Source organism: Sphingomonas sp. GW821-FHT09E03, assembly GCF_059416225.1.
Genome location: NZ_JBWKOS010000011.1, coordinates 57672 through 113624 on the forward strand (window position 1 = coordinate 57672; position 55953 = coordinate 113624).

Sequence of the window (55953 nt, forward strand, 5' to 3'; positions counted from 1 at the left end):
CCGTCCTGCTGGTCAGCGGGGGGGTGAGGCTGCGTCGCCGCCGGCGTCGCCGTCGGCGGTCAGGCATGAGCAACTATTTCCAAGAATAATGGCATGCTAACCTGCTCTGCCATTGCGGAGCCCGCAGCACTCAAATTTTCGCTAGCCCAAAAAAAATTACATCAAAACTCAATTATTTGAGCCTAGCAGGCTGATGTAGGTTGCAACTTTACCGGGAATTAACCATTGTAAACCTCAGGAGCCAGATTGGCCCAATGGAGAGGAAACATGGCATCACGCCCTGCCAATTTCACGCCGGCGTCGCGCCGGAATGCTGCAACCCCGACTGAATGGCATCCGTTCGGTGCACATGGCGTATTGTTGGCGCTGCCGTTCAGCCTGGCAATCTGGGCGGTGATCGGCAAGGTCCTGTTCTAAGCAACCTCGATCAGCCGCTTTGCGGTGACCATATTCCAGGGGGCTTCGGCCCCCTTTTCTTTGCCCCGTCGTCATAACGTGGACCGAGTTGCCGCACAGCGCTTGGGGTGGAAACTGCACGTGTTTTGCCCGCTTGGCAGCGGGCCTGACGAGCCGGGCGTCGCGAGTAGAGCCTTCGAGCTCTGGCATCTGTGCTAGCGTAAATGTACGCGGTAGCAGGCCAAGAGCTCTGAGATGGAGCAGGGCAGTGGTTTGTCGGACAATTAGCCCGCCATATCGCACGTGCAGCTATGCTGCGGGTGCGAAATCGTTACACTATGTTGCCGCGTCTCTTAGTGTCGCTGCCAGTCTGCGCATGTCGGCCTCGGAGGATTGTAAGCCATGAAGATCGCGTTTGTGCCGTCTGCCTATTTTCCTGCTCGTGGCGGGACGGAGCATCAGACGAAGATGATGGCAGAGGAATTCGCCCGTCGCGGCTATGAGGTGGCGGTAGTAACAGCCAATCTGCTCAGTTCCGAAGGCTATTACACGCTGAGGAGCGAGACAGTTGGTGGTGCACCGCACGACAGCATTAACGGTGTGTCGCTGTCGCGGCTGGTCTATTACAGTCATAACGAGATTAATCGTCTGGCGCTCGTATCCGGCAGATTGCCGCAGGCCTTAGCGTCAGTTTTTCGAAAAGCCGCTAAGCTGTTCTTCCGGCGACGGCTCGGCCGAGCCATTCTCGCGGAGTTGCGCGCTGCTGCGCCGGATGTGATCATCACGCTTCCGCACCTGCAGCCGAACGTTAAGGCAGCGATTGCGGCAGCCAACCAGTTGAACATTTGGTGCGGCGTCTATCCGCTTGTCCACTCCCACGATCCTGATTGGCCGTTCGAGGCGATCAAGAATGCCATGCATCAGGCAGATGCTGTGTTCGCCGTGACTCATGTCGAGGCCGTGGAACTCGCTACCGCCTATGGCCTGCGAGATGATGCAATCCATTATACCAGCCTAGGCGTGGACGTTGTTGAGCAGGACGAGTATCCCAGTGATTTGGCTCCATCACCGTCAAAGACCGTGCTGTTTCTGGGCAGGAAGACCAAATCCAAAGGCCTACCTCTGTTAGCCGAGGCAACATCCCAACTTGCCAAGGAGGGCCGCGATTTCACAATGGCGCTGATCGGATCAAAAGCCGACGATGCAGACGATATGGCGGCGCTGTTTCGCGAGGGGCTTGCCCCCGACATGCTGGTAGATCGTACCAACGTATCGGCCGAGGAAAAGGAGCAGTGGCTGAATAGCTGCCTACTGCTCGTTCTCCCTTCGGCGGTAGAATCTTTCGGAATGGTTATTCTTGAGGCATGGGCGGCTAAGCGGGCAGTGATCGCCCTCGATCTGCCGGTCTTCCGAGATATCGTTGAGGATGGCGTTGATGGCTTGCTAGTGCCCGCAGATGATCCGCAGGCTTTGGCCAAGGCCATTGCCACGCTGTTGGACGACCCCGCGCAGGCAACTGAGATGGGGCGGGCCGGTTACGCCAAGGTGCGTGCCGCATATTCTTGGTCCGCCGTTTGTGATCGCGTGGAAGTGGCATTCCCTGCTCACCTGCCACGACCAACACAAACCGGTTAGGTCCGTCTAAGCCAGCGGGCTGGCGTCGTGGCATCCAGAAAGAGCGCGGCATGATGTAAATTTGACAGCATTGGGCAGTCCTCCCGCGTTGTTCGTACGGTCAGCTGGGACTCGCCAGAGTGAGCCGACGTTGCTCCACTGCTTTTGACAGCCGCTTGCTCGCTGCATGCGAGGGCCGTTCCACCCACTTCTCCATTGCGGCTCCCGCAGCTAGTGCAGCGCCAAGTGAGATAACTAATGCGACGGGCAAACCGACCCGATCGGCCACCAGAACAATGCCGGCGCAGATGATCGGCCAATGGATCAGGTACAGGCTGAAAGAAATGTTGCCGAGCCACGGAAGCGGACCCCAGCCAAGTACCCGCTTGGCCTTGAAAGAGGCTACACACAGGCAAATTAGGTAAGCCGCAAAAAGGCCGTAATAGACGTCGTTCACGACGGTGTTGATGTGGTTGCCGTGTGCCAAGACGGCAACACCTGCAACGAAAGCCACAATTGCTGCGGCGTGGCCGACCGCCGGCACCCTTTTAAGTATGCCGGTCAGAAAGTCGAGCTTAGTGGCGCATACAATCCCGAACACGAAGAATCCGAGATAACGTAAGGTCAGCAGCAACGATCCGTACGCCGACTGAGCATAAATTGCCGACGGGTCGCCCGTACGAGCCTTGGAAAAGACCGCGACGGCAGTTATTACTGCACCAATCGCAATCCCAATCCAGCCCGTTTTGCGGGCGAAAATGAACAACAGCGGGAAAATGATTGACGCCCGCATTTCGATGATCAGGCTCCAGATCGGCGTGTCCAGCTGAAAGGCGGATGACGGCCAACCCACCATCAGCGCGTGTCGGATGACGTCCTCCGCGGTTATAGGGCTGCCCCAAGAATTCCTGACTATTGCATACGCAGACTGGCTCGCATCCTGTCCAACGGTTCGCCAGAGCACCGCGGCGACGAGCACTGCAAAGCAGAATGGGACGTAGAGCCTGCACACTCGCCGAACGACATAGGCATCGTAAGTCATTGTTTTGCCGGCGATTCGTGGCAGCGAAAGCACGAAGCCGCTTAACACGAAGAAAAGAACAACTGCGAATGGCCCGGTAAGGTAGGGAGACAGCGGGCTTCGGTAGACAAGCGTCGTTACGTCGGCGTTGTAGGCGGTATACAGATTGACCTGCTCCCCATTTTCAGGCCGCTGATAACTTAGCTTCGGTGTTCATATGCCCCTGGCGGGGGCGGTCCGTAAATTCAGCGGGTGCCAACCCGCCGAGACTGCTGTGCGGACGCACGGTGTTGTAGTCCGTCCGCCATGCCTCGATGATCCGCCTCGCCGCAGCCAGCGATGGGAACAGGTGCTCGTTCAAGCACTCGTCGCGCAAGCGACCATTGAACGATTCCACAAAGCCGTTCTGCTGCGGCTTGCCGGGCGCGATGTAATGCCACTCGACCCCGGTGTCCTGGCACCAGGCAAGGACGGCGTGACTAGTCAGCTCGGTCCCATTATCGCTGACCACCATGCACGGCAGCCCGCGACGTTCGGCGATGGCGCTCAGCTCGCGGACGACGCGCCGACCTGACAACGAGGTATCGACGATGCACGCCAACTATTCTCGGCTGTAGTCGTCGATGACGTTGAGCATGCGGAATCGCCGGCCGCAGGCCAATGCATCCGACACGAAGTCGAGCGACCAGCGCTGGTTCGGTTCCTGCGGGATCGCCATCGGCGCCCGTGTGCCCAACGCGCGCTTGCGACCGCCACGCTTGCGCACCGTCAGTCGCTCCTCACGATACAGCCGATAGACCTTCTTCAGGTTCATCCCTTTCCCCTCACGCTTGAGCAGGATCGCCAGCCGTCGATAGCCGAACCGGCGTCGCTCGTTCGCGATCGCGCGCATCCGCTCGCGGACAGCATCGTCCTTCCCGCGAAGCGGTTCATATTGCCACGCCGACCGATTGACCCCGATCAGCCTACAGGCGCGACGCTCGGAGAAGCCGTGATCGGCCATCAGCTTCTCCACCGCAGCGTAGCGCTCCGCAGACCGAGTCAGTTTTTTCCCAGCAAATCCTTCAGCGCCGACACGTCGAGCATCGACTCCGCCAGCAGCTTCTTCAACCGCCGGTTCTCGTCTTCGAGCGTCCGCAAACGCGCCGCCTCCGACACCGTCATCCCGCCGTACTTAGACTTCCAGTTGTAGAACGTCGCATCGCTGATCCCGTGCTTGCGGCACAGGTCAGCGGTCTTCACGCCAGCCTCATGCTCGCGCAGCACGCCAATGATCTGATCCTCGGTAAATCGGCCTCGCCGCATAACTCGTCTCCATCTGACGAGCTAACTTACCAATGGCATGAATTCTGGGGAGCAGGTCAAGATGACCCAAAACAACCATCAAGGCGGCTATGCCTCGCAAAGCATCGAGCTGCTCGTAACGAGCCACAGCTGTTGGCGTCGGCCTATCCACAAGCATTTACAATGACCCCAATCTCTTTTTGAGAGATAACGACGTACTTTCCAGCGTCTATCCTGATTATCTTGAATCAATCTAGAAATCAGTACATAATGACGTTGAGTATGGAGCCTTAGCGGCTCATCCTTGCGTCAATGACGATCCATGCAGACGCGGATCTTTGATCGTCTCCCGTATCAGCCTGCTTGACCGCGCTGACGAAGGGCGCTTGCCAAGCGCCAGAATAGCAGAGGGCGAGCAGCGCTGCTCGCGCTTCTACTCGCGGCGTCACCAGACCCCCTTTTTCAAGCAATCTTCGCAGATGAAGCGACGGTCAGGCCCACACGCTTTGCAAGCGTGGAGTCCCGTCCGGCCCCACAGACTCCGAAGCAAACTCAGTACGCGTAAGATATGATTTCCCCTCGAAGCGCTGGGGGGATCGCAGCCACGCAGCGACCTCCCACTGCGCCGGTGGCGGCTACTGGTGACAGCTTCATGTATTTTTAATTGTAATATCGTGACCTGAACGTTCGCCCTGTCCCGCCCAGGCACAGATTTTACCGGCTCATTACCGTTCTAATCAGTCCGGCCGTGACGACGCGGGCGCTTGCCGCGCTGCGAAATTGTTAGTCCTTGGCAAGCTTGCTGGACTATTGAGATAAGCGGAAGCAGCACTTGCAATTAAGGCCTCCACAATGATGAGAGCCTCGATTCCCTGGAGCGCGCCGTCGCGATGAGGTGGGCGCGGAGTGCCGATGATGATTAGCTCACTAGGATAGATGCCGCATGTCTCGGTTCGATGCGGAGGCCGGTGCTAGCCAGTGTGGGCTTGGCTTAAACATTTGGGCCGGACCGAGATTCTAGGTAAGCGTGGCGATAATCCGGTCCAAATCAAACCTTCGTTAATCAACTTGGGCTAACCTTTTGATATTGGCTCAAGAGGTAAGCGGGTTATGCGTAGGTTTCAGAACGCATGGATGATGTTGTTTTTCCTTCTGCTCGGCGCCTGTGGCGGTGGCGGCGGGACGGAGGATGTCAGCACGGTGACCACGCCAGTTGCAGTGGCGACTCCCACCCCGACTCCGACTTCCACGCCCACTCCGACCCCCGTCGCGGTAACCCCGAACAAGATGGTGCTCGGCGCCGCAACGGCGTTCGCCCAGCAGGGCTGGGACTTTTCGATCCTCGATACTGCACGTTCGATGGGCGCGACCACCCTGCGTGACGGGGTGCAGTGGAGCGACATTGAGACCACTGCGGGCAGCTACCAGTTCAGTTCGGCAAAGGTGAACTATCTCGACACGCTGATTGCCAAGGGCTTCTCGGTGACCTTGCTGGTTTCGGACAGCAACCCGCTCTACGATGGCGGCAACACCGTCTATACCGATGCCGGCCGCGCCGCTTACGCCAAATATGTGGTGGCGACGCTCGATCGTTTCCCCGGCGTCAAGTCGGTCGAGATCAGCAACGAGTACAACGCCTTCAACTTCGTCACCGGGCCGGTACTTAACGGCGGCTATGGCCCGCGCCAGCAATATTATTATGACATGCTGCGCACCGTCTATGCGGCGGTGAAGGCGAGCCATCCCAACGTCAAGGTGCTGGGCGGCGCCGCGATCGACATCCCGGTTGGCTATTTCAAACCGTTGTTCGCGCTCGGCGCGCTCAACTACATGGATGGCATCACCATCCATCCTTACGACACCGATCCCGAGCAGCTCGAGAAGCAGCTTGGCATCCTGCGCACCGCGATGGGAACGACGCCGCGGCCGATCTACGTCACCGAATTTGCCAAGGAGGTCGACAGCATTCCTGATACCGCCAGCTATCTGGTCAAGGCGACCACGGTGATGGCGACCTCGGGCGTTGCCGAGGCAGACTGGTATGCGTTGCGCCAGCAGGGCTCGGCGAGCAACATCTGGTACAAGAACGTCGCGCTGGCGTCGTTCAGCGGCCAGCTCCTCGCTCCCGGCCAGGCGTTTCAGATGATGAGCCAGCAGGTGCTGGCCAAGGGTGCCGGCACCCGCGTCGCGGTCGACGATTTCACCTATGCCTATGAGTTCGGGCAGAATGCGATGGTGATCTGGGGCGAGCCGCGCAGCCTGACGGTGACCGCATCGGCCAAATTCTACAATGCGCAGGGCGCGCAGATCGCCCAACCGACCGCGATCAGCGAGGACTCGCCGATCATCATCGTCAGCGATACGCCACTGGTCTATGGCGGCAACGTCACGCTCGGCGCGACCCAGTTGGTCGCCGACAGCTATGATCAGTTCGACTTCACTTATGACGTATCCGGCCCTGCAACCTACGAGGGACCCTGGGCCTATTACGCCTATGGCACCCGCCGGCAGACCTTCGATGTGATGTACACCCAGGGAGGCGGCGAGATCAGCAGCTCGGACTGGATGCCCTATATCGGTAGCAATTCGCTCCGCCCGTTCACGATGAGCGCGAACAAGCTCAATCCGGTGGACTTCGGCTCGGCGAGCTCGCCCGATATCTACAAGCCGGTGCTGCGCTACACCTCGCCCGTCAGCGGTAGCTTCAACATCAACGGCATCTGGGATGTCGGCAGCGGCTCGGCCGATGGCGTCGACCTGACGGTGCAGGTCAATACCCAGACGGTGCTGTCGACCACCTTCACCGGCCATTATGACATGGCGGTCAAGAACGTCACGATCAACAAGGGCGACGTGGTCAATGTCATCCTCGGCACCAACAAGAACGTCACTGGTGGGGACAGCACCGCTTACCGGGTGAAGATCTATCGGACGGGTTGATCCGATCCGACCCGCTTGAGAGCGGTGCTGCGTCCGCCTGTTGACTCCGGGATGTGATGTCAGCAGCCTCGGCGCGGGGTAGGCCTAACCAGTAGCCGCCCGCACCGGTTTTTAAGCAATGATCGGCAACAAGATCATGCAGACGTTGGGAGAGGCTCGTGGAGCAGCGGGATCATTACGCGGCGCTTGATGGATTACGTGGACTTGCCGCGGTTTCGGTGCTGCTGTTCCATTTGGGTCATTGGTACGAGGAAAGCTGGCTGGCGGCGAATGCCGGGCTTGCCGTCGATTTCTTCTTTTGCTTGAGCGGCTATGTGCTGTCGCTCGCCTATCGTGCCAAGTTCGACACGGGGCTCGATACGCGCACCTTCTTGCGAATCCGCGCCGTGCGGCTGCTGCCGGTGATCGTCGTCGGCACGCTGATCAGCGCCGCCTATCTGTTCGCCCGCAGCCTGGGCCTTGGTGATGAGGCGATATCGCCGGCCGAGGTCACGCTGGCGGCGGTGCTCGGCATGGCGTGCTTGCCGATGTTTACCGCCAGTCGCGCGATCGGCGGACCCCAGGTGTTTCCGCTAAACGGCCCTCAATATACGCTGTTCCTGGAACTGGTGGTCAACATCATTTGGGCGCTGACGCGGCGGATTGAGGGCTGGTGGACCGCGCTGGCGATTACCATCATCGGCTATACGCTGACGGCGATCTACGGCTTGGCCGGTGACGATGTCGCGACCTTCTGGACCGGTTTTCCGCGGGTGTTCGGTGCTTTCTATGCCGGCGTTGCCGTCTTCCACGCCCAGCAGCGTTATGCGCTGCTCACCAATCCACGCTGGGGCCGCCTGTTCGTGCCACTGCTCGGGCTCAGCGTCATCCTGTTCTACTGGCCGGCGCGATTGTGGTTCCCGATTGCATGGAGCTGGTCGCTGCTGGCCTCGCCGCTGCTGGTGATCAGCGGGGCGCGGGTGGTGCTGACGGGCGCAACCCGCCGGGCTGCCCTGGTTCTCGGCGAGCTGTCCTACCCGGTCTATGCACTGCATTACCCGATTTTCGTGTGGGTCAATGCGGCCTATCAGCAATTACTTGGGCGCCGCGATGTCGCGGCCTGCAGCGTGCTGGTGGTCGTGGCGGTGGTGATCGGGAGCACCATGGTGCTCAAGCTGATCGACGAGCCGGCGCGGGCGTGGATCAGCCGCCAGCTGCGCGCTCAGCGCGAGCGCCAGGCGGCACGGTTTAAGGGCAACGGCTTAGGCGCGGGCAAGGGGCGAGGGCCCCTCAGCCGCGGCTGAGTGAGCCAGCACGGGTCGGCGTGCGTGTCGGTCGTCCATGCCCCGGGAACCCAGCGGCGGTTGGCGACGTATCATCGAAGCATCGGATGACACCGGGCCGAAGGCCTGCCTATCGTCCGCCAACCCATGGAGCGTAACAATTTGGCCGAGGCAGACCCCAGGTTCGGCATGCAGGAGCCGGTCGGGCCCGAGGCTGCCTGCGTGGAGCACGCGTCGCGCTATTTCATCGAAGGCGAAGACGCGGCCGAAGCCGGCAAGCGGCGTATTGACTGCCGCTACATCAAGGGCGCCATCGCCTGGCGCGAGTGGATGGCGGGCTTCGACGCCGGCACGCTCGACCTATCGGGCTTCGACGCTCCTCAGTCTTAAATCGGGTGAGCTGATCGGAGCCGGCGCCTGGCGGTGAACCAGGATCGGACGGGTTTGTCATAGAAGTGGAACGCAGCAGTGCCGATCGCGACCAACACAGCTAGCCCGCCGAGTGCGAACCCGAGACGCCCCCAAGCTGACAGGTGCAGCTTCAGCCCGACTACCCCAAGCAGACGCACCAGCGGATAATGTATCGCATATAGCGGATAGGAAAGATTGCCGCTCCACGCTGCCCAGCGCCGGTCCATCGTGCTGTTTGATGCCGCCAGCACGATCAGCGGCAGCACCAGCAGCACCGCGGCCAGATCGTACAGCGCATTGAGCGTTGCGAGATGCGGCACCGCCAACAGCGCAATCAAGGCAATGGTGACCGTCACCGCACCCGTGCGCGGTGCCTTGCCGCGCCAGTGATAAAGAAGGATCCCCGCTGGGAACGACCAGCCGATCCTGGCGAAGCCAAAGAAGAAGGTCTCGGGCACCTGACCAAACTCGGATCCGCCCGTCCGTAGCGTGCCATAGACCAGGAAGAGCGCGCTCAGCGCCATGGCGGCGTACAGCCAGCCGCGGCCGAGACGCAGCCGCGCCCAGGGCACGAACAACAGGTTGGAGATCGCCTCGAGGAAGAGCGTCCACATCGGCGCGTTGAGCGGGAACACCGTATGCTCGAGCGTGGTGGTCCACATCACTGGGATCAGGATCGATCCGAGCACCATCGCGGTGAGCCCCTCGCGCAGGTGCAGCGCGTGATCGCCGATGCCGGGGCGTCCGATCTCGACCAGCGCCGCCAGCACGGTGCCCGCCACCACCATCGGCAGCAGCCGGATCGCGCGGATGACGAAAAAGCTCCATCCCGTCAGCCGGTCGTCAGCAAGTCGCTCGGTATAGGCCTTGGCGATCACATAACCGCTGAGCACGAAGAAGAAATCGACCGCGAGATAGCCGTGGCCGAACAGCAGCGGCAGATCGAGGCGCCGGGATAAATGGAAGGCGACGACGGCGATTGCCGCCACCCCACGCAGCCAGTCCAGCGTGAGATTGTGATTGGCGGCGCCGCTGTTGCCGCCGCCCAGGGGCGAGGCCATGACCGTCGATATCCTATCCGTGCTCATTCGCCCCCCGCGGCCGCCATCGAATATGTCATGGGTGTAGTTGGCCTTGTCGCTCATCAACAGCCTTGCTCGGCGCTGGATGTAGCGTTGCACCGTGATCCAACTGGTTGGGAGGTCAGCTTGTCGTGCGGCCCTACCGCTTGCCTGGCTGCCTAGAAGCGCAACAGGCGCCGGGTCTGCTTGGCGAGCGGCTTTTCGATCCATTCGAACATCGGGATGGAGAGCGCGACGGTCAGCGCTGTGGCGATGCCGAATAGACCCAGGCGCTCGGCGATGATCATCGCCGAGCGTGCGCCGACATCGCTAAGGCCGAAATAGGTAACGAGACCAAGTCGCAGGTACCAGATTACGGCCAGGTGAACCATATAGCCCGAATAGGAACAGCGGCCGACGTAGGAGATCCACGTCGACTTGAGGAAGACCTGGATCAGCGAGCGATCAGCGATCGCTGAGAGCACGCAGCCGATGCTGAGCAGCAGCACCGGCACATAGACTAATGCCTCGCGCAGTTGACCAAAGGCGGCGCCCGACAGGATATCCTTGAACGCGGACATGCCCGCTGCGCCGCGGGTGACATGATTGATGAAGGCATAGAAGCCGGTGAAGGCGACCAGCGATGCAATGCCGAGGAACAGGCTGGCGTTCGCCATCCGCCGCTCGATGCGGCCGCGGTACAGCGACAGCAGGCAACCGGCCGCAAAAGCGTCGAAGTGGAACACGGAGACGTGATATTCCCAGCTTTGGATATCGTCCGGCGATACCCCCGCGGCTTGCGCATAGAGGCTGTAGAGCACCCGCATGGCCACCGGCATGATCAGCAGCGCGATCATCACCAGCTTGATCTGCCGGGGCCGCAGCAAGATCAGCGCGGCGCCGGCAACCACGTAGAATTGCATCTCGAACGAGATCGTCCACAGGTGCGAGATCGCAAACACGGTGTCGCCGTGCAGCGGATAGAAATTATAGGTAAAGGTGGCAAAGCTCAGTAGCTGGGTAGGGATCAGCGGATGCGCAAAGACCAGGCAGAAGACGATGAAAACCGCCACATAGCAGGCGTATAGCGGCACAATTCGCGCGATCCGGCGGAAGTAGAATTGCCGGAGCCGTTCCGCGACGGGCAAGGCGGTCGGCTTGGCATCGAGGATCGACGAGGTCACCACGAAGCCGGAAATGACGAAGAAAATCCACACCCCGAGCCAGCCGATCGGCAGCAGGTCACAATGCTGGGCGACGACCAGCGTCATCGCATAGGCGCGCAAGGAATCGATGCTGGTGTAGCGGGCGTGGCGGGGAGCGGCGTCGCTCATGAGCCGGTAACGTCCATGCCGATTGCCATATATTCCCCCGAGAGTGCAGATTTGCGCAGGCTGCTTTTCAGACGCCAGTGATCAGGAGGTCAAGCGCGGCGGTGATCGTCTCGTGGCGATCGGCGAGCGTCGCGACCCGCTCGCCCAATTCGCGAACATGGATCGCCGCGGCAAACTGGGTAACGACTAGATGCCGCCCGCCGGCGATGTCGACCAGCGGATTGAGCCGTGCGGCCGGTGCTGGCGCATGTGCCTCGGGTAGTAGCGGCACTACTAGCCTCGTATTGAGGCCGGAAAGAAGGTCAGCCTGCACGTCGAGCAGATAACCCACGCCGCCGTCGCGGCGAGCATGCACATCGAGCCGCGCCATCAAAACAGACGGAGGGATGCGAGCGGCAGCGCCTGTTGATCCGCATAGGCGTTGGAAGCAGCAATGGCCTCGCCATTCTCGGCCAGCCAGCGTGCCGCGCGCGCCTCACCAATCTGCTCAATCAGCCCTCGCTCGCATGCGCGCGAGACATTGACCTCCAGCGCGCGCGCTTCTTCAATCAGGCGCGGATCGAGCGATACATTGGTGGCACGGCGCGGCCGGTCGGCAGAGTAAATGCGAGATGCCATGCACATGATGTATGCGCATTGGAGTCAGGGTCAACGCCATCTTGGCTTTAAATCTATCGATGCGTGTCGATGCGAGCCAACCCCGTTCAGCGGATCGCCTCTACCATCACGCCTGCTGCATTGGCGATCTCCAGCCAGCTCAGGTCGGCAGTCAGCGCAATTGCCCGCCGCGAGAGCGCCAGCGCAAGGCAGCTGCGATCCCCGAGCGACAGACCAGCAGCGCGGGTTGTGGCGCGTAGGAGTCCTGCCGCCATGGCTTGCGCGCGGTCGACCGCCACGACCTCGACGTCGAGCTGCGACATGATGTCGACGATTTGGTCGGGGGGTGTCCCGCGGTCTACCAGCTTGGCGACGACCTCATGGTAATTGACCGCGCTGAGCAATGCGCCGCTCATCCGCTCGGCCACCATGTCAGCGCCGGGCTCGTCGAAGAAGGCGGCGAGGACAGCCGATGCATCGAGCACATAGGTGATGTCAGTCACGCTCGGCCTCGGCGCGACGATCGGCAATCAGCTCCGCGGCAACAGATCCGTCGGCCGACGCATAGGGCTGCAGCATCGCTTGGATCCGCTTCAATACGTCGCGTGCCGGTCGCACGTGCAGCTCACCGTCTACGATGCGCATGACTACCTGATCTCCATCGACCAGCCCGAGCTCGCGTCGGATGTCGGATGGAAGCTGCAGGCGGCCTCCGCTCACCAATCTGCCTCGCTGCACGTTCATTTGTCGCTTCTCTCATCATCAGTAGCATGGCTCAGCAGCATACAATCATCGCTTGGTTCCGACAATCATGCGCTATGTCCGATAACTGACCTTCTCGGACATTGCCGTGTGGATCAGAGCTGCTTGCCTGTTGACGAGAATTGAGCCCCGTGATGCGAGCCCTTGGCTGGAGCAGGTGAGTGGCGGCAGCGATGCTCCACGCACGACCCGCCGGTAAGGCCGAAGGCTGCCCTAACTTACGTGCATGCGAGCTACCGACTGTTGCCAAATTGTTACGGGTTGAAGCGATTGCGCAAAGATCGAGCTTTCGAGGTAGCGATTATGAACGTGTCGTTCATAGTGTGTCACAGAGCTGTTTAACTGCTTAAAGGGATCGCACGTTGATCAAATCGAAGCTTCTTACGACCACCGCGTTCGCCGCCGCGATGATGCTGTTTCCATCGATCGCGCAGGGCCAAGCATCGGCTGCTCAGCAACCCGATTGCTCGGTTAATCCTGCGGCACCTGGATGCGATCCGAATGGCAGTTCACCGACGGCGCGAGAAGAAATCATCGTAACCGGCTCGCGCATTGCGCGCCCTGAGCTCGAAAGCGCGACCCCGGTGGTCAGCATCGGGTCGGAGGCGATCCAAAGGCAAGGCATCACCAACGTCCAGGGTATTTTGAACCAGTTGCCGCAGCTCGGCATTCCAGGGCTCAGCAACACCAACAGCAACTTTCTCACAAGCGGCAACGGCGTTGCGACGATCAATCTACGCAACCTTGGCTCATCGCGGACGCTGGTTCTCGTCAATGGACGTCGCTTCGTGGCGGGCGTAGCCGGCACCTCCACCGTCGACGTCAACAATATTCCCGCCGACTTCGTCGAGAACATTCAGGTCGTCACCGGCGGCGCATCGTCGATCTACGGCTCCGACGCGGTCGCGGGCGTCGTCAACTTCATCTTGAAGGACAACTTCGAGGGAGTCAGCGCCCGCCTTCAGAACGGGATAAGCGAACGCGGCGACACGCATACGTTCTCCGCCAGCGTATCGGCTGGTACGAAGTTCGGCGACGGCCGTGGCGCCATCATGGGCAACTTCACCTATGACAAGGATGAGGGCCTGTTTTCCAATCGCCGGGCTATTTCTGCGCAGGACTGCAGCAGTCTTGGTTGCGGACCTCAGTCCTACAGCAGCTACGCTCCACAGGGCCGCTTCCAACTCTATAATCGGTCGGCTCCGACCGGCAATGCCGGTGGTTACGCGTCCAATCTGTTCACCTTCAACGGCGACAACAGCCTCGTTACCGGCTTTCCAACCGGCTATGGCGTAAATCGGGAGGACTTCCGCCGCATTTCGACACCCGTCGAGCGCTTCCTGGGCACCGTGCTCGGTCACTACGACGTAACCGAGAATGTGACGGCCTACGTCGAAGGTACCTACGCCCGAACCAACTCGTCGTCGGCAATCGAACCGTATGCGCTCGGATCAGACACCGATCTCGGCTTTGGCTACAGGATCGACAATCCCTACATTCCCGCAGCGATCCAGGCGCAGATCGCCGCGCGCAACAGCGACGGGATCGCCACTAACAACGTAGATCAAATTTCCTTCCGTCGGCGTCAGAACGATGTGTTCAGCCGCAGCAACGTTGCGAAGCGGGACACCTTCCGGATCGCGGGCGGCTTCCGCGGCGACCTTGGTGGCAGCTGGAAATATGACATCTCGGGCGTTTATGGGCAGCTGAAGGATCATACCCAGACGCAGGACCTGGACATCTCCAAGTACGCGAACGCGCTGGACGCCGTGCGGGATGCGACCGGCAACATCGTTTGCCGCGACGCCGCGGCCCGTGCCGCCGGGTGTACTCCGATCAACTTGTTTGGCTACAACACCGTCTCGCCAGCTGCGGCCGCCTATGTTCAGGCGGCTGTGCCCCGGACCGACGACATCAAGAACACTGAAATTGTTGCAACCGCTAACGTCACGGGCAGCCTGTTTACGCTTCCGGCCGGCGATGTGCAGGTTTCGGTCGGTGGAGAGTACCGGCATGAAAAGAGCGTGGAAAACTTCGACGAGCTCACGAATGCCGGCCTCAACACCGGCAACCAGCTCTCCGACACTGTAGGCAAGTTCAACGTCAAGGAAGCGTTTGGCGAGCTTCAGATCCCGCTGTTGAAAAACACCCGATTCGCCAATTCGCTGAGCCTTTCCGGCGCAGCTCGATATTCCGACTACTCGACGATTGGCAACGTGTTCAGCTGGAACGCCGGTGGTGAATATTCCCCGTTCGAGGGACTCCGCTTCCGCGGTAATTACGCGGTGGCAAATCGCGCACCCAACATCAGCGAACTCTACTCACCGCCTTCGGAGACGTTTCCGTCGATCCAGGATCCCTGCAACGGCGTGACCGCCACGTCTGGCGGCCAGTATGCTGCTGCATGTCGTGCAAACCCGTTTGTCGCCGCAGCCATCGCACGCAACGGCAGTTTGACCTACACGCTGGCAGACACGCAGGGCATCAACGGCTTTGACGGTGGGAACACCAATCTGCAGGAGGAGAAGGGCAAGACGATCACCGCGGGTGTCGTGATCGTTCCATCTCAGATCCGCGGCCTCAGCCTCACAGCTGATTACTTCAACATCAAGGTTGAGAATGCGATCGGGATCGTGCCTCGCGCCACGTCGATTCAACAGTGCTTGCTGACCAACCTCTCGCAATTCTGCAATAACGTGATCCGGAATTCTGCCACCGGGTTCATCACAACCGTCAACGCGCAGAACGTCAACATCGCCACGTTCAAGACCAGCGGTATCGACTTCGACCTCAAGTATGGCCGGAACGTCAACCTGCTGGGCGACGACCGCGTCGACCTTCACGTTGTTTACACACACACGCTCCACTACAAAACCCAATCGGATCCTTCAGCCCCGATCGACAGCGGCGTTGGAAATCTTGAATACGGCGAAGTGTTTCGCGATAAGCTCACGGCGACCCTGGACTACTCGGTCGGTAACTTTGGTATCAGCTGGACCACTAACTTCCTAAGCCACATGGTCGACACCGAACGCGGCGAATTCGCCGACACGGTGGAGTCGCTGGGGCTTTCGGATGAGATCGCGAGCCACAATGAAATCGCTTCGCGGTTTTACAACAATGTGCAGGTTCATGTTGATATCGGCGAGAAGCGGAACTTCGAATTCTTCGCTGGTGTGACGAACCTGTTTGACCGGAAGCCACCGAAGCTTGAAGACACAGTCTTTTACGGGACGATCACCGGCACCACGACGGCGGCCGACGTCTATGATCCGTTCGGGCGGCGGATGTATGCCGGCGCTCAGGTTCGCTTCTAGGGTGTAGGCATAGCCCTTGGGGGGGGCGCATCCCCCCCAGAATGGCGTCAGACTGAGCGGCTCTATTTAGGAGCGCGCCAGTGCGCGGCACCAACCACGGCCCGCCTCGATGAATGACCTCGGCCAATCTACGGTTCAGTAAGGCCGGCAAGCGTGGCACATACTAGTCGGATGGTCACGCCCGAGCTCACCCCCCTGCCCTTACCGGCCGCCCCACCAGCGTCAACGGCGCTGATCGGCATCGCCGTGGCGCAATCCACGCTGCCGGCGATCCTTAACGACAAGATCGAACGCGCCGCAGCCTATGCCAAAGCGGCACGCGCCGGCTCGACCCGGCGCGCTTATGATTCCGACTGGGCGATCTTCACCGCCTGGTGCACCGCGCACGGTCTGGTCGCGCTGCCGGCGACGCCCGATGTGGTTGCGGTGTTCGCCAGCGACCAGGCGACCGCCGGGCGCAACCCGTCGACGATCACCCGCCGGGTCGCCGCGATCGGCCACCATCATCGCAGCGCCGGCTTTCCGGCGCCGACTGCCCTACCCACCGCCGGCCGGCTCGCCGAGGTGCTCGCCGGGATCCGTGCCGAACATGGCGGCGCCAAGCGGCAGAAACGCCCCGCCGATGCTGCGGCGCTGCGCAACATGCTGGGCGTGATCGAGGGCGACGGCCTGCGCGCGGTGCGCGATCGCGCGATCCTTGGCATCGGCATGGCTGCGGCGCTGCGCCGCTCGGAGATCGTCGCGCTCGAGGTCGGCCATGTCGGCATCGTTCCAGAAGGCCTGCGGCTAACGATCGCGCGCTCGAAGACCGATCAGGCGCGGGCAGGCGCGGTGATCGCCATTCCCGAAGGTTCGCGAATCCGCCCCAAGGCGCTGCTGCTCGCCTGGATGGCGGCCGCCGGCCATGGTGAGGGGCCGCTGTTCCGCCGCCTGTCGCGCGCCGATGCGCTGACGCCTGCCCCGATGTCCGACCGCGCGATCGCGCGGCTGGTCCAGCAGCATGCCGCGGCCGCAGGCTATGACCCATCCCAGTTTGCCGGCCACTCGCTCCGCGCGGGTTTTCTCACCGAGGGTGCGGCGCAGGGCGCGACGATCTTCAAGCTGCAGGAGGTCAGCCGGCACAAATCGGTGCAGGTGCTGTCCGATTATGTCCGCAACGCGGAACTGTTCAAGGACCATGCGGGCGGGCGTTTCCTGTAAAGCCAGGCATATCATGACGCGACTTGGCCGGATCAGGGTGTCCCTGGAGCCCGATAGTCGGGGCATGATAATGATGCATCATGTAAGGTAGCCCGATACAGCAAATGTTCGAAGCAGTTGTTGAATCGCTATGCCAGTCTTTGACGTCCTCCAGCCCATCAAGATGACCTGAAATAGAATGATCTCGCCGCCAGCTACGAGCCGAGGTTACAATTTCTTAATCAGTTCACCTGCAGCGAGCAGTCAATCCGGCGTTCGGCAGGAGTGAAAATGCGGCGCAGCCCCGCTCGACGGCTGCAGTATCGATGTGCTAGCGACCGCGGCCAGCGCGGGTAGCGCCAGCGCTTCGCGGCGATTGGCAAGGCGCTGGGTCACTGTGTGCTATCCGATCTGCTTGGCTTCCGGAGGTAATTGGTCCTGACGATTGACGCTGCCAGTCGTAATTGTCAGAGCTGCTGACGCATCAAGTGACAAGGAAAGATCGTGAACTCTACCGAACGTAGGATGCTGGACGCGCTGAAGCGCGGGCGGGATCATCATGGCGTCGTTGCCGTCAAGGCCGAATTTGAAGCGGAAGGCACGCGGCCGGACGAGTTCCATCGGTTGCTCGAGCTCGCCCAGCGCGCCGATATCAAGGTCGCGTTGAAGATCGGTGGCTGCGAAGCGGTGTCCGATCTGCTCGCCACCAAGGTCTATGGCGTCGATTACGTTATCGCCCCGATGGTCGAGACGGCTTACGCGCTCACCAAGTTCATTGAAGCCAAGAACAAGACCCACGGCTCGCTGCGCGATCGGACCGAGTTCCTGTACAATCTCGAGACCGAGACGACGCTGCGCAACATGGACGAGATGCTGCCGATCGCCAAGGGCGGCGTCGATGGCATCGTGTTCGGCCGGGTCGATTTCACCCTGTCGCGCGGGCTGCCGCGCACCGCGATCAACGAGCGGCAGATCACCGACGCGGTGCTGCAGGTGGCTCGGGTCTGTGCCGACCACGATCTCGAGCTGGTCGTCGGCGGGTCGGTGTCGGCCGAGGCGATCCCCGCGCTGCGCGAGATCCAGGCGATCCGGCTCGACCGCTTCGAAACGCGCAAGGTGATCTTCGAGGGTGCCGCGGTGAACACCGACACGATCGAGGACGGCATTGCCAACGCCGTCGCGTTCGAGCTCGACTGGCTGACCAACAAGCGCGATTATTATGCGCAGATCGCCCAGGAAGACGCGAAGCGCATCGAGATGATGGAAGCGCGGATGCGGACAGGCTCCCAAGCCTGATCGCGGCGCGGCTCGCCGGCGGATCGTCTGATGTTCATCCCTGATCCCTCCCAGTCGTCTAACGCTCAGGGTAGCGCCATAGCTGCGCTGGACCGCGCGGTGCGTGACCTGCTGGCCGATGTCGGCCGGCAGGTCATCATGCCGCGCTTCCGCAATCTGCTCGCCCATGAGGTCACCGAGAAATCACGGGGCGAGCTGGTCACGGTGGTCGACCAGGAGGCGGAGCGGCTGCTGCAGCAAGGCCTGGAGCGCCTCGATCCGGGCAGCCGGGCGATCGGCGAGGAGGCCTGCGCGGTCGATCCGGCGTTGGTCGACAGCATGGCGATCGGGCGGGTCTGGGTGATCGACCCGCTCGACGGCACCGCCAATTTCGCGGCCGGCCGCGAGCCGTTCGGGATCATCGTCGCGCTACTGGTCGACGGCGAGACCGAGGCTGGATGGCTCTACGATCCGGTCAGCGAACGCTGTTGCCACGCTTGGCGGGGCAAGGGCGCGTTCGTCAACGAACGGCCGTTGCGCACGGCACCATCGGGCCGGCGCCCGATCGCCGCCCTCGCCGCTCAGTTCCTGACGCCGGCATGGCGCGAGCGCCTGCTGGACGAGGCGGCGCGCGCGTTCGATGTCGTGCCGATCCCGCGCTCGGCCGCGGAACATTATCCCCGGCTCGCGCTGGTGGAGAACGACCTAGCTGTGTTCCAGCGCACCCTGCCGTGGGACCATGCGGCCGGCGTCCTGCTGCTCACCGAGGCAGGCGGCAAGGCGACCCGCTGGGACGGCTCGCCATATCGGCTGGGTGACGGCGGTGTCGGGCTGATCGCCGCGGTGGACGGGCAAAGCTGGGCACAAGCGATCGAGGTGCTCGGCCCGATCCTCGCCGGCATCGGCCATGCCGATCTGGTTGCACAGGAATTGTGACAGCCGGTCGGCCAATATCCTGAAGTGGACGATGTGATGACGACGACCATTCCGGTGCTGGTGACCGGGGGCAAGGGCATGTTGGGTGCCGCGCTCGCGCAGGAAGCCAGCCGCTTTCCCCGATTGACGGTGACCGCGCCGGGCCGCGACGAGCTCGATGTCCGCGATCCCGCGGCCTTCGCCCGTTTCGCCGATGCGGCCGCGGGCGGCTGGGTGATCCACTGCGCGGCCCGCGTCGACGTCGAGGGCTGCGCGCGCGAGCCCGAAGCGGCACGCGAGACGATCGTCGCGGGCACCGCCCATGCGGTCGCCTTCGCCCGGTCGGTCGGCGCCCGCTTCCTGTATCCGCAGTCGTTCCTGACTTATGACGGTGCGGTCAACCCGATCCCCGAGGACGAGACGCCGCGGCCCCTGTCCTTCTACGGCGAGCTCAAGCTGGAGGCGGAGCGGTGCGTCACCGCCGCCATTCCCGATGCCACGATCGTGCGCATGGCCGGCTTCTTTGGCGGCGAGGCGGCGGACAAGAACTTCGTCGGGCGGATCATTCCGGCGATGCGCGCCGCGATCGATCGGGGCGAGACGCGCTTTGCGGTCGGCGACCGTGTCTGGCAGCCGACCTGGACGCAGGATCTGGCCTATAACACCCTTCATCTCGTCGTCCGTGGCCTGTCCGGCAGCGTCCAGATGGCGTGCCACGGCCATGCGAGCTTCGCCGAGATCGCGGCCGAGATCGTGGTCGCGCTCGGCTGGCAGGAGCGGTTGGCGATCGACCCGGTCGCCGCGGCTGCGGTATCGGGGAACGAACTCGGCCGGCGCCCCGACCGGGCGGTCCTGAGCGGCATGCGGCTGGACCGCGAGGGACTCGACCTGCAACGTGATTGGCGGGCAACGCTGCACGCCTATCTGTCCCACCCGTTTTTCGACCGTTACCGACTGGAGCCCGTCCGATGACCACCCTGCTTGACCCGCTCGACCGTTCCGGTTTCCTGGCCTTGCGCAACCGCACGGTGATGTCGGCGATGAGCCGTGGCTTCGCCGACGAGGGCCATCGCGCAACGGCGGACATTCGCGATTATTACAAGCGCCGCGCCGATGGCGGCGTCGGCCTGATCCTCACCGAGGGGACGGTGATCCACAAGAGCGGCGATGGCTGGAACAACGCGCCTTATATCGAGACCGACGAGCAGGCCGAAAGCTGGCGCCAGGTGATCGATGCGGTGCACGAGGGCGGCGCCAAGATCGCCTGCCAGCTGTGGCACACCGGACGCATCTCGCATTCGGATTACACCGGCGATGCCCCGGTCAGCTCGACGGCGCGTGCGGCGGGCGGCACCAATCGCCAGAATGGCAAGCCTTATGGCGAGCCGCGGGCGCTGGACGCCGCTGAGATGCCGACGATCTACGGCTATTACACCGCGGCCGCGAAGCGCGCGCTGGACGTCGGCTTCGACGCGGTCGAACTCCACCTCGGCCACGGCTATCTCGCCGACCAGTTCCTCGATTCCCGCGTCAACGACCGCGAGGATTCCTATGGCGGATCGGTGGAGAACCGCTGCCGCTTCGCGCTTGAGCTGGTCCGCGAGATCATGGCGGTGTGCCCGGCCGATCGAGTGATCGCGCGCATCTCGCCGTCGCGCTCGATGGGCGGCCTCTACAATTGGCCCGATCTCGACGAGATGCTCGCCTATTTCATCCCTGCCCTGCAGAATCTCGGCCTCACCGCGCTCGATATCAGCTGCGCCAACTCGGATTATTTCGAAACCGCCGGCGAGATCGTCCGCAAGGTGCGGCCGATGTGGTCGGGCGTGCTGATGGGCGGCGCCTCGCTGACCATCGACCAGGCCGAGGCCGAACTGGAGACGGGGCTGCTCGATCTCGTCACCTGGGGCCGCGCCTTCCTCGCCAACCCCAATCTGGTCGACAAGATCGCCGCGCGGCTGGAATGGACCCCGTTCGACGACAGCATGCGCAGCGTTCTCGCCTGATCGATGCCGCGTCGCCCGCCTCGCCGATGGCAAATGTCATTGGCGAGGCGACATGGTGAAGCTATGGCGCTGGCAAGTTGGCGTGCCTCACCGACGAACATCGTGCCGGCGGGCGCATGATCACATCTTCACCCGACCTTCTCCTCCTGAGCATTGCAGGCCCAGATGACCAGTATCCGCGTATCTGATTACATCGCCCAGCTTCTCGTCGCCGCGGGCGTCGAGGATGTGTTCATGCTCACCGGCGGTGGATCGATGCATCTGAACGATGCCTTCGGCCTGGCGCCTGGCCTGCGCACCTTGTTCCTCCATCACGAACAGGGCTGCGCGATCGCGGCGGAAAGCTACAGCCGGCTGTCGAACAAGCTGCCGGCGGTCAACGTCACCACCGGCCCGGGCGGGGTCAATGCGCTGAACGGCGTCTATGGCGCCTATGTCGATTCGATTCCGATGATCGTCATCTCGGGGCAGGTGAAGCGCGAGACCTTCGCCCCCAATATCGATCCGCGGCTGCGCCAGCTCGGCGACCAGGAGGTCGATATCGTCGCCATGGTGCGGCCGATCACCAAATATGCGGTGGTGCTGCAGGACCCGGCCGATACCCGCAAGGTGGTCGAAAAGGCGCTCCATCTCGCGCGGCGCGGTCGGCCGGGCCCTGTCTGGATCGACGTGCCGGGCGACGTTCAGGGCGCGATGATCGATGCCGATACGCTGGTCGCGTTCGATCCCGCGGCCGAGGACGATCGCGTCGGCGAGGCGCTCAACACCACCGCCGAGGAAGGGTTGCTGACGGGCGCGGCGCTGGACGCCGAGGTTGCGGCGATGCTGGCCGAACTCCATGCGGCCAAGCGGCCGGTGGTGATGACCGGCGCGGGCGTGCGGCTGTCGGGGCAGCATGCCGAATTCCTCCGCTTCGCCGAACGCATCGGCGTGCCCGTCGTGACCGGCTGGAACGCGCATGACACGATCTTCGACGATCATCCGCTCTATGTCGGCCGGCCGGGGTCGCTGGGCAATCGGGGCGGCAATTTCGCGGTGCAGACCGCCGATTACGTGCTGGTGCTGGGCAGCAGGCTCAACATTCGCCAGATCAGCTTCAATTGGGGCAGCTTCGCCCGCGACGCCAAGATCGCGATGGTCGATGTCGATGCGGCCGAGCTCGCCAAGCCGACGCTCCACCTGCATCGTCCGATTCATGCCGATCTGCGCGCTTTCTTCGCCGCGGCAGCTGCGCAGCCGGTGCCCGCGGTCGATCGGGCCGAGGCGCGCGCCGCTTTCCTCGCCTGGAGCCGCGAGCGCACTGCGCGCTATCCGGTGGTGCTGCCCGACTATGCGGCGCAGGAATCGCCGATCAATCCTTATGTGTTCGGCGCGGCGCTGTTCGCCGAGCTGGAAGAAGGCGACATCGTCGTCACCGGCGATGGCACCGCCTGCGTCACCATCTTCCAGGCGGCGACCCTCAAGCCAGGGCAGCGATTGTACACCAACTCGGGCTGCGCCTCGATGGGCTATGACCTGCCCGCCGCGATCGGCGCCTTCTATGCCTCGGGCGCGAAGCGGATCATCTGCCTCGCCGGCGATGGATCGATCATGATGAACCTGCAGGAACTGCAGACCATCGTCGGCGCCAACATGCCGATCAAGATCTTCCTGCTCAACAACGACGGTTATCACTCGATCCGCCAGGCACAGCAGAACTATTTCCCAACCAACATCGTCGGCTGCGGCCCCGACAGCGGCGTCACCTTCCCCGATTTCCGGCGACTGGCCGGCGGGTTCGGCATCGCCGCCTCGGGTGTCGACAATCATACAGACCTGCCCGCCGCGATCCGCGCCGCGCTTGCCGGCGAGGGCCCGCATCTGTGCGAGGTGATGATTGACAAGCGCCAGGGCTTCGCGCCGCGCCTGTCGTCGCGCCGGCTCGACGACGGGACGATGGTCACCTCGCCGCTGGAGGACATGGCGCCGTTCCTGCCGCGCGAGGAACTGGCGGAGATGATGGCGAAGTGAGTGATTGGCGGACGGGCGTCCGCGCCCGCCAGCAGCTGACGCCCGCTGCGGCCGAGGCGCTCGCCGCCAGCGGCCGGCGGATCGTCGTCACCGGCGCGGGCGGCTGGCTCGGGCTGGCGACCCTGGAGTTGTTGCACCGTGCACTCGGTGACGCGTTTGCGGCGCGCGTCCACGCCTTTGGCGCATCGGCGCGCGCGCTGGTGCTGCGCGACGGCACCTTGATCGACCAACGGCCGCTCGCCGCCATCGCCGAGCTGCCGCCGGCGCCGACGCTGGTCCTCCACCTCGCCTTCCTGACCAAGGATCGCGTGGCGGACATGTCGGCCGAGGATTATGCGACGGCGAATGCCGCGCTCAGCCGCATCGTCCTCGACGCGCTCGACCCGATCGGCGCGACCGGCGTGTTCGTCGCCTCGTCGGGCGCGGCGCGATCGGCCGACGATGCCGGAGCGGCACCCGACATGCGCCTCTATGGCCGGCTCAAGCAGCGGGATGAACAGGATTTCGCCGCCTGGGCCCGGGCGACCGGCCGCAGCGCGGTCGTCACCCGCATCTTCAACGTCGCCGGCCCGTATATGAACAAGCATCAGGCCTATGCGATGGCCGCGTTCATCCTCGATGCGCTGGCCGGGCGGCCGATCACGGTGCGTGCGCCCCATCGCGTGGTGCGCGGCTATGTCGCGATCCGCGAGCTGATGTCGCTCGTCGTCCTGCTGCTGCTTAGCGATCCGCCCGCGGTCCATGCCTTCGACACCGGCGGGGAACCGCTGGAACTGGCCGAGGTCGGCGCGGCGGTGGCGGGGGTGCTGGGTGGCCGCGTCGATCGCGCGCCGATCGTCTCGGACCGGGTGGACCGCTATGCAGGCGATCGTGCGGCCTATGATGCGCTGCTCGCCCGCTTCGCCATCGCACCGGTGCCGCTGGCGGTGCAGATCGCCGATACGGCCGAGGCGCTGGCGGTGGAGTCTGCCGTTGCGGCGCAATGAGCCATGATTTAACACCGTGACGCGGATCGGGGTGCGGCAGCAGCTGCATGGAGGCTGGCAGATGCGTCGTCTGCCGGTCGAATTGATAGGAATGGCATGAGCGTGAATGTTGGGGATCGTCGCGGGCGCATCGCGCGGCGGGCGTGGGGAACGGCTACGAGCCTGCTGGCCGGCGTTGCCGTGGCAGGACTGGCCTTCACTCCGGTTGGCGCGCAGATCCTCCAGCAGGATAACCAGCAGAACACGCCCAACGGCTCCCCGCTGTCGCAGCGCCAGAACAACGGCAATTCGAACAATAGTTCCGACAACAGCGACAGCGAGGAGCGCTCGCGGTCGTCCGCCAATGATGCGGTGCCGAGCACGCGGATCCAGCCGGTGGAGGTCAGCGGCTCCGATGTGCCGTCGACCCGCGCCCAGGACCCATCGTCCGGCACGCGGCTGCGCCCACCCGCCCTGCCCAACGAGTTCGAGCGCTTCGTCACCACCGCGCTTGGGGCGCCGTTGCCGCGCTTCGGGCTCGATCTGCTGCTGCCCGGCGACCGGGACTATGCCCGCCCGGCGACCGCAACCGTTCCGCCGGGCTACGTTCTCAACGTCGGCGACGTCGTCGCGATCTCGATGGCGGGTTCGATCGAGGGCAGTGTCGAGCGCGAGATCGACACCCGTGGCCGCATCTTCCTGCCGCGGGTCGGCTCGGTCAATTTGGCGGGCGTACGCTTCGGCGACCTCAAGGACGTGCTGACCAAGGCGATCAACACCCGCTTCCGCGGCTTCACCGTCGATGTCTCGGTGCGCCAGCTGCGCGGTATTCGCGTGTATGTGACCGGCTTTGCGAACAATCCCGGATCGTTTTCGGTCAACAGCCTGTCGACGATGGTCAATGCCGTGCTCGCCGCGGGCGGCCCCAATGCAGGCGGTAGCCTGCGCTCGGTCAAGCTGTATCGCAACAACCAGCTGGTCAGCGACTTCGACCTTTACCAGCTCGTGCGTGGCGGTGACCGGACCAACGATGTCGTCCTGCAGAATGAGGACGTCCTCTACATTGCCCCGGTGGGCGCGCAGGTTGCGGTCGCCGGCAGCGTCAACGCTCCCGCCATCTACGAAGCCAAGCAGGGCGAGACGCTCGAGCAACTGGTTCGTTACGCCGGTGGGCCCAGCGATCTTGCCGACAAGAACCGGCTGATGCTGTACCGGCTGTCGGACGCCAATGCGCTTGGCGTGCAGCAGATCCCGCAGCAGCTTGCGCAAACCGCGCCCGCCCGTGGCGGTGACATCATCCAGGTCTTGTCAGAGGGCACCCTGCAGCGTCCGACCGCGACCCAATCGGTGCTCGTGCGGATCGAGGGCGAGGTGCAGACGCCGGGCAGCTATTACCTGCCCGCGAACACCCGTCTCAACGATGTCGTCGTCAAGGCGGGTGGGTTGACCGACCGCGCCTATGTCTATGGCACCCAATATGAGCGCGTGTCCGTCCGTCGGCAGCAGCGGGAGGCGTATCGCGACGCCATTCGCCAGCTCGAGATCTCGCTGTCTGCCGCGCCGCTGACCGCCGATCAGGTCGGCGCCACGGGTGATCGCGCCGCACAGCAACAGGCGGCGCGCGAGGTGCTGGAGCGGCTGCGCGCGGCCGAGCCCGATGGCCGGGTCGTCCTCGACCTGCCTCCGACCGCCACCACCCTGCCGGCGGACTTCGTGCTGGAGAATAACGACCGCATCGTCATCCCGGCGCGGCCGACCACGGTGGGCGTCTATGGCGCGGTGTATCGCCCGGCATCCTTCTCGCTCGACGGGGCGCGGCCGATGAAGGTCTCCGCCTATCTGGCACGCGCCGGTGGGCCGCTGCGCGCTGCTGACAAGGGAGCGATCTTCGTGGTTCGCGCCAATGGCGAAGTGCTGTCGAAGAAGACCGGGGCGCTCAACGCGACCGTCCTTCCCGGTGACGTGATCTTCGTGCCGGTGAAGACGCAGGCGGGCTCGCTCTGGGCCAAGATCCGCGACATCACCACGATCGTCTTCCAGCTCGGCCTGGGCGTGGCGACCATCGCGGCGATCAACAATTGACCCCGCCCCCCAGCCTGGTCGGCTCGCTTCGCCGCGCGCCGGTGATCCGCAACCCGTGGCTGCGGCGCGCGATCATCGTCGTGCTACTGGTGATCTGCGCACTGCTGACGTTCTTTCCGCAACGCTACCGCGCGGCGGTGACGCTGACGCCGACCGATCCGTCGAGCCTCGGTCTTGGCGCGACGCTGGGCCAGCTTGGTGCGCTCAATACCGCATTCGGCAACCAGGCCGCGGTCGAGGTCAGCCTGCGCGTGGCGCGGAGCGTCTTCGTCCGCCAGGGCATCATCAAGCAGCTCAACTTGGTCAAGCGGCTAGGGGTAGCCGACGACATTCACGCCAGCCGCTGGCTGGACAAACATGTCGACATCAGCACCATTCGTGGTGGCATCATCCAGATGGAGATCGAGACCGCGGACCCGGTGTTCGGCGAGCAATTGGTCACCGCCTATCAGCATGCCATGCAGGAGCGCCTGGGCGAAATCGCGCGCGGGCAGACCGAATATAAGCGCAAGATCCTCGAGCGGCTGGTCAGCGAGGCGGGCGCCCGGCGTGATGCGGCCGAAGCCGCCTACAATGAGTTCCGGCTCCACACCCGCTATTCTGATCCACGCTTTGCCATCAGCGCGATTGGCGAGCGCATCCCGGTGATCCAGGCGGCGATCAAGGCGAAGGAGGTGGAACTCAACGCCGCCCGCCAGTTCGCCACCGACGAGAATATCTCGGTCCGCCAGATCATCGCCCAGCTCGATGCGTTGAAGGCGCAGCTGGCGCAATTGCAGGCCACCAACCCGACCGGAAGCAACTCGATCGGCCGTGTCGTCCGTGAATCGACCCAGGTGCGCAAGCTCGAACGCGAGCTCGATATCGCCCAGCGTTTGTACGATGGCTACACCCGCTTCCTTGAGGGAACGGCGGTCGAGGACCTGACCTCGACGGCAACCGTGCGCGTGCTGGAACCGGCCTATATCGATACCGCACGGCAGTTGAACCTGATGCCGGTAGCGCTCGGCGTGCTGATCCTGCTCCTCGGCCTCGGCATCGAATTCTACGGCTGGCGTCCACCGGTCGGCGAAGGCCGGCGGGATGACTGAGCGGCCGGACATTTCGGTCGTCATCCCCTGCTATAACGAGGAAGACAATGCCGCCCAGATCGCCGCCGCGGTGGTGGCCGAGCTGGAGCAGGCACAGGCCAGCTTCGAGCTGATCTTCATCGACAACGCCTCGACTGACCGTACCGTGGAGATCGTCCGCGGTCTGTGCGCGATCGATCCGCGTATCCGGCTGATCGTCAACACCCGCAATTTTGGACAGATGCGCTCGCCGACGCATGGCATCTTCCAGGCGAACGGCCGGGCGGTGGTCGGCATGTGCGCCGATTTCCAGGATCCGCCGGCGTTGCTTGGTCGCTTCGTCGAGCGCTGGCGTGCCGGGTTCGACATCGTGCTCGGGGTGCGCGAGCAGGGCCGCTCGACCCTGCTGTTCGGATCGCTGCGCCGCTTGTTCTACTGGTTCGCCGCCAAGGTCGGCGAATATCGGATCATCCCCGACGCGACCGGCTTTGGCCTCTATGATCGCAAGGTGGTGGAGGCGATCGCGTCGCTGCGCGAACCGGAGCCGTTCTTCCGGGGCATGCTGGTCGAGACAGGCTATCCGGTCGATATCATCCGTTATCCGCGCCCCGGCCGGCTGCGCGGGCTCTCAAAGAACAATTTCCTGACCTTGCTCGATTTTGCCCTGTCCGGGCTGGCGAGCTCGTCCAAAAACCTGATCCGCCTGACCTTTCCGGTCGCTGCGCTGTGCGGGCTGCTTGCCTTGGTGTCGCTGGTGGCGGCGCCGGTGGCGTGGCTGCTGGGTGGCGCGGGCGGCTGGTGGCTGATCGCGGCCGTCGTTGAGGTGCAGCTCGCCTTGCTGTTCGGCTTTCTGGGGCTGATTGGCGATCAGGCGCGGCTCGTCTCCGAGCGGACCCGCGGCACGCCGCTTGTAATCGAGCGCGAGCGCGTGAACTTCCCCGTGGAACCACGCCGGTGATCAATCGCGTCGAATGGACGCGGCTGGCGCAGATCTGGCGCTATTACCAGGCGGGCATCCTCAATGCCGTATTCGGCTTTGCGCTGTTCGCGCTGTTCGTCCGGCTGGGGCTCAATCTCTACGTCGCCCAGATCGTCGCCCATGTGATCGGCGTCACCTTCAACTACGTCACCTATTCGCGGCATGTGTTTCGCGACAAGGGGCCGGCCAAGCTGCGCTTCGCGACCTCTTATGCGGTCAATTACGTGATCAGCCTGGCGACATTGGCCGGTGCCGACCGCATCGTCCATTCCGCTTATGTGGCGGGCTTCGTGTCGCTCGTCTTGACCTCGCTCATCAACTACTTCGTCCTGAAGCATCTGGTGTTCAGGGACGCCGCGCCGCAATGACGGGCGGACGATGAGAAGGCCGCGGCTGACGCCGGTCAATCGCTGGCTCGAGCCCTTGTTTGCGGTGGCGATCCTGGCCGCGCTGGTGCGCGCGTTCGTGTTCTTCAAAACCTATGGCTACCTGCCCCAGCCCTTTTTCTACGATCCTGGCGATGTGTGGATGGACTGGTTCAACACTGCCTATTGGGCGCGCGACAAGGGTGCCTACGACCTGTGGAGCAGCGTCTATCCGCCGCTGACCTTTGTCGTCATGAGGATCTTCGGCCAATCGTCCTGCTACGCCCCCGGCGGATCGGCCGATCCCTATGTGCGCTATTGCGACTGGTTCGGCGTCGCCACCTTCCACCTGTTCTTCATCCTCAACATCGTGCTGATCTCGATGACCTTCCTGAAGCTAGACAGGAAGACGGCGCTGCCGCGGTCGATCGCGGTCGCCGCGGGATTGCCGATGCTGTTCGCGCTGGAACGCGCCAACCCCTTCATCCTCACAGTCACCACGGTCATCCTGGCATTCGGCCCGCTGGTGGCGTCGGCGCGCTGGCGGTGGGTGAACGTCGGGCTAGCAATCAACTTCAAGATCTATCTGATCGCCGGGCTGGCGCCCTATCTTATTCGCCGCCGCTGGCGATGGTTCGAGGGCGGCGTCATCGCCACTGTCCTGATCTACATCGTGACCTATCTCATCCAGGGCAGTGGCACGCCGCTGGAGATCTACCGCAATGTGACGGCTGACAAAGCCTATGTCATCAGCAACTTCCTCGATATCTGGTTTGCCACGACCTACCAGCCGCTCGTCGGGCTGCTGAGCAGCGAAGCCCTGCCGGTCGCCTCGCTGATCGGGTCGAAGAACGTCGACATGCTGTTGCTGGTCCTGCCCCTCCTCACCCGCATCGTCCAGCTGACGGTGCTGCTGGCTTGGGTCGCGGCCTGGGTCCGCCCGGAAGCGGTGCCGATGTTCAGGCTGACCGGGCTTGGTGCGTCGCTGGCGATCATCAGCACCGAGACCAGCGGCTATTCGCTCAGCATCGGCATCTTCTTCGCCATGATGGAGCGCTGGCAGGGGTTCGGCCGTAAATGGGCGATTGTCTTGGCCTATATCATCTGCATTCCCGCCGACATCGAGACCGGCCGGGTCGGATCGAACATCAGCTTCAGCTTCCTGGCGAACCGTTCGGTAATGATCGAATATGGCTTCATGATCGGGCCGTTGCTCCGGCCCTTGCTGTTCATGTCTATTCCATTCGCGCTCGCCTGCGTCACCATCCGCCAGGTGTGGGTGGATATCCGCACGCAGGGCTGGCGGTCGCGCTGGCGGTTCCGCCATGACCTGCCGGTCATGATCGGCGAAGGCCGGATCGTGCCGCCTGGATCATCCCAGGGTCATCAGGCTTCAGGTCAGGCTCCGGCACACGACAGGGTTTGAGGCGACGTCTCCACCCTGCTCGCAAGAACCGCAGGCGCCATCACGCGTTGCCGATCCGAGGAGAAAGACTGTGGATGAACTCCCTCGTCGAGCAGTGCTGCGCGGTGGCATAGCGTCGGTCGCTGCAATCGGTGCCAGTGGCAGCGCCGGTGCAGCGGCTCTGGCATCTGAAACGGCTTCTTATGCCGGGCCGATCGCGTCGGTGCCTGATCGGGCGGCGCTGGCGGCAATCGAGAATGTCTCGACTGGGCGCTTGGTCCATCTCGACGAGCCGGGCCGCGAAGGGCTGTTCCGCTGCGTCGAGCGGGCATCGGCGCCCGCAGGCGCCGATCCGTTGCAGGGCCTGTACGTGCCGGCACGCCAGTCGGGACTCCTGTGGATGCGGGTGTGGGACGGGACCAACGGTCGTCCCGAATGGTTCGGCGCGCGGATCAATGATCCCACGGCGGACTGTGCGGACGCGCTGGAAGCCTGTCATGCCTTGTGCCCCGTCACCCATTTGGGCCAGGTCGATTACTTCGTCCGCCGAACGGTTCGCTTCGGGCTGAGCTGGCGCACGGTCGCCGGGGTCGGCCGCTATGCCACCAACCAAGGTCAGGGCACCCGGATCATCCTGCAACAGGCCGCGCCGGGGCTGCGCACCGACGACATCGTCCTCCTCGGCACCGCCTCACGACCGTCCGGCGACCTCGTCACCGAAGCGCATCTCAGCAACCTGACGCTGATCCGCGATGGCGCCGCGCAGCCGCACGCCTCGGGCGACCTCGCGCATTACCCGACCGGTCTGCGTTGCGCCTATCTGGCGCATTGCACCGTCAGCGGCGTGGCATCGCTCGAAAGCAGCGTCGGCTTCCATATCGGCGGGGTGGTCTACACCAAGGTCGACGATTGCCTCGCGCAACGCACCCGGGCCGGCGACGGCGCCGGTGCGGACCTGGCGGTCGGCTATTTCCTCGATGGCCGTACCCGGTTCGGCTATCCGGGGGGCAATGCCTCGCTGTACATGGATCGCTGCGTCGCGGCGGAACAGCATGGCCACCATGTCGATCCCACCGGGCTGCTCGCGCTCGGCGCCTTCGTCGACAGCTTCATCGACCGCTTCGAAAGCGCGCGGATCGATACTGGTATGGCGTTTCGCGCCGCGGGTGCACGCAGCTTCGGCGAGACCATCGATCTCCATGTCCGCAATCCGATCCTCGATGGCTGCGGCCGCTTCGGGCTCGACCTCGATCTCGATGCGACGGCCAGCGCCTGCGTCGAGATCGTCGATCCCTATATAACGCCCGCCGGCAGTCGCGGCGATCGCGGCATCCTCGTTCGCGACGGCGCCGGGCTGGTCACGATCACCGGTGGCCAGGTGCTGGGTGATTTCGCTGGTGGATCGCTGTTCGTGTCGCGGACCCGCGGGGTGCGCGTCCAGGGCCTGAAGATCGCCCAAGCGGTGCGGCCGGTGGTGATCGCGGAAGCGAGCGGTCTGCAGATCGAACCGCAAATCTCCAATTACCAGAAGACTTCGGCGCAGGCCGCCATCGCCGCGCGCGGCGTCTCGCGCAGCATCCTGCGGCCGGCCATCATCGGCTTTGGAGCCCCTTCGTTCGCCAGCGGCATCGAGCTCGATGCCGGCTGCAGCCATGTCCAGGTCGATGGCAGCGCGGTCGATCCGGCCTGCCTCGCCAGCGGTGTCGCCGGCAAGGTCCGCTTCGCCGGGGCCGATGCCCGCAAGGCGACGCCGTTCACCGACGCCGGCAACGTGCTGGTGGGGGTCAGCGACTGAGCGTTGGCGCTAGCGCCGCGTGACGCTGCCGGCGTGCATGGCCCGCCTGTCCGGCTCGGCCCTGCCATTGCCAGCGATCGGCGTGCGCCCTAGCAGGCCGCAGCGGCGCGGGGAGCCCGCAAGGGCGGGAACGTGACACAGGCGACGATAACGGAAAGACGCGGTCTGGTCATGACCGGCATGGCGGCGATCCTGATCGTCGCTGCATTGCTGCGGCTGCGTGGCCTCGCTTTCGGTCTGCCGGCGCTCTACGATCCCGATGAGCCGATCTTCTTTCTCAACGCGCTCAAGCTGCTGCACGATCGCACGCTCAACCCCGGCTGGTTCGGTCATCCGGGTACCACCACCATCTATACGCTCGCGCTGATCGATCTGCTGGTGCTCGGCATCGGCCTCATCACCGGGCGGTTTGCCGAGGCGAGCGATCTCGGCCGGGCGATCTACGCGAATCCGGCGGTGGTGGTGCTGCCCGGGCGGGTGTTCATCCTGTTGTGCGGGCTCGCCACCATCGTGCTGACCTTCGTCCTCGCGCGGCGCCTGTTCGGGCGGCGGGCCGGGCTGATCGCGGCGGGGTTGCTCGCGATCGACCCGGTTCATGTCAAATATTCGCAGATCATCCGCACCGACATGCACGAGACGGTGTTCCTGCTGCTCTGCGTGCTCGCCGCGGTCAACGTCGCGCGCCGCGGGCGGATGGCGGATTATCTGTGGGCGGCAATCTGGCTGGGGCTGGCGGTCGCGACGAAATGGCCGGCGGTGACGGTGCTGGTCGCGATCGTCGGCGCGGCTGCCTATCGAGTGGCGCACGCCCCGCAGCGCTGGCGCGTCGAGGCTGGCCGGCTTGGGATCGCGGCGGTCATGTCGGTGGTCGCGCTGGTCGTCGCCTCGCCCTTCCTGCTGCTCGACTGGCCGACGGTGCTCGCCAATGTCACCGGCGAGGCCGCGACCAGCCATCTCGGCGCGACGGGGCATGGCCTGGTCGCCAACGCCCGCTGGTATCTTGCCCATCCGCTGCGCGACGCCTTGGGCCTGGCGGGGCTGATCGGGGCGACGGCGGGGCTGGTGGTCGGTGCGCGGCGCAGCGTGGTGTTCGGCGCCGTGGTCATCCCCTTCATCCTCGTGTCGTTCGTCGCCATCGCCGTGCAGGGCTTGATCTGGGAGCGCTGGATCGTGCCGCTGCTGCCGTTTGCGACAATCGCGCTCGCCGCGGCGCTCGAGGCGCTGATCGCGCGGCTGCGCCGGCCGTGGGGGGGCGCAATGGGCGCCGCGGGCTTGGCGGTGGTCGTGATCCCCTTGCTGGTCGCCGGCGAGGCTGCGGCGCGCGAGCGGGCGCATGACACCAGATCGGCCGCCTCGGCCTGGGCACGCGCGCGGATCGCGCGGGGCGATACGGTGATCATCGAGCAGATGTCGTTCGACCTGCTCGGCAATGGTTGGCGCTTCCTCTACCCGATCGGCGACGCGGGCTGCGTCGACGTCGCCGCCACTCTCAAGTCGCATGTCCCTTATGCGCGGGTGGAGCGCTGGAAGAACGGCCGCTCGGTGCTCGATATCGGCACCATCGCGCCTGCCGCTTTCGCCCGCTGCCGTGCCGATTGGGCAATCCTCGCCGATTACGACCGCTATTTGCTGGAACCGGCCGCTTATGCCGCGGAAGTGCGCAACTATCGCGCGCTGATCGCCCAGGGGCGTATCGTCGCGACCTTCCGGCCGGTTGCCGGGCAGGTCGGCGGACCGATCATGCGGATCGTGCGCCTCGATCCGCATGCACCGGGGTGGGATGGCGGCGCGGCCTATGTGACCAGCCGATAGCGCCGCGTCTTGCGATGGGTTCGGCTGGACCCGGCAGTTTTTGGGGTTATTCAGCCCGTCATGTCGACCGTTACTCTTAACACCGGGCGTCGTTTTCCCGCCGATGCTGCGACATCCATCCTAGATGCCGCGCGTGCGGCGGGGATCACGCTCGAATATAGTTGCCGCACGGGACGCTGCGGGATCTGCAAGGCGCCGGCCGCAGGCGATACCGTTGTTCTTCGCAGTGAAGACCAAAGCCTGTCGCCCGATGAGCTCGCCCAGGGGCTGATCCTCACCTGCTGCCGCGCCGCTGCAGGCGATGTGGCGCTCGACGTCGAGCCGCTCGACCGGCTCGCCGGGCTTGAGATCAAGACGATGCCCGCGCGCATCGTGTCGATCGACCGGCTCGCCCCCGACATCGTCAAGCTGGTGGTGAAGACCCCGCCGGCGTCGCCGCTGCGCTTCCTTGCCGGCCAATATGTCGACGTGATCGCCGAGGGCGTGCGGCGCAGCTATTCGCTGGCCAATGCCCCGCGCGCCGATGCGCTGCTGGAATTCATCATCAAACGGTACCCCGGCGGGCGGCTCAGCGATTATTGGTTCGAACGTGCCCAGCCCAACGATCTCCTCCGTCTCGAGGGACCGTTCGGCACCTTCTTCCTGCGTGACGAAGGGCCGACCAACATCCTGCTGCTCGCGACTGGCACCGGCATCGCCCCCGTCAAGGCGCTGCTGGAAGAGCTCGGCACCGATCCGGCGCGCGCCGCGCGGCACCGGATCAGCGTATTCTGGGGTAATCGCCAGGCGGAGAGCTTCTGCTGGGACCCGGTCGAACTCGGGCTCGACGTCGCTTTCCACCATCTCTTGTCCGGCCCCGACGCCGGCTGGGAAGGCAGGCGGGGCTATGTGCAAGATGCCGCGATCCATCATGGGGTCGATCCGGACGATACGGTCGTCTATGCTTGCGGCTCTACCGCAATGATTGCGTCGGCGAAGGCGGCGTTGCTGGCCATGGGGCTACCGGCCAAGCGCTTCTTTTCCGATGCATTCGTCAGTTCGAATTAAGGGCGTATCGATGAAGGCAGTTATTCTGGCCGGCGGGCTCGGCACACGGTTCGCGGAGGAGACCAGCCTTCGCCCCAAGCCGATGATTGAGGTGGGGGGGCGCCCGATCCTGTGGCACATCATGAAGATCTATGCCGCGCACGGCATCACCGACTTCGTGATCTGCTGTGGCTACAAAGGCTATGTGATCAAGGAATATTTCGCCAATTATTTCCTGCACATGTCCGATGTCACCTTTGACATGCGCGAAAATCAGATGATCGTGCACGAGAAGCGCGCCGAACCGTGGAAGGTGACGCTGATCGACACCGGCGACGACTCCCAGACGGGGGGACGGCTCAAGCGGGTCGCCGATCACGTCAAGAATGAGGAATTCTTCTTCTTCACCTATGGCGACGGGGTCGGCGACATCGACATCACCGCGTCGATGAATTTCCATCGCGCCCATGGCAAGGCCGCCACCCTCACCGCCACTTATCCGCCCGGCCGCTTTGGCGCGCTGCAGATCGAGGATGGCCGCGTCGCCGAGTTCCTCGAAAAGCCCCAGGGCGATGGCGGCATGATCAATGGCGGCTTCTTCGTGCTGTCGCCCAAGGTGCTCGACTATATCGCCGGTGACGACACGCTGTGGGAGCAGGAGCCGCTGCGCAATCTCGCCCGCGACGGCGAATTGATGGCGTTCGAGCATCACGGCTTCTGGCAGCCGATGGACACGCTGCGCGAAAAGCAGATGCTCAACAGCCTGTGGGAGGCCGGCAAGGCGCCCTGGTGCGTGTGGCGGTGACGTCGTCGGCAATGGGCGTGGTCGACCCCGCCTTCTGGGCGGGCAAGCGGGTGTTTCTGACCGGCCATACCGGCTTCAAGGGCAGCTGGATGTCGCTGTGGCTGCAGCAGATGGGCGCCGAGCTGACCGGCTTCGCACTTGCGCCCCCGACCGATCCGGCATTGTTCGAGGTGGCGGGCGTCGCGGCGGGGATGACCTCGATCATCGGCGATATTCGAAACCGCGAGGCGCTCGAACAGGCGCTGGTGGCGGCCGATCCCGAGATCGTGATCCACATGGCCGCGCAGCCGCTGGTGCGCGCCTCCTATGACGATCCGGTCGGCACCTATGCCACCAACGTCATGGGCACGGTGCATCTGCTCGAGGCGGTGCGTAAGGCGGCCGGGGTGCGCGCGGCGGTGATCGTCACCACCGACAAATGCTATGAGAATCGCGAATGGGTGTGGGGCTATCGCGAGGATGAGGCGATGGGCGGCCACGACCCCTATAGCAATTCCAAGGGTTGCGCCGAGCTCGTTACCTCGGCCTATCGCCGCTCCTTCTTCGGCGACGGCAAGACCGCGATCGCTTCCGGCCGCGCCGGCAACGTCATCGGCGGGGGCGACTGGGCCGTCGACCGGCTGATCCCCGACATCCTGCGCAGCGTCGCGGCGGGTGAGCCGGTGCTGATCCGCAACCCGCTGGCGATCCGCCCCTGGCAGCATGTGCTGGAGCCGGTGTCGGGCTATCTCGTCCTTGCCCAGGCGTTGTGGGATGATCCCGCGGCTGCGGCAGAGGCGTGGAACTTCGGCCCGCGCGACGACGATGCGCAGCCGGTCCAGTGGATCGTCGAGAAGGTGTGCGACTTATGGAGCGATGGCGCCGGCTGGACCCGCGACCAGAGCATCCAGCCGCACGAGGCGCGCTATCTCAAGCTCGACATCTCCAAGGCGCGCGCCGGCCTCGGCTGGACGCCGCGCTGGAGCCTTGCCGAGGCGCTCGACAGCATCGTTGCCTGGCATCGCGCCTGGCTGTCGGGCACCGACATGCACGATTATTGCCTCACCGAACTGGCACGCTTCGGCGCCAGCCACTCCATTGCCGCATAGGAACTGATTGTCTCATGACCGCTGACGACCTCCGCAAGCAAATCCGCCAGCTTGTCGGCCAATATGCCGAAGCTCAGTTCGCGCCCAAGCCGTTCGTGCCCGGCGAAAGTGTGATCCCGCCCGCAGGCAAGGTGATCGGCGCGCCCGAGATCGAGCTGATGGTCGAAGCGTCGCTCGACGGCTGGTTGACCACCGGCCGCTTCAACACCGAATTCGAGGCGGGGCTCGCCAAGGTGCTGGGCGCGCCCTATGTGCTCACCACCACCTCGGGATCGTCGGCGAACCTCCTCGCCCTCTCCTGCCTCACCAGCCACAAGCTCGGCGACCGCCGCCTCAAGCCCGGCGACGAGGTGATCACCGTCGCGGCCGGCTTCCCGACCACGGTCAATCCCTCGATCCAGCACGGCCTCGTCCCCGTGTTCGTCGACGTCGACGTGCCGACCTACAATATCGATGCCAGCCTGATCGAGGCGGCGATCACCGACAAGACCGGTGCGATCATGATCGCCCACACGCTCGGCAACCCGTTCAACCTCGCCGAGGTCCGTCGGATCTGCGACGAACACGATCTGTGGCTGGTTGAGGATTGCTGCGACGCGCTTGGCGCTACCTATGACGGCAAGAACGTCGGTCTGTGGGGCGATGTCGCCACCGTCAGCTTCTACCCCGCTCACCATATCACCATGGGCGAAGGCGGCGCGGTCTTCACCAAGTCTGCCGAGCTGCGCCCGATCATCGAGAGCATCCGCGACTGGGGCCGCGACTGCTATTGCGCGCCGGGCTGCGACAATACCTGCGGGGTTCGCTTCGGCCAGCAGCATGGTACCCTGCCCTTCGGCTACGACCATAAATACGTCTACTCGCACCTCGGCTACAACCTCAAGATCACCGACATGCAGGCGGCCTGCGGCCTCGCCCAGCTCTATCGCGTCGACGGTTTCGTCGAGGCGCGCCGACGCAACTTCCGCCTGCTCACCGAGCGGCTGAAGAGCCTGGAGGAGATATTCATCTTGCCGGAAGCGACGCCCAATTCGGACCCCTCCTGGTTCGGCTATCCGCTGATGCTGCGCGACGGCGTCGATGCCAAGCGTGTCGACGTCACCCGCTTCCTCGACCAGAACAAGATCGGCACCCGGCTGCTGTTCGCGGGCAATCTCACCCGCCAGCCCTATTTCGAGCACGTCAATTACCGCGTGGTCGGCGATCTCACCCAGACCGATCGGGTAATGAACAACACCTTCTGGCTGGGCCTCTACCCCGCGCTGGGCCAGGCGCAGTTCGACTATGTCGGCGACAAGCTCGAGGAGTTCTTTGGGTTGAACTTCTAAAATTGCGCGCGGGATCGACGCCTCCTGGCTCAATCGACCAGGAGGCAGCTTAGGTTGGATGGTCGACGTGTAGACATGTCGGGACAGGCTATGGCTTGCCTACGGACAACTGGCGCAGCTTACCCGTCGCAAAAGCCAGTCCGGCTTAGCTGGCGTCACTGGATCTGTCCGACGCCGCACCCGAGCGCCGATGCAAATGTTGCTGGCACATTGCTTCGCCCTCGCTAACGGCGGAATGTTATCTTAAGTTGGCGTGAGAATGGGGGGCAGATGAAGATTCAGGGTTGGTGGCGCTCGGCCGGCGTGATGGCGGGTGTTTTGGCGGTGACCGGTTGCGGCGATGGCGGTGATTCTTCACCCATAGCGGCCGCGCCCACGCCCACTCCCACTCCCACCCCGACCCCGGTTCCGACGCCGACACCTACCCCCACGCCGCTACCCGTGGTGTCGGTGACGGCTACTCCTGTAGCCACCTTTGCCGCGCCGTGGTCGATGCGCTTCCTTCCCGATGGCCGAATGCTGGTCACCGAGCGACCACCGACGCCGGCGACCTTGCTCAATCCTGTCGAATCCGGGCGGTTGCGGGTGGTGACGCAGACCGGAACGGTGTCCGATCCCATCGCCGGCGTACCGGCCAATGTCGGGTTGCTCGACGTGCAGCTCGACCCCCATTATGTCGACAACCATCGCGTCTACATCAGCTTCATGGAGCGTGATCCGTCCGCCGCCCGGGTCGGGCGCGATGCCGCTGATACCAACATCGATCCTGCCGGGCTGGCGGTGATGCGCGGCACGCTGACCACCGACGCGGCGGGCGTGACGACGATCGCGAACGCCACGGTCATCTGGCGGCAGTTTCCCAAGATTGTCAGCTTCCCGGGATCGGGCGAGCCCGGGGGGCGCATGGCCTTTTCGCCGGACGGCACCTACCTTTACGTGACTGCCGGCGATCGTGAGGAGCTCGATCCTGCGTTCGTGATGGCGCTCGACAATACCCTCGGCAAGATCATCCGCATCTACCCCGACGGCACCGTCCCCTCCGACAATCCCTATGTCGCTCAAGCTGGTGCCCGGCCCGAAATCTGGTCGATCGGCCACCGCAATCAATATGGCCTCGCGTTCAATGCAGCCGGCGAGCTGTGGGAGAATGAGATGGGGCCGATGGGGGGCGACGAGCTCAACCTGATCAAGCCGACCAACAATTACGGCTGGCCGAGCGTGTCGTACGGTAACAATTATGATGGCAGCCCGATCCCCAAGCCGGCCGCGGGTGACGGGTTTGCGATGTCGGCCTTCTGGTGGACACCGGTCATCGCGCCTTCCGACATGATCTTTTACTCAGGTTCGTTGTTCGGCGACTGGCGCGGCGATGCGATCATCTCGGGGCTGCAATCGAAGGGCTTGGTGCGGGTCCGCTTCACCGGCACATCGGCCGCCGAAGTCCAGCGCATCGACCTAGGCGCGCGTATCCGATCGGTCACCCAAGGGCCTGACGGAGCGCTCTGGGTTCTCGAAGACCAGCCCACCGGCCGCTTGCTGAAGCTGACGCCCAATTTCTAGGTGAGTCTGCTGGCTACAGGGCGCGGCCGGGCCGCCCCGCTCAGCGATGCCTGAGCGGGGCGGCAGGCAAGGACGATATTCGACGCCAGGCCAAAATTGCGGCATTGCCATCCCGCCCGGACGAGGGCCCGACCGTCGGCCTTTGCCAGCGTGCCCGCGACCGCGCTGTCGCTGATCCAGATCAGTGAATCTACCGCGCCGTGACTTATCTGATCGGCGACGAGGCGCCGTGGATCGGTGCCGGGCCATGCCTTCAGCACCGAGACTGACACCGGATGCCCGGCCTGGTGCAGGAAAAATCCCGCAATCTCCGCCATTCGCGTGGGATCGCTCATCCTGCCGGTAGGGCTGTCCCACAGGAAGCCGAGGCGGCGGGGGTGGTCCTCGCCCAACCATCTAGAGGGCTGATCGAGGTTGAAGGCAAAGCGGTAATTGCTGGCGGGATAGCGGAGGTTAATCGCAATATGGCTGGCGGCGAGCGCGGCCAGCATCGCCAGTACGACGGCCGGTGCGAGCGCAAGCCGCGGCTTCAACGTCTGCACCCAGATGGCGACAGCAAACAGGATGGCGGGGGCGCACACCACCGCATAGCGCCAGGTGAAGCTCGGTTTTATCATCGAGATCAGCAGGATGATCGCCATCGCCAGTAGGCCGCTGAACGCCAATGCCCGCTCCGGCGCAGGCGCGGTGTCGATCGGCCACCCCCGCCAACGGGCGATCGCGGTGATGATCCCGCCGAGGCCGAGCACCATGCCAATTGGAATCGAGACAAAGAAGCTTGCCGGGGCGAGCATCAGGTCGAGCGGAGTGATGGGGGAATACCATGTCCCGCTCTCCGCGAAGCGCAGCAGCAGCGGCAGGTGAAGCGCCATCCATCCTGCCATCGGGATCAATGCCAGCAGCGCCGGCCAGCAGCGCACCGCCTCGCGCCGGTGCATCGCCAGGAATACAACGCCCTGCACCCCGGCGAGCACCGTGGTCTGGTAATGGGTGAGAATGCCAAGCACCGACAATGTGGTCCAGGCGAGCGCATGCCGACGGGTCGGTGCCGACAGCAGCCGCAAGAAGGCGATCGCCTGCAGCGTGTTGATCAACAGCAGCAGTGCATAGCAGCGGGCATCGCTCGCATAATCGAATACCGGCACCCACAGCGCCAGCAGCGCCGCCCAGTACAGTCGCACCACGTGCGAGGAAGGGCCGAGGCGCCACGCGGCGAGCGGGGCGGCCAGCGAGCAGAGCAGGCTGAACGATCGCAGCGCCGTGGATTGGATGCCGAACACATGCGCCCAGACCCACAACAGCAGATAATAGACCGGCCCCCCCACCTCGTTCAGGCACCATTGGATCAGCGATGAAGGAGACGGCTGGCTGGCGATCACCGCCGAAAAAGTCTCGTCGAACCACAGCGGCGCGTTCCAGCCGGATGTCAGCCGACCGGCCAGGGCAAGGCCGATGATGATCACCGTCGCGAGCGCCCTGCCCAGCCTGGCTGGTTTCAGGCGGTGGACACGCTGATCGGCTGGATCCACGGCGGCAACATGGTTCATGGCGCGATTATCGCCGATGTTGGTTAACATCCGCTTCGTCTTAATGCGCTGCCGCGTCAAAGGTGCAGGCTAATCCCCCCCACCATCGCATGCTGGCGCAGCTTGACGTCGACCCGGGTCTCGCCGCTGTCCCCCCTGATACCGGCGATAGAGGTGTCGATCCGCCCGGCAACCGCGGACGCATTCACCCTTGTGTACCGATATTCGCCGAAGACACCCAGCGACCGGGTCAAGGCAACCCGCAGCCCACCGCCTGCGCGCAGGCCCCAGGCGCCCGACAGATCAGTGTCGGTGATCACATAGGTGGGGCCGGCAAAGGCATAGGGCCGCACCCGTCCGCGTGGCAGCCTGACCATGGCAAGGGCGGCGATGCCTCCCGTGGTCGGCACGGTCAGCCGGGGCAGCTTCACCGTCACCCGGTAGCCTGGTTCGATCACGACGCGCTCGCCGAACACGTCCTGGTCGAAGCGGCGGTCGGTCGTGGCGGTGACCGTCTGTTCACGCACGTCAGGATTGAGCGTCGCGGCATCCACGGCGACCCCGATCATGCCCGCCCAATAGCCAAGGCGCACGCCATAGACCGGCCGCGGCGCCAGCTTGAGACACTCGATATTCACGCCGATCCGCGTCGCGGCCAAGGTTCCGTCCACCCTTGCATCGTCGGTGCGGATAGCGGCGCTGCGACTGTCGGACGAGGAAAGGCCACCAAAGGTCTCCACCACGACCTGCGCGTGCGCAGGAAGGGCGAGCACAAGTGATCCGGCCAAGGCCGCGATGCGAAGCATGATCGTCCTTTCGAAAATCGGCAGCTCCAGCAAGGCCCGCCAGCTGCATACCGCTGTGACCGGTCGGCTCTCCCGATTGGTGCCCCGGCCAGCGAGCGCACCCGACTTGTCGTTATCGCCAGATGATAAGCGATGCGACCGTTGGCTCCAACCCACGATCGGCAGGAGGATGCGCAGAGGCTACCGATGAAGGGCGAGGCTGGCTGCGCCCCGCGTCAATCAGGGGTATCGGGGCAGCCTGAGACGATCAGCCCGAGACGGTATGCCGCCGCGCACTCATCCGCGCGAGCCATGCCGGAGCAGCCGGGTAGGTCAGTCGGAAGGTGCCGCGCACCTGCAGAGCGAGGACGATGATGATCCCGGCGCCGAACAGCAGGATCGCGGGGTTGAGCACTACCTGGTATGAGACATTGCCGCGGTACGCGACATTCTTGGGAATTAGCATCAGCCAGGAAGTGATCATCGCAACGCGATCGCTCGAGACGGTAGTTGACGCGATCGGCTCCAGCCCTGCCGACATCAGCGGCAGCATGAAGATCAGCAGGTGATAATCGGCAATCACGCTCGAGCCCAGGCAGTAGGCGGTGGCCGTCATGAACAGCAGGCCGGCGTCGGACAGGCGGCTGGTCACCCATCCCCATGCACCGGCGAGAAGCACGATCATGCTGGGGATCAGCGCTATCTTGTCGAGTCCCGGGTGGTAACCAAGGAAGAATTTGAGCGCGCCGTAGAGCGACGAGCCCAGGGTAAGCCCATCGTCTTCCACCACATAGACCTGATAGTAGGTCGCTAGACCGCGCAGGAAATTGTGCAGCGTGTAATCAGGGTATAAGCGGTTCGCCAGCATCAGGCTGACGAGGCCGACGCTGGCCCCCGTCAGGCAGAAGGCGGGTATTATCCGGCCGAGTTGCCGCCAGTAGAATAGGCCGAGCGGCAGCGTGAACAGCATCGCATTGGGGCGAAGGTTGACCACCACCGCCAGCAGGATCGCGGCGAGCACTGGCGCCTGGCGCCGCGAGCCGAGCAGCATGGCATGGATCAGCATTACCCCGGCAAAGCCGGCATAGACGTTGCCGCGCGCGACGATCAGCGCGAACGGATAGCTCAGCAGGCCGATCAGCGCCCATGCCACAGCGTCTGCGCGCGTGTCGGCTCTCTTTGTCGCGACCGTGATCCAGTAGAAGGCGAGCACGGCATAGCTCAGCACAAAACCGCCAACCCCGCCGATCACGCTCATCGCGCGCAGACTGAGCAGGCAGAACAGCGTCATCAGCGGTGTGCTGTGGAAATGGGTATATTTGACGTGGCCGAGCCCTGCTGCTCCCTGCATGGGGTCGTAGACGGCCGGACGAACGGGGAAATGGGCCAGCCCAAACAGGCTGCCGGTGGGTATCGGCCGGCCGTCTGAATAAGAGAAGATGTTCTTGAAATAATCGCCGAACAGATCGTTGTTGAAACCCAGCATCAGCGCCACGGGGCGATCATCGCCCAGCCAGTTGGCGACCAGCGCATAGCTCAGCGCCGCGATCAGTCCCATCAGCAACGCGCGCAGCAGCAGCCAAGGATCAAGCTTGTCGTTCCGCAGGGTTATGGCCATGGCCTTGGTCAACGCTAGCCTCCCTCCAAACACGTTGCGGGCACTCTGGCTGATCATGGTTAATTATTCGCTATGCCGGCTCGCTCATCGCGTGGGGGCAATGCTGGTTCGCCTGCCGGCATGAGGTGCTGCCGACATGCGTTCACTCCGACATGTCTACAGGTCAACATGTCGACCAAATAATTGCAGGTGGTCGGTTTGCCCCTCGTCATGCCTTGCCGGCGAGCGAACCGTCTGGATCTAGCAGGGTGAGCAATGCTCCCGCCCCTCCCTCGCCTGCCACCTGCCAGCGCCACAATACCAGCGCCGTGCCACCGTAATTCTGTGCCGAAGGGACGAGCGCGCCATCGGCGCCGGCGCTGATCAGGGTACGCGCCAGGGCCCAGCTTGGCGGGTCCTTGCCCTCCAACGCCGCGAGTGCCTTCCAGGGAGACACAGCCGCAAGGGCAACCTGAGTACCGCCCGGCCGCCCGTGGCCATCGGTGAGATCGGCGATAGCCTCGGCGTCGATGCGATAGGGCGCCAGCGTGCCCGGACGCGGCAGGCCCTGATAATATTCGGCGACCGCGGTCACCGGATCGGCCGCTAGGTAGAGCGCGGCGGTGCCCTTGGCATTCCAGCGACCGCCATGGAGGCGGGCGCCCTCCCCCGAGAATGGCGCGCGCTGGTAGCGGATCGACAGCATCCGCCACGCCGGCGCGTGCAGGGGAGCAAGCCGGTAGGTCATGGCAGCAGGCTAACGGTGGCGACCACAGCCGTTATCGTCGGCTGCCACTGCATCTCGGCTCACGAATAGACGCCCTCGGCGATCCGCTCGAGATCCTCCAGCACCAGCGCGGCCTGACCTTGCTCGACGAGTTCCTCAGCCGTCTTGCCGAAACCCGGGATCGGCTGGTGGCGGAACCAGATGATCGCCCTGCCCTCGTCGCCACCGGTCAGCTCCGCGGCGCGGGCGATGATCCGGGCGATCTCGCCGAGCTTGGCCTGGACCGCCGGGCTCTCCGGCTTGGCGGTCATGGTGTTGCGGTTGACGTGGGCGAGACGGGCGAGCTGCGCCATCGGTAGCCGCAGCCGTTCGGCCATCCGCCGGGGCGCGATCATGTCATGGTCGCGGATGTCGTCGAGAAAAGCGGCAAGCATGGGTGCACTCCCTGCCCGTTATATGCCTTATCGTTGCACCAAGTTCAACAGATCGGCGGTTGGACGCTTCGCAGCATCCCCGGCGGACGGCACACCATGGCCTATGTCTCTTCAACATGTCGCATTGTCGACATGTCGATAAGGGCGGTCGCGGTATCGCCGGCACCATCGGCTCGCCGAGCACGATTTTCATACTCGAAAGCACGAACTGAGGCCCGATTTTGCCCGTCTGCGCCTAAGCCCCGAGGGACAGGCTCCCATAAGTTCGTGCTTTCGAGTATGAAAGCCGCATGACCCGACCACCCCCCGTGAAGCGCCCCCCTGCCTCCCGCGCTTCCGCCGCCCGCGCCCCCCAGGCGAAGGACGGCAAGCCCGTCGTCGTTCCCCAGGGAGATCTGTTTCTGCTCGACAGCCCGTTGTACGGCGAGATCCGCGGCGAGCGATCGCTGATGGCCTTCCCGTTCTTCGCGCTCAGCAAGAACGCCTGGATGAAGCCGCTGAGCTATCGCACCGATACCGTGACCATCGACGTACGGCCGAGCGCGACCGGGGTGGCGACGATCTACGACAAAGAGATCGTGCTCTACATCGCCAGCCTGATGGCGGCGAAGCTGGAAGCGGGCGAGCAGGTCGACCAGGATTTCGTGTTCACCGCGCACGATCTGTTCAGCGTCACCGGCAGCAATCACTCGGCGCGTTCCTACAATCGCCTGTCCGAGGCGCTGGAGCGGCTCCAGGGTACGCAGATCAAGACCAATATCGAGGCAGGTGGTGAAGGCGAGGAGGGCTTCTTCTCCTGGTTGTCCGAAGCCAAGCTTCATTACACCAAGACCCGCAACAACGAGCGCCGGCTGAAAGCGGTCAAGATCCGGCTGTGTGACTGGCTGTTCCGTGCGATCCTGCGCGATCGCCAAGTGCTCGACTATGCCGCGGCCTATTTTCAATTGGGACCGATCGAGCGGCGGATCTACGAGGTCGCACGCTCGACCTGCGAGCAGGATGGACTCGACATCGACCTTGCCACCTTCCGGCTGCAGATCGGCTATCAAAACCCGCTCGCCAATTTCAAGGCGGCGCTGAAGCAGATCGTCGGTACCGATGCGATCCCCGATTTCAATCTGAAGCTGGTCGAGGATGTCGCCACCCCCGCCGATGACGACGAACCCGCCCGGCGCGGTCGCCGCGCGGCCCAGGTGCGGGTGATCATCACGCCGCGCCCGCGCGCGCTGGCCGACGGCGCGGGCGAGCCCGCCGCCTGAGGGGCCACCCGTTTTCCGAAGCACGTCTCCGGATGGGTGGGTAGACCGGCTGTCCGAATCAGCGGACCCGAATCAGGCTGCGCTGAGTCGGGTCGCGGCTCTGCCGCCATGGTCAATTGATACTCGATAGCACGAAGTATTCACCAATATCATACTCGATAGCACGAATATGATCGGCAATTCATACTCGAAAGCACGAACTTTTTTGGACCTAAATACTCGAAAGCACGAACTGTCGCTGCTTTCTATGTTGGATGATTGCTGCAAAAATCAGCCGGGCTGGCGCTGTTGCCGGCGAAACTGATCAGGAAGCGGCTGTGACCACATAAAGGAAAGCCCGGCACGAGGCCGGGCATCCCAAGGGTTTGATGGAGCGACGTCGCCAAACGTCGATCCGAAGTGCATCACACTTCCTCCAGATACTCGACCCGCACCGTCGGTTCAAGGATGCGCGTTTCGCGCCACGCCCCTTTTTTGCCCCGGTCCCAGCCCTTGAAGGGGATGGACGATGACGGTGTTTACCCTCGGCCAAGCGGCCGGGCTGGCGTTGCGCGGCGTCGCCGCGGCAGGAAGCGATGCGCGGGGACCACGGCCCCGCCCTGCCCGCTCAGGTGCGCCGCACCGTACCGGCGCGCCGGTGCTGCGCGGCAGCATCGAGGCCGGCACCTTCGAGGAGGCCTTCTTCGCCGTCCCTGCCAAGGGCGAGACCGATCGGCTGCTGCGCATCGCGCGGCGCACGCTCGATGCCGCCCGCCAGCTGCGCCGCGAGGCGCGCGCCGGCAGCCGGGTGCTGAGCCGTTCCGAGCAGGCGATCGCGACGCTCAGCGCCGGCGCGGTGCGCGTCTATGAGGAGATCCTCACCCTCGCCCGGCTCAACCGGGGCCAGGTGTTCCCAAGCTATGATCATCTCGCCGAGGCGACCGCGCTCGGCCGGGCCACCGTCGCGCGCGCGCTGCGCGTCCTGGAAGGCATCGGCTTCCTCGTCCGTCAGCGTCGTTTCAAGCGGATAGAGGCCCAGGGCGCCGGCCCGCGCTACAAGCAGACATCCAACGTCTACCGGCCCACCTTGCCGTCAAGCGTGCTCGCCTATCTGCCGCGCTGGATGCGGCCCGCGCCCATTCCCTGCGATCAGGTCCAGCGTGACGCCGACCGGGGCGAGGATCAGGCCGCGATGCTTGCCAGCCTGTCATGCCGCGAGTTGGCGGCGGCAACGGTAGGTGGTGCGCTCGGCGCGATGCTTGCGCGCTTGGGTGCTGGGATCGATCGCCTTGAGCGCGAGTCTCACAACGATCCTCAACCCCGACACAAGTTCAATAATTCAAAGAAAACCCGAAGCGGCCTCGTCGGCCGCCAAGATTGACCCGACGGTCCCATGCCGAACAGACAAAAAACTCCTCAACGAAACAAAGCAACTGCCACGTCAGGAGTGACGGCTTACGCCGTCACATGCTCCCTAGAAGGAGCAAGCGGCTTTGGCAGGAGCGATCGCGAGGGCAGGGCGGCGGTCGAGCTGTATGATCGTCGACACGCGTCGGCTCGGATCATGGCTATGCCGTTCGAAACCAGACGCATCGACACGTCGAGCGACAAACATGTAGACATGTAGGACGGGAGACATGTAGGAAAGCAGACATGCCGACAATTGCGATCATCAGCCAGAAGGGCGGGGCGGGCAAGACCACCCTCGCGCTCCACCTTGCCGCCGCAGCCCAGGATGCCGGCCGCGTCGGGCTCATCATCGATACCGATCCCCAGGCGACCGCCAGCCAATGGGCCTCATGGCGCCAGGATGCGCCGCCCGAGGTGATCGACAGCCCGCCACCCCGGCTCGCTGCCAAGGTCGAGCAGGCGAGGGGTCAGGGCGCCGAGTTCATCGTCATCGACACGCCACCCCATGCCGACAGTGCCGCCCGCGCCGCGGTCGAGGTTGCCGACCTGGTGCTGATCCCGTGCCGGCCGAGCGCGTTCGACCTGTCCGCGATCCAGACCACCGCCAAGCTCGTCCAGCTGCTGCGCAAGCCCGCTTATGTGGTCTTCACCGCCGGCTCGCCCAACGCGCCGCGGGTCTACCAGGAGGCCGGCGAACTGGTGGAGAGCTACGGCACCCCGCCATGCCCGATCCAAATTCCCGATCGCGCCGCTTATCGTCACGCCAGCGCCGAAGGCCGCACGGTCATGGAGTTCGAGTCGTCGGGCAAGGCAGCCGATGACATTCGGCAGCTCTACACGTGGACATGTCGACAGGTCGGGCTGTCGATATCCGTTAAACGCAAGACAAAGGCCGCCGCATGAGCCGCAAGCCCTCCTTCGCCAATTTGCGCGGTCCTGCCACTGCGGCTCCGTCGGTCGCCCCGCCAGCTGCGGCTCCCGCCCTGTCGGTTCCGGCAGGCCAGGGTCCGGCTAGCCGCCAGGGCCGCAAGCAGATCGCCGGCTTCTTCAGCCCGGAAATGTCCTTTGCTATGCACACGCTTGCCCGGCGCCAGGGTAGGAGCCTTCAAGCACTGATGGCCGAGGCGTTTAACGATGTGCTGAGAAAGCATGGCGAAAGCCCGATCGGCGACTGACCTCGGCAATCGACGTGTCTACAACTCGACATGCCGGCGCGATGGTCTGCCTGTTGGAGCGAGTGCTAATCTGCTGGAAGCCGGAGCGTTTGCTAGCAAGATCAGTCGAGCAAGAACGGGATCATCCGGCAATTCGACGCTCTTCAACGCCGCAAGCCACCGCGGGGCTGTTCGTCAACAGCACGGTCAGTACCTCCGGGAGAGGACGATGCTCTTCCCGGCGTACTAGGTGCCAAACGTCGCCCTTTCGGATGAGGTGAAACCGCAGCACGGCGCCAAGGATGGTGTTACCATGGCCATGCCGATGGGCGACTACATCCGCCTGTCGGCTCCGTCGTAGCCGAACCCTTCCACATCCCAGGCAGCGACATACCATTATCATCGGGCGCAACATCGCTGGTCGGCGTGTCCAACGATGGATTCCAAATCGGCAGAGCATCGCGTAACTCCCGAGCCAGCGGCGCAAGGATCATATCCTAATTGTTGCTGCGACGCAGCAAGCAGCCGATCGCCCTGTCTCGCGCCAGCAACACTAAGTCCCGCTATGACGCTTAACAGGCAACTCCCGCGAACCAGCTGATTGTGTTTGCAGCAGGAGCTCTGCCCTATTGCCCGCGAGCTCGACACGTCGGTTCTCCTGCCAAGGGCGTGACCGGCACCGCCTGATCCACTGTCGCGAACCGGAATGTCACGCTGGCGACCTTACGTCCTGGGGAATTGTAGGCTTCCAATAGTTGGTGCCCCTTGGTCTATCGACCCTTAGGATGGTGTCCTTTCTAGGCAGGAGCCGCAAATCGCAACCCAACAACGGGCAGGGTGGATTCGCACCACGACAGAACATCGTGCTCATCCCATGGTGGCAGGTTCAGGTCCGTAGGAACTCAGGGTGGGGGGCGAGGTGATCCCGGCACATGATCAAGCCTCTTCCACCGCGTTGAGGATGGCTCGCCCGTACGCCGTCTTCTTGAACCGCTCGCCTGCCTCCCGGGCCTGATCTGCGGTGATGAAGCCTTGGAGGAATGCGATCTCTTCCAGGCAGGCGACCTGAATGCCCTGACGGTTCTGGAGAGTGCGGACAAACTCGCTCGCCTCGAGCAGGCTGTCGTGAGTACCGGTGTCGAGCCAGGCATAGCCGCGGCCCATTCGTTCCACGAACAGATCGCCGGCCTCCATGTAGAGCCGGTTGATATCAGTGATTTCCAGCTCGCCCCGCGCTGATGGTTTGAGATCGCGGGCCAACTGAACCACTCGATTGTCGTAAAAATACAAACCGGTGACCGCATAATGCGATTTGGGTTGAGCTGGCTTTTCCTCGATACTCAGCGCCCTGCCGCCCTGGCCGAGTTCAACCACTCCGTAGCGCTCCGGATCATCGACCCGATAGGAGAAGACCGTGGCACCGCTGGCGCGCGCAACGGCGCTGGCGAGCAGCTCGGTAAGCTGGGCGCCGAAGAAGATGTTGTCGCCCAGCACCAGCGCGACCGGATCACCGCCGATAAACTCGGCGCCGATCGTGAACGCTTGGGCAAGGCCCTCGGGGCGAGGTTGTTCGGCATAGGATATCGCCAAGCCGAGCGCGGTGCCGTCGCCGAAAAGATTGCGGTAATTGCCGAGATATTCGGGGCTCGAGATGATCAATATGTCGCGGATGCCGGCGAGCATTAGCACCGACAGCGGATAATAGATCATCGGCTTGTCGTAGACCGGCAGGAGCTGCTTGTTGACCGCCAGCGTCGCGGGATGGAGCCGGGTGCCGGATCCGCCGGCGAGAATGATGCCCTTCATGGCTGCTGTTCCTTGATGGCGGCGTCTTCGCCTGCAGAGGTGACGATTGGCCCGATCAGATCGTCGAGAATGTCGCCCAGCGCCGCCTGCCAGGGGCGCGGCTCGATGCCATGGGCGGTGCGCAGCGCCTGGTGGCTGAGCAGCGAGTTGGCCGGGCGCCGTGCAGGGGTAGGGTAGGCGTTGCTCGGGATAGGTATCACCGCGGCGGAAGGACCGCCCCGCATGGCGCTCTGGCGGAAGATCTCGGCCGCGAACCCGGCCCAGCTCACAGCGCCGGCATTGCTGAAATGGAAGGTACCGCTGGGGGCGTCATCGACCTCGACGAGGCGCACGGTGATTGCCATCAGCGCGCCCGCAAGATCCGCTGCGCTTGTCGGGCTGCCGTGCTGGTCGTCGACCACTGATAAGCTATCGCGCGTGGCGCCGGCCCGCAGCATGGTTTTGACGAAATTGCTGCCGTGGGCGCTCACTACCCAGGCGGTGCGAACGATCGCATAGCGAGCGCCGCTGGTGCGCACCGCCAACTCGCCGCCCAGTTTGGAGGCGCCATAGACGCCGAGCGGCGCGACGGGATCGTCAACCTCCCAGGCACCCGCCTTGTCGCCGGCAAAGACGTAATCGGTCGATATCTGGACCAGCGGAATGCCCGCCGAGGTACAGGCCGCGGCGAGGGCGGCGGGGGCGAGCGCGTTGATCGCCCAGGCGGCGACCAGATCGCTCTCCGCTTTGTCGACCGCCGTATAGGCCGCGGCGTTGATCACCGCCGCCCAGGGACGCGCCGCCATCAGCGCGGTGATCGCTGCGGGATCACCGAGGTCGAGCGCGGCGCGATCGAGCGCGACGACCTCCCAGCCTGTCGGCCAGGAGCAGCGCTGCAGCTCGGTGCCGAGCTGGCCGTTGGCGCCGGTGACGAGAACAAGACGCGTCATCGGCGCGCCAACATGTCGACAGGCCTACACCAAGACATGTCAGGCGACCCCGCGCCGCTCGGCCGCTTTGGCCGCAACCAGCGGCCGCCACCAAGCCTCGTTGGCGAGATACCAGGCGACGGTCTTGGCGATCCCGGTCTCGAACGTCTCCGCCGGCGTCCAGCCGAGTTCATCCCTGATCCGGCTGGCGTCGATCGCATAGCGTTTGTCGTGGCCGGGGCGGTCGGCGACATAGCTGATCTGCTCGGCATAGCTGGCGCCATCCTCGCGCGGCCGCAGCTCGTCGAGGATCGCGCACACGGTCTTCACCACCTCGAGGTTCTGCTTCTCGTTGTTGCCGCCGACATTGTAGGTGCGGCCGGGCTCGCCACGCTCGAACACCGTCTGCAGCGCGCGGACATGGTCCTCGACGAACAGCCAGTCGCGAACCTGGTCGCCCTTGCCGTAGACGGGTAGGGGAGCGCTATCGAGCGCCTTGGCGATCATCAGCGGGATCAGCTTTTCGGGGAAGTGATAGGGGCCGTAGTTGTTCGAGCAGTTGGTGATCAGCACCGGCAGGCCGAAGGTATGTCCCCAGGCGCTGACCAGATGGTCGGATCCGGCCTTTGACGCCGAATAGGGCGAGCGCGGATCATAGGGCGTCTGCTCGGTGAACAGCCCGGTGTCGCCGAGCGATCCATAGACCTCGTCGGTGGAAATATGGTGGAACCGGAAGGTCGCGCGCGCCACCTCGTCGAGCCCCAGCCAATAAGCGCGGGCCTCGGCAAGCATGGTGTAGGTGCCGACGACGTTGGTCTGGACGAACGCACCGGGGCCGTCGATCGACCGGTCGACGTGGCTCTCGGCTGCGAGATGCGTGATGACGTCGGGTTTGAACTCGGCGATCGCCGCACGCACCGCCTCGGCATCGCAGATGTCGCCCTGGACGAAGCGATAGCGGTTGGAGGTCGCAACCCGCTCGACCGTGGTCAGCGTGCCCGCATAGGTCAGCTTGTCGAAGTTCAGCAGCTCGTGGTCGCTATGCTCGATCAGGTGGCGGATCAGGGCCGAACCGATGAAGCCGGCCCCGCCGGTGACGAAGATGCGCATGGATGTCCTTCAGGCGAGAGGCGCGAGCGGGCGGCCATCATAAGGGAAGGGGCTATCGAAGTCGCCCAGCAGCGGCTGCACCTTGTCCTTGGCGGACAGCTCGGGAGTGACGTCGGCGGGAATCGGCCAGGCGATGCCCAGGGCGGGATCATCCCAGCGGATGCCGCCATCGTGCTCGGGCGCATAGGTGTCGGAACATTTGTAGATGACCTCGCAGTCAGGTTCCAGCGTCACGAACCCGTGTGCGAACCCTGTAGGAATGAACAGCTGATGGCCATTGTCCGCGGAAAGCTCGGTGCCGATCCATTGCCCATAGGTCGGGGATCCGCGACGGATGTCGACTGCGACGTCGAAGATGCGGCCGCGGACACAGCGAACGACCTTGCTTTGCGCGCGCGGGGGCGTTTGAAAATGAAGGCCGCGTAACGTGTATCGCGGCCCGGACAGCGAATGATTATCCTGTACGAACCGGCAGCTGATGCCGAGTTCGGCAAAGGTCGGTTCCGAATAGGTCTCGGTAAACCACCCGCGTGCATCGCCGAAGCGCTTTGAAACGATCAGCCGGACAGGAGATGCGGTGTCGGTCATCGCCACGCGGTTAGTGGTATATTGATCTACCCGCAACGTGGCTGCCGGCCCGAGCGCAAGCCAATGGCTTGCCCGGCTTTGACATAGGGCGCTAAGGAGGCGCGGCGCGTCTTGCGTCCCCACGATGACCGGTGGGTAATCGGTGCGTTCGGGCTCTCGGCCCCGGTATGAGGTGGCCTGGTGCTGATAACGGGAGATCACGGGCGATCGACGCGGGCTCGCCGTCCCAATGTTCGTTTGCTCAAGCCGTTGCTGATGGTGGCGCTGGTCGCCTATTTCGTGCCGCTGGTTGCCCCGCTGATCGCGTCGGGGACGCTGTCGCAAAACCTTCCCGGCACGTTCAACACGCAACTGACCTCGCTGATCGCCGCGGTCGTCGCGTTGCTCATCTTCCGCCGTGTGACCATCTATCCCGGTACGCGCGCGTTCGGCTTCATCCTGCCGGCCTTCTCCACCACCTTCGGCATCGCTGCGGCGGTACTGCTGTTCTCGCGCGCCAGCTACAGCGGCTCCATGCTGCTCGCGGGCTATCTCGCCTCACTCGCCGTGACCTTCATCCTCGGCTATCTCAACCAGCGCGCCGCGCCGATGCGGATGTATTATGTGCCATTCGGCAAGACCGACATTGTCCGCGACACTCCGCAGATCGACTGGGTCAAGCTGACCGAGGCCGTCGTGCCGCGCGATCCCGGGGCGTCGATCGTCGCCGACCTCAGGCTGTCGCATTCGCCCGAATGGGAACGCATGCTCGCCCAAGCTGCGATCTCGGGCATTCCCGTTTATCACACCAAGCAGCTGCGGGAGTCGCTGACCGGGCGCGTTCAGATCGAGCATCTGTCGGAGAACAGCTTCGGGTCGCTGCTGCCGGCTCTCGGCTATCGCGGCATCAAACGTACGATCGACATCGTCGCGAGCATCGTGCTGCTGCCGATCCTGATTCTGCCGCTGCTGGTGGTCGCCTTGCTGGTGCGCACGAGCTCGCCCGGACCAATCCTGTTCCGCCAGCGGCGGATGGGTTATCGCGGCGTGCCGTTCGACATGCTCAAATTTCGGACGATGACGGTAGCGCCGACGATCGTTGATGACGATGAGGCGGCGCGTCACGCGGCGATCACCCGTGACGGCGACCAGCGCATCACGGGCATCGGCCGCTTCCTGCGCCGCTCGCGGATCGACGAATTGCCGCAGTTGGTGAACATCCTGCGTGGCGAGATGAGCTGGATCGGCCCGCGGCCGGAAGCGGTGCCGCTATCGAGCTGGTATGAGCGTGAGCTGCCCTTCTACGCCTATCGGCACATCGTGCGGCCAGGGATCACCGGCTGGGCGCAGGTCAATCAAGGTCATGTCGCCGGGCTCGATGACGTGCACGTCAAGCTCCACTACGACTTCTATTATATCAAGTTCTTCTCGTCATGGCTCGATCTGCTGATCGCCTTGCGCACGGTCCGCATCATGCTCACCGGTTTTGGCGCCAAATGATCAGCCGATTGCGCCGCGCGAGAGATAGCGCAGCACGGCCGTTCCGACAGTGACGATCAGCAGCGGCCGCCATCCTAGCAGGCGCCTAGGACGCAGTTGCCAATGTGGATGGCGGCGATCGTAGCGGCGCAGGCGGCGCTGGACCTCACGTTGATGGGCGAGGTGGGATTCTTCACGCTCCTGAAGCATCCGATCGTGTCGCGCCCGTGCCTCGGCATTGGAGAGGCAGCGATAGGCCTGCTGTACCTCCTGCAGGCGGCCTGGCAGGCTACCCTGAGGTGCAAGATCGGGATGATGCCGCTTGGCATGCCTAACATAGGCATGGCGGATCTGCGCCGGCGAGGCATAGCGCGGCACCCCGAGGACTTGGTAGAAGTCTCGCTGCGGCACCGTCATGGCAGGTGGCGTGCCGCTGCCAGCGTGCGCATCGCCGCGATGCGACGCCCGGCTGGGTCGTGGGAAGCGAACAGGGCGATGCCGAGATCGGTGTCCATCCGCTTGAGGATGGCGGCACCGGCCACGGGGTCGAAGCCGGCATCGATCATCATCTCGCCGCCCAGCGCATCCGCCTCGCGCTCGGTCGAGCGCACGATCTGTCCGCTTCTGCCGAGGGTGCGGCCGAGGCCATGGCTGACCGTGGGCCCGCGCATCACGGCCGCATGGCCGAGGATATTGTGGGCCATCTCATGGGCGATGATGAAGGCGAGCTCATCGTCTGACCGGACCCGCATCACAAGCCCGGTGGTGAGGAAGACATGGCTACCATCGGCATAGGCATTATGCTGGTCCGACCGCGCCAGGAAAACTCGCGACGGGCAGGCGGGCACCGCCGTGACGGCGAGGGTGAGGGTAACGCCATCGCGTAGCAGGGTGATAGCGATGGGGGCGGCAGCCGCTTGGTCCAGCAGATCCTCGATGGCGTCCGACCGCGCATGCGCACGGGCGGCATCGAATGGCGCGGTGAGATCAGCCTCGGGCGGCAGGGCCTTGCCATCGATGGCGAGCAGGACGTCGCCGGGGCGGAGACCGGCGCGCGCGGCGGGACTGCCGGGCACGATCACGATCGCGCCGGGCCCGCGGTCGAGCGCCAGCGCCGCGATCATCCCGGGCCGATCGGCAGGATGGAATTGGGAGAGATGCTGCAGCACCAGGCCGGTCGCAGGCGCCGGGCGGGAGCATCGCGCCCGCGCCTCCGTGGCCAGTCCAAAGGCGATCCGTGCCACCCGGGCATCGTCCTCGCGACCGGGCAGATAGGCACTCGCGGCCGATGATTGTTCTTGCCGAGGTACGGCCTGGATTGACTGGGGGCCGGTCGCCTGAGCCCGGCCGATGACGAGTGCCAGCACCATCACGGCGGAAGGAGCGAAGATCATGGCGCAAGCAGTAGGTCGGATCGATACGGGGTGCACCCCGGGAGGCACAAAAAAAGGGCCGAGGACCACGTCCTCGACCCTTTTCCCGAAACTTTGACGATCAGCTTACGGGCTGACGGAGCTATCCGCATCGTCGTCGCTGTCGGCAACAACA

48 protein-coding genes and 1 pseudogene are annotated in these 55953 nt (G+C 64.1%); 30 read left to right on the forward strand and 19 right to left on the reverse strand.

Translation table 11 applies throughout. The features are described 5' to 3' along the window. The first annotated feature begins 267 nt into the window (after positions 1 to 267). The gene (locus tag AC07M8_RS17135) at positions 268 to 417 is read left to right on the forward strand and encodes a hypothetical protein (RefSeq protein WP_495175442.1); all 150 of its coding nucleotides are present in this window, start codon (positions 268 to 270) and stop codon (positions 415 to 417) included. 381 nt (positions 418 to 798) lie between these two features. Continuing rightward, a complete protein-coding gene (locus tag AC07M8_RS17140; RefSeq protein ID WP_495175443.1) occupies positions 799 to 2031 on the forward strand; it encodes a glycosyltransferase family 4 protein in 1233 nt (410 codons plus the stop codon). A gap of 100 nt (positions 2032 to 2131) precedes the next feature. Here AC07M8_RS17140 and AC07M8_RS17145 read toward each other — a convergent pair whose 3' ends face one another. Both AC07M8_RS17145 and AC07M8_RS17150 read right to left on the reverse strand, forming a co-directional pair. Continuing rightward, positions 2132 to 3196 carry an acyltransferase family protein gene (locus AC07M8_RS17145; protein WP_495175489.1) on the reverse strand — a complete coding sequence of 355 codons (1065 nt, stop codon included), beginning with the start codon at positions 3194 to 3196 and terminating at the stop codon, positions 2132 to 2134. Positions 3197 to 3215: 19 nt separating this feature from the next. After that, positions 3216 to 4336: pseudogene (locus tag AC07M8_RS17150) on the reverse strand (IS3 family transposase). 1116 nt (positions 4337 to 5452) lie between these two features. Between AC07M8_RS17150 and AC07M8_RS17155 the strand changes: the two are divergent. The 3 genes from AC07M8_RS17155 (at position 5453) to AC07M8_RS17165 (ending at position 8907) form a co-directional block, all read left to right on the forward strand. Then, positions 5453 to 7255 carry a hypothetical protein gene (locus AC07M8_RS17155; protein WP_495175444.1) on the forward strand — a complete coding sequence of 601 codons (1803 nt, stop codon included), beginning with the start codon at positions 5453 to 5455 and terminating at the stop codon, positions 7253 to 7255. 158 nt (positions 7256 to 7413) lie between these two features. Continuing rightward, on the forward strand, positions 7414 to 8538 hold the full coding sequence (locus AC07M8_RS17160) for an acyltransferase family protein (protein WP_495175445.1): 1125 nt from the start codon (positions 7414 to 7416) through the stop codon (positions 8536 to 8538). Positions 8539 to 8664: 126 nt separating this feature from the next. After that, positions 8665 to 8907 carry a hypothetical protein gene (locus AC07M8_RS17165; RefSeq protein WP_495175446.1) on the forward strand — a complete coding sequence of 81 codons (243 nt, stop codon included), beginning with the start codon at positions 8665 to 8667 and terminating at the stop codon, positions 8905 to 8907. On the opposite strand, the gene AC07M8_RS17170 is transcribed toward AC07M8_RS17165, so the two are convergent. The 6 genes from AC07M8_RS17170 to AC07M8_RS17195 form a co-directional block, all read right to left on the reverse strand. Further along, the gene (locus tag AC07M8_RS17170) at positions 8904 to 9989 is read right to left on the reverse strand and encodes an acyltransferase family protein (RefSeq protein WP_495175447.1); all 1086 of its coding nucleotides are present in this window, start codon (positions 9987 to 9989) and stop codon (positions 8904 to 8906) included. The genes AC07M8_RS17165 and AC07M8_RS17170 overlap by 4 nt on opposite strands. A 179-nt stretch (positions 9990 to 10168) precedes the next feature. Continuing rightward, positions 10169 to 11323 carry an acyltransferase family protein gene (locus tag AC07M8_RS17175; RefSeq protein ID WP_495175448.1) on the reverse strand — a complete coding sequence of 385 codons (1155 nt, stop codon included), beginning with the start codon at positions 11321 to 11323 and terminating at the stop codon, positions 10169 to 10171. A 67-nt stretch (positions 11324 to 11390) separates the two neighbouring features. Then, positions 11391 to 11693 carry a CcdB family protein gene (locus tag AC07M8_RS17180; protein WP_495175449.1) on the reverse strand — a complete coding sequence of 101 codons (303 nt, stop codon included), beginning with the start codon at positions 11691 to 11693 and terminating at the stop codon, positions 11391 to 11393. Then, positions 11693 to 11941 (reverse strand): type II toxin-antitoxin system CcdA family antitoxin, encoded by a 249-nt coding sequence (locus AC07M8_RS17185; RefSeq protein WP_495175450.1) that lies wholly within the window; start codon positions 11939 to 11941, stop codon positions 11693 to 11695. The genes AC07M8_RS17180 and AC07M8_RS17185 overlap by 1 nt, the downstream gene beginning before the upstream one ends. An 86-nt stretch (positions 11942 to 12027) precedes the next feature. Beyond that, entirely contained in the window at positions 12028 to 12423 is a 396-nt protein-coding gene (locus AC07M8_RS17190; RefSeq protein ID WP_495175451.1) for a type II toxin-antitoxin system VapC family toxin, read from the reverse strand. Then, a complete protein-coding gene (locus AC07M8_RS17195) occupies positions 12416 to 12664 on the reverse strand; it encodes an AbrB/MazE/SpoVT family DNA-binding domain-containing protein (protein ID WP_495175452.1) in 249 nt (82 codons plus the stop codon). The genes AC07M8_RS17190 and AC07M8_RS17195 overlap by 8 nt, the downstream gene beginning before the upstream one ends. A 380-nt stretch (positions 12665 to 13044) precedes the next feature. Here AC07M8_RS17195 and AC07M8_RS17200 point away from each other — a divergent pair, with 380 nt between their 5' ends. The 20 genes from AC07M8_RS17200 (at position 13045) to AC07M8_RS17295 (ending at position 39664) form a co-directional block, all read left to right on the forward strand. Continuing rightward, the gene (locus AC07M8_RS17200) at positions 13045 to 15999 is read left to right on the forward strand and encodes a TonB-dependent receptor plug domain-containing protein (protein WP_495175453.1); all 2955 of its coding nucleotides are present in this window, start codon (positions 13045 to 13047) and stop codon (positions 15997 to 15999) included. 153 nt (positions 16000 to 16152) lie between these two features. Then, positions 16153 to 17199 (forward strand): site-specific integrase, encoded by a 1047-nt coding sequence (locus AC07M8_RS17205; protein WP_495175454.1) that lies wholly within the window; start codon positions 16153 to 16155, stop codon positions 17197 to 17199. Positions 17200 to 17682: 483 nt separating this feature from the next. Beyond that, on the forward strand, positions 17683 to 18474 hold the full coding sequence (locus AC07M8_RS17210) for an aldolase/citrate lyase family protein (RefSeq protein WP_495175455.1): 792 nt from the start codon (positions 17683 to 17685) through the stop codon (positions 18472 to 18474). Positions 18475 to 18573: 99 nt separating this feature from the next. Next, positions 18574 to 19389, forward strand: coding sequence for an inositol monophosphatase family protein (locus AC07M8_RS17215; RefSeq protein WP_495175456.1), 816 nt, complete (start codon positions 18574 to 18576; stop codon positions 19387 to 19389). Between the two features lie 36 nt (positions 19390 to 19425). After that, entirely contained in the window at positions 19426 to 20340 is a 915-nt protein-coding gene (locus AC07M8_RS17220; protein ID WP_495175457.1) for an SDR family oxidoreductase, read from the forward strand. After that, the gene (locus tag AC07M8_RS17225) at positions 20337 to 21374 is read left to right on the forward strand and encodes an oxidoreductase (protein ID WP_495175458.1); all 1038 of its coding nucleotides are present in this window, start codon (positions 20337 to 20339) and stop codon (positions 21372 to 21374) included. The genes AC07M8_RS17220 and AC07M8_RS17225 overlap by 4 nt, the downstream gene beginning before the upstream one ends. A 165-nt stretch (positions 21375 to 21539) precedes the next feature. Beyond that, positions 21540 to 23384, forward strand: coding sequence for a thiamine pyrophosphate-binding protein (locus AC07M8_RS17230; RefSeq protein WP_495175459.1), 1845 nt, complete (start codon positions 21540 to 21542; stop codon positions 23382 to 23384). Beyond that, a complete protein-coding gene (locus AC07M8_RS17235) occupies positions 23381 to 24370 on the forward strand; it encodes an NAD-dependent epimerase/dehydratase family protein (protein WP_495175460.1) in 990 nt (329 codons plus the stop codon). Before AC07M8_RS17230 ends, AC07M8_RS17235 begins: the two co-directional genes overlap by 4 nt. A 96-nt stretch (positions 24371 to 24466) precedes the next feature. Continuing rightward, on the forward strand, positions 24467 to 26431 hold the full coding sequence (locus tag AC07M8_RS17240) for an SLBB domain-containing protein (RefSeq protein WP_495175461.1): 1965 nt from the start codon (positions 24467 to 24469) through the stop codon (positions 26429 to 26431). Then, positions 26428 to 27522: a GumC domain-containing protein gene (locus AC07M8_RS17245; RefSeq protein WP_495175462.1), complete on the forward strand. Its 1095-nt coding sequence runs from the start codon at positions 26428 to 26430 to the stop codon at positions 27520 to 27522. The genes AC07M8_RS17240 and AC07M8_RS17245 overlap by 4 nt, the downstream gene beginning before the upstream one ends. Beyond that, a complete protein-coding gene (locus tag AC07M8_RS17250) occupies positions 27515 to 28459 on the forward strand; it encodes a glycosyltransferase family 2 protein (RefSeq protein WP_495175463.1) in 945 nt (314 codons plus the stop codon). Before AC07M8_RS17245 ends, AC07M8_RS17250 begins: the two co-directional genes overlap by 8 nt. After that, positions 28456 to 28848, forward strand: a complete 393-nt coding sequence (locus tag AC07M8_RS17255; RefSeq protein ID WP_495175464.1) for a GtrA family protein — start codon at positions 28456 to 28458, stop codon at positions 28846 to 28848. Before AC07M8_RS17250 ends, AC07M8_RS17255 begins: the two co-directional genes overlap by 4 nt. A gap of 10 nt (positions 28849 to 28858) precedes the next feature. After that, positions 28859 to 30271, forward strand: a complete 1413-nt coding sequence (locus AC07M8_RS17260; RefSeq protein ID WP_495175465.1) for a glycosyltransferase family 87 protein — start codon at positions 28859 to 28861, stop codon at positions 30269 to 30271. A gap of 202 nt (positions 30272 to 30473) precedes the next feature. Then, entirely contained in the window at positions 30474 to 32045 is a 1572-nt protein-coding gene (locus tag AC07M8_RS17265; protein WP_495175466.1) for a hypothetical protein, read from the forward strand. A 171-nt stretch (positions 32046 to 32216) separates the two neighbouring features. Continuing rightward, on the forward strand, positions 32217 to 33857 hold the full coding sequence (locus AC07M8_RS17270; RefSeq protein WP_495175467.1) for an ArnT family glycosyltransferase: 1641 nt from the start codon (positions 32217 to 32219) through the stop codon (positions 33855 to 33857). A gap of 60 nt (positions 33858 to 33917) precedes the next feature. Continuing rightward, the gene (locus AC07M8_RS17275) at positions 33918 to 34904 is read left to right on the forward strand and encodes an FAD-binding oxidoreductase (protein WP_495175468.1); all 987 of its coding nucleotides are present in this window, start codon (positions 33918 to 33920) and stop codon (positions 34902 to 34904) included. A gap of 10 nt (positions 34905 to 34914) precedes the next feature. Further along, a complete protein-coding gene (gene rfbF, locus AC07M8_RS17280; protein ID WP_495175469.1) occupies positions 34915 to 35688 on the forward strand; it encodes a glucose-1-phosphate cytidylyltransferase in 774 nt (257 codons plus the stop codon). Then, the gene (gene rfbG / locus AC07M8_RS17285) at positions 35673 to 36776 is read left to right on the forward strand and encodes a CDP-glucose 4,6-dehydratase (protein ID WP_495175470.1); all 1104 of its coding nucleotides are present in this window, start codon (positions 35673 to 35675) and stop codon (positions 36774 to 36776) included. Before rfbF ends, rfbG begins: the two co-directional genes overlap by 16 nt. Positions 36777 to 36790: 14 nt before the next feature. Next, on the forward strand, positions 36791 to 38104 hold the full coding sequence (gene rfbH / locus AC07M8_RS17290) for a lipopolysaccharide biosynthesis protein RfbH (RefSeq protein ID WP_495175471.1): 1314 nt from the start codon (positions 36791 to 36793) through the stop codon (positions 38102 to 38104). 306 nt (positions 38105 to 38410) lie between these two features. After that, a complete protein-coding gene (locus AC07M8_RS17295) occupies positions 38411 to 39664 on the forward strand; it encodes a PQQ-dependent sugar dehydrogenase (protein ID WP_495175490.1) in 1254 nt (417 codons plus the stop codon). On the opposite strand, the gene AC07M8_RS17300 is transcribed toward AC07M8_RS17295, so the two are convergent. From AC07M8_RS17300 to AC07M8_RS17320, 5 genes are all read right to left on the reverse strand, one after another. Beyond that, complete coding sequence (locus AC07M8_RS17300) at positions 39661 to 41271, reverse strand: glycosyltransferase family 39 protein (protein WP_495175472.1); 1611 nt, start codon at positions 41269 to 41271, stop codon at positions 39661 to 39663. The two genes, AC07M8_RS17295 and AC07M8_RS17300, sit on opposite strands and share 4 nt — an antisense overlap. Further along, positions 41268 to 42029 carry an outer membrane protein gene (locus tag AC07M8_RS17305; RefSeq protein ID WP_495175473.1) on the reverse strand — a complete coding sequence of 254 codons (762 nt, stop codon included), beginning with the start codon at positions 42027 to 42029 and terminating at the stop codon, positions 41268 to 41270. The genes AC07M8_RS17300 and AC07M8_RS17305 overlap by 4 nt, the downstream gene beginning before the upstream one ends. A gap of 214 nt (positions 42030 to 42243) precedes the next feature. Beyond that, positions 42244 to 43593 (reverse strand): hypothetical protein, encoded by a 1350-nt coding sequence (locus AC07M8_RS17310; RefSeq protein ID WP_495175474.1) that lies wholly within the window; start codon positions 43591 to 43593, stop codon positions 42244 to 42246. A gap of 208 nt (positions 43594 to 43801) precedes the next feature. Continuing rightward, positions 43802 to 44320 carry an RES family NAD+ phosphorylase gene (locus AC07M8_RS17315; RefSeq protein WP_495175475.1) on the reverse strand — a complete coding sequence of 173 codons (519 nt, stop codon included), beginning with the start codon at positions 44318 to 44320 and terminating at the stop codon, positions 43802 to 43804. Positions 44321 to 44379: 59 nt separating this feature from the next. Beyond that, positions 44380 to 44733 (reverse strand): hypothetical protein, encoded by a 354-nt coding sequence (locus tag AC07M8_RS17320; RefSeq protein ID WP_495175476.1) that lies wholly within the window; start codon positions 44731 to 44733, stop codon positions 44380 to 44382. A 308-nt stretch (positions 44734 to 45041) separates the two neighbouring features. Here AC07M8_RS17320 and AC07M8_RS17325 point away from each other — a divergent pair, with 308 nt between their 5' ends. From AC07M8_RS17325 to AC07M8_RS17340, 4 genes are all read left to right on the forward strand, one after another. Continuing rightward, entirely contained in the window at positions 45042 to 45992 is a 951-nt protein-coding gene (locus AC07M8_RS17325) for a replication initiator protein A (RefSeq protein WP_495175477.1), read from the forward strand. Between the two features lie 508 nt (positions 45993 to 46500). Next, entirely contained in the window at positions 46501 to 47352 is an 852-nt protein-coding gene (locus tag AC07M8_RS17330) for a helix-turn-helix domain-containing protein (protein ID WP_495175478.1), read from the forward strand. A gap of 272 nt (positions 47353 to 47624) precedes the next feature. Next, positions 47625 to 48284, forward strand: coding sequence for a ParA family partition ATPase (gene parA, locus AC07M8_RS17335; protein ID WP_495175479.1), 660 nt, complete (start codon positions 47625 to 47627; stop codon positions 48282 to 48284). After that, on the forward strand, positions 48281 to 48556 hold the full coding sequence (locus AC07M8_RS17340; protein ID WP_495175480.1) for a ribbon-helix-helix domain-containing protein: 276 nt from the start codon (positions 48281 to 48283) through the stop codon (positions 48554 to 48556). The genes parA and AC07M8_RS17340 overlap by 4 nt, the downstream gene beginning before the upstream one ends. A 915-nt stretch (positions 48557 to 49471) precedes the next feature. Here AC07M8_RS17340 and rfbA read toward each other — a convergent pair. The 4 genes from rfbA to rfbC are packed head-to-tail and all read right to left on the reverse strand — an operon-like array spanning position 49472 to position 52947. Continuing rightward, a complete protein-coding gene (gene rfbA / locus AC07M8_RS17345; RefSeq protein ID WP_495175481.1) occupies positions 49472 to 50341 on the reverse strand; it encodes a glucose-1-phosphate thymidylyltransferase RfbA in 870 nt (289 codons plus the stop codon). Next, entirely contained in the window at positions 50338 to 51270 is a 933-nt protein-coding gene (rfbD, locus tag AC07M8_RS17350) for a dTDP-4-dehydrorhamnose reductase (RefSeq protein ID WP_495175482.1), read from the reverse strand. Before rfbD ends, rfbA begins: the two co-directional genes overlap by 4 nt. 39 nt (positions 51271 to 51309) lie before the next feature. Next, a complete protein-coding gene (rfbB, locus tag AC07M8_RS17355; protein WP_495175483.1) occupies positions 51310 to 52359 on the reverse strand; it encodes a dTDP-glucose 4,6-dehydratase in 1050 nt (349 codons plus the stop codon). 9 nt (positions 52360 to 52368) lie between these two features. After that, positions 52369 to 52947, reverse strand: a complete 579-nt coding sequence (gene rfbC, locus AC07M8_RS17360; RefSeq protein ID WP_495175484.1) for a dTDP-4-dehydrorhamnose 3,5-epimerase — start codon at positions 52945 to 52947, stop codon at positions 52369 to 52371. A 255-nt stretch (positions 52948 to 53202) separates the two neighbouring features. Between rfbC and AC07M8_RS17365 the strand changes: the two genes are divergently transcribed. Next, entirely contained in the window at positions 53203 to 54426 is a 1224-nt protein-coding gene (locus tag AC07M8_RS17365) for a sugar transferase (protein WP_495175485.1), read from the forward strand. Here the strand turns inward: AC07M8_RS17365 and AC07M8_RS17370 are convergent, their stop codons facing one another. Beyond that, positions 54427 to 54822: a J domain-containing protein gene (locus AC07M8_RS17370; protein WP_495175486.1), complete on the reverse strand. Its 396-nt coding sequence runs from the start codon at positions 54820 to 54822 to the stop codon at positions 54427 to 54429. After that, on the reverse strand, positions 54819 to 55799 hold the full coding sequence (locus AC07M8_RS17375; RefSeq protein WP_495175487.1) for a M48 family metalloprotease: 981 nt from the start codon (positions 55797 to 55799) through the stop codon (positions 54819 to 54821). The genes AC07M8_RS17370 and AC07M8_RS17375 overlap by 4 nt, the downstream gene beginning before the upstream one ends. Positions 55800 to 55953: the final 154 nt, after the last annotated feature.

Excerpts from the sequence above, each read along its gene's own strand:
- AC07M8_RS17195 (WP_495175452.1), bottom strand. The coding sequence starts at position 12,664 with ATGAACGTGCAGCGAGGCAGATTGGTGAGCGGAGGCCGCCTGCAGCTT.
- AC07M8_RS17185 (WP_495175450.1), bottom strand. The coding sequence starts at position 11,941 with ATGGCATCTCGCATTTACTCTGCCGACCGGCCGCGCCGTGCCACCAAT.
- AC07M8_RS17140 (WP_495175443.1), top strand. The coding sequence starts at position 799 with ATGAAGATCGCGTTTGTGCCGTCTGCCTATTTTCCTGCTCGTGGCGGG.
- AC07M8_RS17175 (WP_495175448.1), bottom strand. The coding sequence starts at position 11,323 with ATGAGCGACGCCGCTCCCCGCCACGCCCGCTACACCAGCATCGATTCC.
- AC07M8_RS17330 (WP_495175478.1), top strand. The coding sequence starts at position 46,501 with ATGACGGTGTTTACCCTCGGCCAAGCGGCCGGGCTGGCGTTGCGCGGC.
- AC07M8_RS17220 (WP_495175457.1), top strand. The coding sequence starts at position 19,426 with ATGACGACGACCATTCCGGTGCTGGTGACCGGGGGCAAGGGCATGTTG.
- AC07M8_RS17180 (WP_495175449.1), bottom strand. The coding sequence starts at position 11,693 with ATGGCGCGGCTCGATGTGCATGCTCGCCGCGACGGCGGCGTGGGTTAT.
- AC07M8_RS17230 (WP_495175459.1), top strand. The coding sequence starts at position 21,540 with ATGACCAGTATCCGCGTATCTGATTACATCGCCCAGCTTCTCGTCGCC.
- rfbH (WP_495175471.1), top strand. The coding sequence starts at position 36,791 with ATGACCGCTGACGACCTCCGCAAGCAAATCCGCCAGCTTGTCGGCCAA.
- rfbB (WP_495175483.1), bottom strand. The coding sequence starts at position 52,359 with ATGCGCATCTTCGTCACCGGCGGGGCCGGCTTCATCGGTTCGGCCCTG.
- AC07M8_RS17375 (WP_495175487.1), bottom strand. The coding sequence starts at position 55,799 with ATGATCTTCGCTCCTTCCGCCGTGATGGTGCTGGCACTCGTCATCGGC.
- AC07M8_RS17320 (WP_495175476.1), bottom strand. The coding sequence starts at position 44,733 with ATGCTTGCCGCTTTTCTCGACGACATCCGCGACCATGACATGATCGCG.
- AC07M8_RS17270 (WP_495175467.1), top strand. The coding sequence starts at position 32,217 with ATGACCGGCATGGCGGCGATCCTGATCGTCGCTGCATTGCTGCGGCTG.
- AC07M8_RS17250 (WP_495175463.1), top strand. The coding sequence starts at position 27,515 with ATGACTGAGCGGCCGGACATTTCGGTCGTCATCCCCTGCTATAACGAG.
- AC07M8_RS17295 (WP_495175490.1), top strand. The coding sequence starts at position 38,411 with ATGGCGGGTGTTTTGGCGGTGACCGGTTGCGGCGATGGCGGTGATTCT.
- AC07M8_RS17275 (WP_495175468.1), top strand. The coding sequence starts at position 33,918 with ATGTCGACCGTTACTCTTAACACCGGGCGTCGTTTTCCCGCCGATGCT.
- AC07M8_RS17240 (WP_495175461.1), top strand. The coding sequence starts at position 24,467 with ATGAGCGTGAATGTTGGGGATCGTCGCGGGCGCATCGCGCGGCGGGCG.
- rfbF (WP_495175469.1), top strand. The coding sequence starts at position 34,915 with ATGAAGGCAGTTATTCTGGCCGGCGGGCTCGGCACACGGTTCGCGGAG.
- AC07M8_RS17260 (WP_495175465.1), top strand. The coding sequence starts at position 28,859 with ATGAGAAGGCCGCGGCTGACGCCGGTCAATCGCTGGCTCGAGCCCTTG.
- AC07M8_RS17165 (WP_495175446.1), top strand. The coding sequence starts at position 8,665 with ATGGAGCGTAACAATTTGGCCGAGGCAGACCCCAGGTTCGGCATGCAG.
- AC07M8_RS17225 (WP_495175458.1), top strand. The coding sequence starts at position 20,337 with ATGACCACCCTGCTTGACCCGCTCGACCGTTCCGGTTTCCTGGCCTTG.
- AC07M8_RS17370 (WP_495175486.1), bottom strand. The coding sequence starts at position 54,822 with ATGACGGTGCCGCAGCGAGACTTCTACCAAGTCCTCGGGGTGCCGCGC.
- rfbD (WP_495175482.1), bottom strand. The coding sequence starts at position 51,270 with ATGACGCGTCTTGTTCTCGTCACCGGCGCCAACGGCCAGCTCGGCACC.
- AC07M8_RS17340 (WP_495175480.1), top strand. The coding sequence starts at position 48,281 with ATGAGCCGCAAGCCCTCCTTCGCCAATTTGCGCGGTCCTGCCACTGCG.
- AC07M8_RS17365 (WP_495175485.1), top strand. The coding sequence starts at position 53,203 with ATGGTGGCGCTGGTCGCCTATTTCGTGCCGCTGGTTGCCCCGCTGATC.
- rfbC (WP_495175484.1), bottom strand. The coding sequence starts at position 52,947 with ATGACCGACACCGCATCTCCTGTCCGGCTGATCGTTTCAAAGCGCTTC.
- rfbA (WP_495175481.1), bottom strand. The coding sequence starts at position 50,341 with ATGAAGGGCATCATTCTCGCCGGCGGATCCGGCACCCGGCTCCATCCC.
- AC07M8_RS17310 (WP_495175474.1), bottom strand. The coding sequence starts at position 43,593 with ATGGCCATAACCCTGCGGAACGACAAGCTTGATCCTTGGCTGCTGCTG.
- AC07M8_RS17170 (WP_495175447.1), bottom strand. The coding sequence starts at position 9,989 with ATGGCCTCGCCCCTGGGCGGCGGCAACAGCGGCGCCGCCAATCACAAT.
- parA (WP_495175479.1), top strand. The coding sequence starts at position 47,625 with ATGCCGACAATTGCGATCATCAGCCAGAAGGGCGGGGCGGGCAAGACC.
- AC07M8_RS17315 (WP_495175475.1), bottom strand. The coding sequence starts at position 44,320 with ATGACCTACCGGCTTGCTCCCCTGCACGCGCCGGCGTGGCGGATGCTG.
- AC07M8_RS17155 (WP_495175444.1), top strand. The coding sequence starts at position 5,453 with ATGTTGTTTTTCCTTCTGCTCGGCGCCTGTGGCGGTGGCGGCGGGACG.
- AC07M8_RS17135 (WP_495175442.1), top strand. The coding sequence starts at position 268 with ATGGCATCACGCCCTGCCAATTTCACGCCGGCGTCGCGCCGGAATGCT.